Annotated in this window: 36 protein-coding genes, 1 tRNA gene and 1 pseudogene (1 of these 38 running past the window's edge); 15 read left to right on the top strand and 23 right to left on the bottom strand. The window is 44.0% G+C overall.

What is annotated here, in order from left to right; translation table 11 throughout:
- Positions 1-321: 321 nt before the first annotated feature.
- The 4 genes and pseudogenes from CWE13_RS07440 to CWE13_RS07425 form a co-directional block, all read left to right on the top strand.
- Positions 322-483, top strand: a pseudogene (locus CWE13_RS07440) (integrase core domain-containing protein); the annotation flags it as partial.
- 210 nt (positions 484-693) lie between these two features.
- Complete coding sequence (locus CWE13_RS07435; protein ID WP_126807298.1) at positions 694-4053, top strand: hypothetical protein; 3360 nt, start codon at positions 694-696, stop codon at positions 4051-4053.
- A gap of 3 nt (positions 4054-4056) precedes the next feature.
- Entirely contained in the window at positions 4057-4509 is a 453-nt protein-coding gene (locus CWE13_RS07430; RefSeq protein ID WP_126807296.1) for a response regulator, read from the top strand.
- A complete protein-coding gene (locus tag CWE13_RS07425) occupies positions 4506-5696 on the top strand; it encodes a response regulator transcription factor (protein WP_126807295.1) in 1191 nt (396 codons plus the stop codon). Before CWE13_RS07430 ends, CWE13_RS07425 begins: the two co-directional genes overlap by 4 nt.
- A 370-nt stretch (positions 5697-6066) precedes the next feature.
- On the opposite strand, the gene CWE13_RS07420 is transcribed toward CWE13_RS07425, so the two are convergent.
- The 22 genes from CWE13_RS07420 to CWE13_RS07320 form a co-directional block, all read right to left on the bottom strand.
- Positions 6067-6516 (bottom strand): antitoxin Xre/MbcA/ParS toxin-binding domain-containing protein, encoded by a 450-nt coding sequence (locus CWE13_RS07420; protein ID WP_126807293.1) that lies wholly within the window; start codon positions 6514-6516, stop codon positions 6067-6069.
- A 372-nt stretch (positions 6517-6888) separates the two neighbouring features.
- The gene (locus CWE13_RS07415) at positions 6889-7584 is read right to left on the bottom strand and encodes an SOS response-associated peptidase family protein (RefSeq protein WP_126807291.1); all 696 of its coding nucleotides are present in this window, start codon (positions 7582-7584) and stop codon (positions 6889-6891) included.
- A gap of 22 nt (positions 7585-7606) precedes the next feature.
- Positions 7607-7843, bottom strand: coding sequence for an AbrB/MazE/SpoVT family DNA-binding domain-containing protein (locus tag CWE13_RS07410; RefSeq protein ID WP_126807290.1), 237 nt, complete (start codon positions 7841-7843; stop codon positions 7607-7609).
- 101 nt (positions 7844-7944) lie between these two features.
- Positions 7945-8067 (bottom strand): hypothetical protein, encoded by a 123-nt coding sequence (locus tag CWE13_RS12690; protein WP_275540857.1) that lies wholly within the window; start codon positions 8065-8067, stop codon positions 7945-7947.
- A gap of 683 nt (positions 8068-8750) precedes the next feature.
- Positions 8751-9203: a GNAT family N-acetyltransferase gene (locus CWE13_RS07405; RefSeq protein ID WP_126807288.1), complete on the bottom strand. Its 453-nt coding sequence runs from the start codon at positions 9201-9203 to the stop codon at positions 8751-8753.
- A gap of 65 nt (positions 9204-9268) precedes the next feature.
- Positions 9269-9544 (bottom strand): hypothetical protein, encoded by a 276-nt coding sequence (locus CWE13_RS07400; protein WP_126807286.1) that lies wholly within the window; start codon positions 9542-9544, stop codon positions 9269-9271.
- Between the two features lie 122 nt (positions 9545-9666).
- Entirely contained in the window at positions 9667-10065 is a 399-nt protein-coding gene (locus CWE13_RS12630; protein ID WP_241973650.1) for a helix-turn-helix transcriptional regulator, read from the bottom strand.
- Between the two features lie 116 nt (positions 10066-10181).
- Entirely contained in the window at positions 10182-10886 is a 705-nt protein-coding gene (locus CWE13_RS07390) for an HNH endonuclease family protein (RefSeq protein ID WP_126807284.1), read from the bottom strand.
- A 98-nt stretch (positions 10887-10984) separates the two neighbouring features.
- On the bottom strand, positions 10985-11233 hold the full coding sequence (locus CWE13_RS07385) for a hypothetical protein (protein WP_126807282.1): 249 nt from the start codon (positions 11231-11233) through the stop codon (positions 10985-10987).
- Positions 11234-11277: 44 nt separating this feature from the next.
- Complete coding sequence (locus CWE13_RS07380; protein ID WP_241973649.1) at positions 11278-11583, bottom strand: HigA family addiction module antitoxin; 306 nt, start codon at positions 11581-11583, stop codon at positions 11278-11280.
- Between the two features lie 226 nt (positions 11584-11809).
- The gene (locus CWE13_RS07375) at positions 11810-13009 is read right to left on the bottom strand and encodes a hypothetical protein (protein ID WP_126807280.1); all 1200 of its coding nucleotides are present in this window, start codon (positions 13007-13009) and stop codon (positions 11810-11812) included.
- The gene (locus tag CWE13_RS07370; protein ID WP_157980946.1) at positions 12993-15923 is read right to left on the bottom strand and encodes a tyrosine-type recombinase/integrase; all 2931 of its coding nucleotides are present in this window, start codon (positions 15921-15923) and stop codon (positions 12993-12995) included. Before CWE13_RS07370 ends, CWE13_RS07375 begins: the two co-directional genes overlap by 17 nt.
- A complete protein-coding gene (locus CWE13_RS07365) occupies positions 15904-18189 on the bottom strand; it encodes a hypothetical protein (RefSeq protein WP_126807276.1) in 2286 nt (761 codons plus the stop codon). Before CWE13_RS07365 ends, CWE13_RS07370 begins: the two co-directional genes overlap by 20 nt.
- Entirely contained in the window at positions 18182-18733 is a 552-nt protein-coding gene (locus tag CWE13_RS07360; protein WP_126807274.1) for a hypothetical protein, read from the bottom strand. The genes CWE13_RS07365 and CWE13_RS07360 overlap by 8 nt, the downstream gene beginning before the upstream one ends.
- A gap of 14 nt (positions 18734-18747) precedes the next feature.
- Positions 18748-19248: a hypothetical protein gene (locus CWE13_RS07355; protein ID WP_126807273.1), complete on the bottom strand. Its 501-nt coding sequence runs from the start codon at positions 19246-19248 to the stop codon at positions 18748-18750.
- A 491-nt stretch (positions 19249-19739) separates the two neighbouring features.
- The gene (locus tag CWE13_RS07350) at positions 19740-21998 is read right to left on the bottom strand and encodes a hypothetical protein (protein WP_126807271.1); all 2259 of its coding nucleotides are present in this window, start codon (positions 21996-21998) and stop codon (positions 19740-19742) included.
- Positions 21999-22569: 571 nt separating this feature from the next.
- Entirely contained in the window at positions 22570-23640 is a 1071-nt protein-coding gene (locus CWE13_RS07345) for a hypothetical protein (protein WP_126807270.1), read from the bottom strand.
- A gap of 480 nt (positions 23641-24120) precedes the next feature.
- Positions 24121-24537: a hypothetical protein gene (locus CWE13_RS07340; RefSeq protein ID WP_126807268.1), complete on the bottom strand. Its 417-nt coding sequence runs from the start codon at positions 24535-24537 to the stop codon at positions 24121-24123.
- Between the two features lie 48 nt (positions 24538-24585).
- Positions 24586-24969, bottom strand: coding sequence for a helix-turn-helix domain-containing protein (locus CWE13_RS07335; protein WP_126807266.1), 384 nt, complete (start codon positions 24967-24969; stop codon positions 24586-24588).
- Positions 24959-25288, bottom strand: a complete 330-nt coding sequence (locus CWE13_RS07330; protein WP_126807264.1) for a hypothetical protein — start codon at positions 25286-25288, stop codon at positions 24959-24961. The genes CWE13_RS07335 and CWE13_RS07330 overlap by 11 nt, the downstream gene beginning before the upstream one ends.
- The gene (locus tag CWE13_RS07325; protein ID WP_126807262.1) at positions 25275-26462 is read right to left on the bottom strand and encodes a tyrosine-type recombinase/integrase; all 1188 of its coding nucleotides are present in this window, start codon (positions 26460-26462) and stop codon (positions 25275-25277) included. Before CWE13_RS07325 ends, CWE13_RS07330 begins: the two co-directional genes overlap by 14 nt.
- Positions 26455-26694: a hypothetical protein gene (locus CWE13_RS07320; RefSeq protein ID WP_126807261.1), complete on the bottom strand. Its 240-nt coding sequence runs from the start codon at positions 26692-26694 to the stop codon at positions 26455-26457. Before CWE13_RS07320 ends, CWE13_RS07325 begins: the two co-directional genes overlap by 8 nt.
- Before the next feature lie 144 nt (positions 26695-26838).
- On the opposite strand from CWE13_RS07320, the gene CWE13_RS07315 reads away from it, so the two are divergent.
- The 6 genes from CWE13_RS07315 (at position 26839) to CWE13_RS07290 (ending at position 34926) form a co-directional block, all read left to right on the top strand.
- Complete coding sequence (locus tag CWE13_RS07315) at positions 26839-27042, top strand: helix-turn-helix domain-containing protein (RefSeq protein WP_126807259.1); 204 nt, start codon at positions 26839-26841, stop codon at positions 27040-27042.
- A 108-nt stretch (positions 27043-27150) separates the two neighbouring features.
- A complete protein-coding gene (locus CWE13_RS07310) occupies positions 27151-28638 on the top strand; it encodes a type I restriction-modification system subunit M (protein ID WP_126807257.1) in 1488 nt (495 codons plus the stop codon).
- Positions 28628-29887: a restriction endonuclease subunit S gene (locus CWE13_RS07305; RefSeq protein WP_126807255.1), complete on the top strand. Its 1260-nt coding sequence runs from the start codon at positions 28628-28630 to the stop codon at positions 29885-29887. The genes CWE13_RS07310 and CWE13_RS07305 overlap by 11 nt, the downstream gene beginning before the upstream one ends.
- Positions 29884-32931, top strand: a complete 3048-nt coding sequence (locus tag CWE13_RS07300) for an HsdR family type I site-specific deoxyribonuclease (protein WP_198677908.1) — start codon at positions 29884-29886, stop codon at positions 32929-32931. The genes CWE13_RS07305 and CWE13_RS07300 overlap by 4 nt, the downstream gene beginning before the upstream one ends.
- Positions 32924-33682, top strand: coding sequence for a M48 family metallopeptidase (locus tag CWE13_RS07295; protein WP_126807254.1), 759 nt, complete (start codon positions 32924-32926; stop codon positions 33680-33682). The genes CWE13_RS07300 and CWE13_RS07295 overlap by 8 nt, the downstream gene beginning before the upstream one ends.
- 149 nt (positions 33683-33831) lie before the next feature.
- Positions 33832-34926 (top strand): DUF4062 domain-containing protein, encoded by a 1095-nt coding sequence (locus CWE13_RS07290; protein ID WP_126807252.1) that lies wholly within the window; start codon positions 33832-33834, stop codon positions 34924-34926.
- Positions 34927-35260: 334 nt separating this feature from the next.
- Here the strand turns inward: CWE13_RS07290 and CWE13_RS07285 are convergent.
- A tRNA-Arg gene (locus CWE13_RS07285) sits at positions 35261-35337 on the bottom strand.
- Between the two features lie 264 nt (positions 35338-35601).
- On the opposite strand from CWE13_RS07285, the gene CWE13_RS07280 reads away from it, so the two are divergent.
- From CWE13_RS07280 to CWE13_RS07260, 5 genes are all read left to right on the top strand, one after another.
- A complete protein-coding gene (locus CWE13_RS07280) occupies positions 35602-38349 on the top strand; it encodes a bifunctional diguanylate cyclase/phosphodiesterase (protein WP_126807250.1) in 2748 nt (915 codons plus the stop codon).
- Between the two features lie 132 nt (positions 38350-38481).
- Positions 38482-40026, top strand: a complete 1545-nt coding sequence (locus CWE13_RS07275; protein WP_126807248.1) for a leucyl aminopeptidase family protein — start codon at positions 38482-38484, stop codon at positions 40024-40026.
- Between the two features lie 124 nt (positions 40027-40150).
- On the top strand, positions 40151-40561 hold the full coding sequence (locus CWE13_RS07270; RefSeq protein ID WP_126807247.1) for an OsmC family protein: 411 nt from the start codon (positions 40151-40153) through the stop codon (positions 40559-40561).
- 38 nt (positions 40562-40599) lie between these two features.
- Positions 40600-41259, top strand: a complete 660-nt coding sequence (locus CWE13_RS07265; RefSeq protein ID WP_126807245.1) for an alpha/beta hydrolase — start codon at positions 40600-40602, stop codon at positions 41257-41259.
- 83 nt (positions 41260-41342) lie between these two features.
- Positions 41343-43216 carry the 5' portion of a S9 family peptidase gene (locus tag CWE13_RS07260; protein ID WP_126807243.1) on the top strand. Its footprint extends 187 nt past the window's final position, so 1874 of the gene's 2061 nt are visible here — the first part of the coding sequence; it begins with the start codon at positions 41343-41345; its stop codon lies beyond the right edge, outside the window.

Genomic DNA, 43216 nt, shown 5'->3' with positions numbered 1-43216 from the left:
ACTGGGATTGATATCGCTGATGGACAGTTACCATCGGCTCAAATGTAACCTATGAACCGCCGTGGTACGGAACCGTATGCCCGGTGGTGTGAGAGGACGGAGGCCGTGAGGCCTCCTCCTACTCGATCCTTTAACCGTTGATTTGCTGAAAGATTTGAACCATTGCTCGCCTTATTTTGTGTCGAATTCTGATCCAAAGAGTGGGTAGCACTCACGTTTTCCAAAAAAGGAGTACTTGCTTTAGCATTGAGAAAACTTACACTTAGATGGATAAATTTTAGACGCAAATCGTGGATCAGTTTCGCCTGCAAATTAACACCCCTGAACGCTTGCTTGTTCGACTCTCTAAGTCACGTTCGCGAAATGCCATGGTTCAGGCGGTTGGATTATAACGAGGAACGAACCCATGAAAGCCTTGCCAATTTACCACCAGTGGCTTACTGGGAAAAACTGGAAAACTCTAGTTTAGATCTGTGCCGGTAATTAGGAATTAGGCACTTTAACTTGGGCTATGAGGTTGGTGATCGGCTAGAAATTTCTGGTGAATAAATGAACGGATTCGTTTGAGGGAAGAAGCCTTGATAAACTAATATCTTCGCATCACCTGAACTATATGTATCACTATACGAGCGAGCCTCCTTTAATGCATACTTAGAAATAGGCTGATAGACAAAAGGGGACTAGGTAAACCAATTGAAATCGCTTCAGTACATTCAACTTATCGGGCTAGTTTTAGGAAGCTTGAAAAAGCCAACTCGCAATAAAGGCCAGATAATAAGAGGGCTCGCTCACTTAGCGAACAAACTTCCGCAAGAGGAAATTGTTGGCTTGCTTGATACTGCTCTTAGGTATAAGTCAATAAGGGAGGCTCTGAATTACGAGGGACTTCATAGAGATGAAGAGCGACTCAGGGTTTACAACGAAGACTTTCCTCTACGATTTTCGCTTCAAGTGATTGCAAATTCTATTCTTCGTAATGCTGAAGAAATGAAAGTATTTTTAAATCTGGAGTCAAAACTCAATCATGCTTTCCTATATGGAAAATATGAGATTGCTAAGGCAATCCTAACTGAGGCAAATGATAAGTTTGGAAACAGTATATGGCATTTTGAAATGACAATGGCATACTTTTCACTTACACGAGACAAAGATGGCCTCAACGCCTACCTTAAAACCCGACAAAATAGCCCCGTAAAGCATATTTTAAATTTGCTAGCCGAACAGTTTGGAAAAGATAAAGAGTTTTATAAAGAAAAGGTAGTGGGTAGTGTTATATCTACATATCGAAACAATAAAATGAACCATTATGCAGATATGTTGAATATCGCACTTCTCCCTACTTCGGATCTGTATGATTTCGACCTTAGCCAAGCGTTGTCGAATTGTCTATTATTTTGTCCAGTCGATAGGTTTCATCATTTTAGAAAGGCTTTGTCATTCAAGATTTCATCAGAGGATGTCGACGACAAAGAATTGGTGCTAACTTCTCTGAAATCAATTGAGGCGGCTATTGACAGTACATCAATTACTAAACTTATAGAGCTTCTTTCAGGTCACTTTAATACGATGGAACATGTTACTTCCGATTCAATATTCATAAATTATAAGAAGGGCCGGTACTTGGAAGTCGTTGAGGAATGCAATCAGCGCATTAAGGCTGAGACATTCGACTTTTGCTTCTTAGAAATGTTTTCACGCTCCATAGCATACTCCGGTGAGACGCTGAACTCAGATGAGGACGATGAAGCGAGTAAACAGGAAGGAGAATCTTCTGTTGGACATCAGAGTGTAGCCGAAAGCATGCCGACTTTGCTTGCTCAAGTGCTTTTAGACGATAAGACAGAGTCTTTCTACACTAGAAGCTTAAACACTATAGCGTTTAAAGCTCACTTGATACCAGAAATCAATCACCTCAAAGCTACGCTGGAAACCCGTTACCCTTTTCTCGACAGTAAGAAACAAAGATCGATCAGTAGACTATGCTTTGTTGTCAATAAAACTTTGACCCCAAAATACATGCGTGTTATTCAGTCAGCTCTCAGTAAACCCTTTTCCTTTATTCATGTCGATGATAATTCCGCTACAGGTAGCTTAAACGAGACCAGAGCTAAGAAGATAGAGATTGTTAAAAAGGCCGAAAATAATGAGCTAAAGGTCGAAGAGCTGAAGTCATCACTATCTGCGATTAGAGAAAAGCGAGACTTATTTCCGTCTGATTATTCATACATTTATTGCTCTGCGCTTATGAAGATGGAAGAGTACGATGAGCTGCTTGAATATGTTTGTGAGGAGTTAATTGCTGACCCTTCAAAAATAAATCGATACCCTATTCGCTTCATACTTGAAAGCAGGCAGCATGTGAGCAATAAATGCTCGCTGGCATTCACGATTATTTTATGTCTAGTTTATAAGTACAGCGATCTTGCTACTCAAGAGGACGCAGCGGAAGCTGTTGAGGACTTCTTAGACGATAGTGATGTTGAACTTCCAAGTCAACTTGAAAGTATATGGGCAACTTCGTCTATAGATTGCAAGCAACTATTCTTTCTCAGTGATATATGTAGCACTGAGTTAATGTCCGGGCTTTATCTAATTGGCAATAATCAAGAGCTATTGTTTGAAAGAATCAGAATTATTTCTTTGGTTAGCAAAGTCCGTGGATATAAAGATGGATCATTAACGAAAGAAGAGAACTTAATATATGAACGACTAACCCGTCAGAAAATATCTTCTAGTCATATTAATAACAAAATTTACATTAATACACGCGCTCTTCGGGATGCTAGGCGTGAAGATTACGGTAGCATCCTAGATGTTTATAACGAGCTCGATAGCGCTTCTTTAGCTCGAACGGTAGTTGGGTCTTCAGACATAGAGGGCGAAGATGTAAATTCTCAGACGTTTGAGGAATTGCTCGTATCGCATACGTTCTATGTGCTCATGAGTGATTTCATTAACGACGATAATTTTGGGTTAGCACGATACTTAAGTTCAGAGATAAGACATGGCGTATTTGAGAGCCAGATTCGAAGCGTTTTCGAGGCTTCGATGTTAATGACGTCCATAGGGCCAGATGGTAAATATGAACGAAATCAGTATTGGAAAGACAGGCTTTCCGTTACTTTTAAACCAATGCTAACGCAGCGAGTTGATGAGATTCTTAAAGATTTTTCGCACAGTATAGACAAGACTTTGGCTAATGCTAATAACTGGTTTTCAATTAATTCAAGCGGTGGAGACAGCAAGGGGATTTTTGCCTTTAACCTTGGTGAAGATGAGTCTCAGAAATTAAAGGTTATTTTAAAGGAAAGCAAAAATGTTGACGCTTTTTTAATCTCTTTAGAAGATCTTGTTTGGGAAATGGTTGATATTTCAATTCAAAAATTAGACAAATTAATCAATGAAAATTTAAAAAAAGATATTGAAGTTATAATTGATGAAGCACTGATCAATATTTCTAAATTAAACACTGAGTTAGTTGACCTAAAGGATTCATTTGGTCAAGCCAGACAGGCCTTCCTTGAACAACTACCCCAGGTTATGGAATGGTTCAGGCGGGCTGAAGAAAACGCAGGAGGCCAAGTGCGCCTCAAAGATGCGGTAGCGGTAGCTATAAGCCATGTAGAAGGCATATATAGTCCAATCGATATTCAAGTCCAAGTAAACGACATTGATAATGATATGGATATGGATTATCAGCAATGTACTGATTTTATAAGAGGGTTTGTAACATCTCTTTTGAACGCAATGAAGTATCGATCTAATTTGTCTAATATTGAAATCGATAATTTGATTAGCCCCAAGACGCTAGAGCTAACAATAAAGAACTCCATTTCAAAGGAGCAGTATAGACATATTATAAATAACGGGATTGTCGACGACTTTAAAGACAACGTTTCGACGATAAATCCTGAGCACCTTACTACGGAAGGGGGTACGGGATTTTATAAGTCGCTTTCTTTCGTGAGAGACGCCTTTGGCTTGGAGGCTACATTCAGGGTCAAGGTCGAGGAAGACGAATTCCATCAGGTTTTCGTATTGCCGAGAGGATGAATCATGACGCGAATACTTTTAGTCGAAGATAACACTCATAAGAAAGATAAAGTTGGAGAGGTTTTAAGACTCGGTTTTCCTAATGCAGATATTGACTTTGCTTATTCCTATTCGTCTGCTTTAAAAAAAATAAAAGATATTAATTTCGATGTTGCCGTTCTGGATATGAGTTTACCAACGTTTGATCGCAGCAGCATCGATAATTCCGGTGGTCAACCTAAGCCTTACGCAGGTTTGGAGATTGCAAGAAAGATAGAGCATAAGCGACTTTCGATTAAGTTTCTTTTTTTATCTCAGCATTCAACTTTCTCTGAAAATCCGAGTTTGAAAAACCTTAGTGATATTCACCGCGAGGCTCAGCGTAAATATCCCAGCCTGTATCTTGGTTGTATATCTTATTCTGGTTTCCAAACCTCTTGGAAAGACGAATTAATTTCGTTAATTAATAAAGCATGAAAAAGATTTTAATAATAGATGACTCGAAGATAAGAAGAAGTCGGATAACCGACTATTTAAAAGAGAACCTGGATATCAAGGAGGTAGACATTCAAACGTCTAGTAACGTTTCGGATGCAATTGCGAAATTAAGAAAGATTCACTATTCGGTCGTATTTATAGACTTAGTGTTGCCGGAAAAAAGTGATTCCCTTCAAAAATCACCTAATGGTGGATTGAAAATATTGAAGCGAATAAATTCTAAAAAATTCCCTACTGTCCCAACAAGAATAATTGGTATTACCTCGGAGCGTGAGAAAGCTAAATTTTTTGAGGATGAAATTGATTCGATAGGTTTCAAAATATATTACGCTGCTGAGCACGATTTTTCTTGGCTTTCTCCAGTTATTAAACAGGTTAATCATGCTTTGAAAGCCGAGTCATCCAGCTCTAGTCGAGTAACAGAATTTTCTATTTTCACTATTCATGGGATTAATACTTATGGGGCCTGGCAAGAGAAGCTTGAAGGTTTAATTCGTTCTGATGAGGAAATCATTGACTTTGAGCCTAGTCACTATAAGTATCCGAAATATGCTCCCGTCAAGTATTTTTTTCCTCTCTTACGGCGGAGAATTGTAAAGGATGTTTCAGAGCAGTTCTTTAATTGGATCGAGGAGAATCCCAATAAAAGACTTGTTTGTGTAGCACATAGCTTTGGTACGTACGCTCTTATGAATTCGTTGATAGATAATTTAGATAGGGATTTGTTATCGAGGATTGATTCAATAATTCTTTCAGGAAGCGTTTTAAAGCAAAACTTTCCGGTCCATAAAATAATTAAGGAGCATAACATAAGTGTTTACAACGAGTGTGGTAATCAAGACGTACCCCTGCTTTTCACGAACGCTTTGGTTGTTGGGACGGGAATGGCAGGGCGCCGAGGATTTAACGGCCTTACATCGCAGGGAAAGCTTTATACACGAATATATACTGGTGGACATGGTGTATACTTTCAACAGGACGGCAAAATCATGAAAGATAATTGGCTTCCGATTATTAAGGGTCTCAATTTCGAACCGCTGATTAGCGTTTACATGGAACCATCGTCCGTTTTTAAATTTTTTGAGCAAATGTCGGGGATAGTCTCTAGGTTTAAGTGGGTGCTGTATCTTGGGTTTATTTATTCGCTGTTTGCTTGGTTATTTTAAAAGACTTTTTATGATCCTTAGCGTTTAGTATTAACTAATGGAAAACTATCAGGGCGTTATTTACGCGAGTTAGCTCCTGACTATTAATTTGCAGTAAGCGTTGAACCATTGCTCGCCTTAATTTGTGTCGAATTCTGCTCCAAAGAGTGAGTAACGTTCATGTTTTCCAAAAAAGGGGTACTTGCTTTAGCAAAGAGAAAATTTGCAATCGGATGGAGCAATTTTAGATGCAAATCGTGGATTAGTTTCGCCTGCAAATTAACATACCAGTTCAGCCTGTGTCGCAAGTATGTGTGTCATTGACCACCTAGCTTAAAGTCGGCGAGGTATTTGAAAACTAATTTTCAGTTTGCGATTTTAACGTCCGTCGTTAACTGAAAACACCGTGTTCCAAGCGATGGATAAGAGAAAGTACCTGTTGAAGCTCAAAGAACGAGTTTAAGTTCTCAAAGGGTGAACGCTGACCGAGACCTGTGCAAGGCCTTTTTAACCAGTTAACAGCTTCGTGCAGATCACCTTCAAATAGCGCCTCAGCGGCCGTTATGGCCTCTATTAACGCGTAAATGCGATTGCTTTCTATAGTGGTAAAGCATCGGTGCTTTCTTTTCTTGACTACTGTCCAATGAGGAAGGTTAAGCGCATTCAAAACTTCGGTTTTCGACAGCCCGGTTTCATGCGCTATAGAAGCGACGGTGTCAAACTTAAAACCTTGTACGATGGCGCGGTGCATTGCTGGGTAGTCTTCAGCCAACCCGAGCCTATCCTTCAGGTTAAGTAAAGGCTTTTGCACAGGTTTTGGGATGTAGCGATCGTGGTGCACTTTAGTATTCCGAAGCGAGAACTAAGTAGGCTCTGTTCTTTTTGCTTTGAACAAAACTGATATGTAGTTGAATACTCAACATCATAACCGTCATAGCCGGCACACGAATTAATAATGACTTACTGCTCATCAGATATCCCGCCCAAATAACCTGATACTCAGAATAGCATTTCGTCGGCTTTACAGCTAGTTTGTCGATAGTGGTAAGGTCTGAGTTTTCTAGAATGCTCAGGCCTTACCAGAGATTTCCATTAAACTTGGGTCTATGTCTCTGTTGGTACTTAGCTGGCAGGTTAGGCGACGCTTAAGTCAACGTGGAGCTAAAATTGACATCACCGCCTCATGTCCATCATTGTGCCTAAATACCAGTCGTTAGATATCAGCCGATATTTCAAATTTTGGGGCTACTAATTTATGTGTACTGGGTTTATCAATTTGCCAAGCAATTATATTCACGGGTAATCTGGGCTTTAACAGTTCATCAAACATCAAAGGATTGGTAATACTCTCATCCAGCCAGCTATTTAGGAGTTCAGGTTGTGGCGGCAATATCAATGGCATCGATTTAGAGTGAATGTCTTTCAGTTTGGGATGAGGTGGTAAGGTGATCACTGAGCAGGATAAAGCGCTCTCACCCGTTTCTGAATTAAACCACTCACGACATAAACCTCCCATGAATAAACCTCCCTGTTTGGCTACCATATCGTGGTAATGAATAGGTTTGCCGTTAACATATTCTGTTTCGCCAAATCCTTTAACCGGTATTACGCAGCGGCTATGCCGAAAGGGCTGATAACCCGCTGAGTTTTTTACATTAAGTTTGTCGTAACGGGTGTTGAACGAGGTGTACTTTGAGGGTTTAAAGCCAGTATCCGATTTATCGAGTAGTAACCACCAGATTGCGGTATCCATCCGGCGCACGCCTTGTTTCTCACGAACGATACTGACAGGCTGAGTGGCTCGGATAAACCGACTGAATATGGGCTGATTGGCAAACAAGCTTATTTGCAGTCCCTCACATAGCTCTATTACGTCTGGGTTGTCGATAACATTCAGTCTGCCGCACATAAATCAATTCCGTTATAGCCCGTTATTCTGAATCTCTATTCGGGGTGATGACGTCCGGTCGTGAATTTAGAAAATTCTCATCAGCTCGTTCAGCATCAGCAAGAGATGACCAGCTTTTGCGAATCGGCGTGATAATCAGACATCCTCCCTCGCGACATATATCAACCTTATCTACTCCACTGAATTCAGCCTTAAATTCCTCAGGAATAATTAAGATATGATTGCCATCGCTGCCTTTAACAAGTTCTGTTGTAACCATAAAGTCGCTCCATCATGCCGCCAGTAACGTATTTAATAGATACCAGCAGAATAGCAGTAAATCCGCCAAACGACAGGTTCTCATGGCAATACACTTTGAATTTAGAATACGCCAGCTAAATTCTCATCAAACGTCATGCCGGTAAAGTCATGCTCTTCAAGTGCAGATTTAAATTTGCCTGTGGCAAAAAGTGCATAACTCCCATAAAACAAAGATTTGAACACGGGACTTGCCCTAATCTCATAGAAAAGCGCATACCTCGTTGTGACTAATTATTATTTCCGCTTTTGGCACTGAGTATTCAGGTAGCACTAGCTCACGGCTGCAACGAGCGTGATGTGGACTTTAATGATCAATCCAAGAATGAGCGATTAGTCAGGTTCGACGCCCAAGACGAACTTAGTCACCTTCGGCGTTAAGGTACTTTAATCGGATAACTTAAAGGCCACAGGCCGCATCACAGTGTTTTTGCTCAGTGGTAAGGCCTGAAATTTACCGGCACCTTACTATGATAAAAAGTTTATATAACTATATTAGCATCTCATTGAGATGACCCCGAGGTAGCTAAAAACACTCTAAGTCACCTATAAACTGATGGCCAATCTCTCCTTACTACTACAGCTTAGAAATCCTAATGCAGCTGGACGCGTATGGATGTGTCGTGGCGCCACAACCGGTCAAATTTGCAGAAGATTGGCGATGCGCTGGACAACCTCGGGGAGATTATTGGTCAAACAATTAAGGTTATCGTTTTTTATGGGGCCGCATACTTTGGTTATAAGTGACAAGGCCAGGCATCTGTCGATATTCTTCATTGAGGTGTCACTTCAGGGTAGAGATCACAGCGTGGAACCGCTGTTGGTAAGGCTTGATTTTTCGAGCGCTCCGTAACGCCCTGTTTAGTTAATTACAATTTTTTGATGAGCAAAAAATCTTGAGATTCATATCCTTGACGAATATAAAAGAAAGCGGAGTCGCCGCCCGGAATCCCGCCAATTTTGAGATTTGAAGTGTTTGATGGTAGTGATGCTAAGACTTTTCTAGCTTCAGATTCAATCTTCGCTAAAAACCACGCTCCAATTCCAAGCCCTCGATATCGGGCTGAAACGATGAAGTTCAAAATCTTAAACACAGCACTGTTAGACTCATCGACACATGCCGAAGCGGCGGCAATTAACGCGTTATTATCACCCGTAATGACATAGAAGTATTTAGCATTTAATTTGCTCTTTAGGTCACTGATTTCAAATCTGTTGGTCGCGGGATGGGTCATAAAAAGTTGACCAACTTGTTCTATCGTTTTGGTATCTTTTGCTAGTGTTACGGGTTGGAATTGAAGCTTTATTCCGTTTACATTCATCGTGACAACCCTCTGTGTTCGATAAAAGATGCTCTGCAAGTGGTTGAGAGTATAGATTACAGTATTTAGTGTTGTCCGATAGCCTTTTGTACATCATCTAAATAGGTAAAAATAAGATCAGTAGCGGTAGGACTCAAAGGTTCGTTATCATCAAAGTGACTCTGCGCTTCCTCGAGCATTAAATCCGCATCTGGATGAGCGGCCAGAAAATCTTGGACTGCTGAAAAGTTAATATCCTTAGGTATCCTCCGCCCAATCACTGTTTCGCCGTTGCTCCATAGCTGGCAGTGGTCTTGAATGTAGCCAAGGTTAAAAATGTCCTTAAATAACTCTCGATTCATATCGATTTTCCTACATTACTGTTAGCCTTAAACTTTCTCACTTCAATCTTGATAAGTCATCAAATATAACTACGATTTTAAGTTCTCTGAAATATTCGCAAATGCCATAAAAGCAGGGGGTGCTATCCGCGTTCACCCTGCCCAAGTACTCGCTCAATCCAAGCATCGACCTCCGACTTTGCCCACGCAATGTTTCGCCCCGAAATCTGAATACTTTTGGGAAACTCATCGGCGTTCATCATTTTATAAATCGTTGATCGTGATAAGCCTGTGATATGACAAACTTCTTTGAGCCTCAGAATTTGCTTTTCCGGCATTTTCGATTGCGAGCCCAGATTATTTTGCGGTTCGTGTACCACGGCTCTATTGTCAGTCACATGGTGTCGCAACCTATCTTCTTTCGAAATCTCGACGCGAAGCTGTCTTAGGTGTTGACGCAATAATTGCAGCTGTTGCTCAATAGACATAACCTGTTGTTCAACACTTTGTATGTAAGTTGCTAAGCTTTTGTCTTTAGACATAGCGCATTGTCACCCGCTTTGTTTCTAGTTGGTAACCCCTGAGGTCTGGATGTTCGTCACTGATAAAGCTGAACATACATTGAAGCCCAGATAGTTCATCAATGTGGGATAGTTTTTTACTGGCAGATATTATTTTGAATGCTTCTTATCGTTTGTCGAATTTCTTCAGCGAAATCGTACAAAATAAGGATGCGAAGATATCTTGTGACATATTGGCAATGAAACGCTTCATTTGGCGGAAGCCATTCATCAGGGCCTTTCGCCCCTTTGCTTCGGTTGGCGGACGCCGACACAATAAAAAGATTCCGTGAATCATTAGCAAAGCGTTCTCGTTTGTCATCATTCCATGTATTTGCGCCATTGAACCATGCCCATTGAAGTGGAACGAGATGGTCGACGTCGACATGATGACTTTCTAAAAATATTTCACCGGTGTATGGGTCATTCCAGCGACCATGAATGACGCGACATCCTGATTCGTCTCTGACTATTGGTCCGGTTGATTGTGATTTGAGTAACTCATGACGAGTGTTGAGACAATTTCTATTGTCATCAATCCAATGACGGAAGCGACTGCGATCATAATCCTTGTCAGAATCCTGACTTTCAGTTTGAGCATTATGCCCAGCGGTTAGCCGGCCGCCATTTTGTATGCACGCTTCTAGACTCGCGTATCGAGTATAATTTTTTGTTCGCTCATAATAAGCGCTATACGGATCGTGACAGATACCGCTATTACTTTGCTTTATATAATCGGCATAGGTACTACCGGAGGCGAGAAGCAAGCTGGTCGCGATGATAATAAAAACGATACGGTACACGAGGCCCTCTCAAAAACGTAATGTGAAACCTTAATATGGGCGTAACTATGCCAAGAAAATAGGCGCTGTCACAATGCCGCAGGCTTTAATCTCAGACGCTAAACACGCTTTAGTTTTTCAATATATTCAGCTAATGTCTCAAAGCAGGCTTCGCATAAGTCAAAATGTACTTTTTCGCCATCTCGACTCGAGCCATATCCAAAAGAAGCATGAAGCACGGCAAAGTCTTGGAACTCACTTAGATTGTTTTGGAGTGCGCGATACGCATCAGGTACCACACTTTTCCCGCATATATCGCAGACAATATCCACGGTCGTTTCTTTGGCAACTTCAGCGGTTTTTTTCATAGGTAGGTCTATCCATAAATAGGTGTGCTTTAAATCACGACTCGTTAAGCATCTACATTTTGTTGTCGCGTTTTCTCAGTTTGTTGTCGATCATAATCGTTCTGCCACGAAATCCAAAAGTTAGCCGATACGTGGGTTAACGTCTCTAATTTCGATGCCAGTTCTTTTGATACGGGCGCATTGCCATTCAAAAAATGCATCAGATTTTCGCGGTGAATGTTGAGCTTTGTTGCAGCATCTTGAACACTTATGTTGTGGCGCTCTAAGTATCGGCGTCGAAAAAGTTCACCCGGATGTGCCATAACTAACTTGCTAACCAATCGCTCTTCCATATCGACCTCACTGAACATTTAATAGTTTGCATCTTTCTTCGTTCTAGAAGACTGAGTTTTATTTCAAATTCAGCATGACTATTATGATAATGATTATGTAACGGTGGAAGTTACTTTGCCACCCTGGAACAATCATACGATCAAAAAATTATGAGTATTTGAAGGGTGCAACTCCTCATCTCACAGCAGCGTTATTTTTGCTCTCAGTGTAAACCTTTCTCATTATGCGTTGCATAAACGGTAATTAAATCTGGTTATATCGCACTACGAGCGCGTAGCGCGTTTTTGCTTCATTCGATATACAGATGGCGGATGACGATGTGGTCTCAAGGCCAAATATAAAGGCCACTTCGTCTAATGCTAAAAAGTTAATAGCTTCCACTAATAGTTGATGCGGCACGGCTACCTTTTGCTTTATTGCTGAAAAAGCACAGTTCACTTTGAACGCACTTTCCGCGCTTGTAGCTTTTTCGGTTAAAAGCGCAATGCCAAGCTCATCATCACTGACGGGCATGATAACGAGTCTGTTATCGTTTGACGTTTCGCAAATATCAACGTCATCGAGTGCCTGCAACGCGCTCTTTGGAGAAAATGCGACAGCGCCATACTGCAAATGCTTAGGGGACATCATTTGAGGTGCTTGACCCATGTCCATGGTTTGTAGTTTTACGACAAAATGCCCTAAGCGTAATAATACCCATTTATTGCTTATCACGAGTTCGGGTTCAGCATCGTCTCGCTGTGTAAACCGGCCAGCCAAAATGCTTAGAACATTGAATGATTCATAGTTAAATACGGCAAGGGCTTTTGAATCATCAATTGCGTTCGATAACGCTGAATAAAAATAGGCTGCATAGATGGCGTTTGCTTCGACTGCAATAGTAGCGGTTCGAACAAGAGTCAGTGCGTTTAAGATTTTGATCGCACCCCCCATCGCGAGCGCGTCTTGCCTGTTGATTTTTCGGCTATACCCAATCACTGAATCATAATCCAAATCGTATGGTGCCGTATTGTCGAGTAACGTAAATCGTTGGTTGTATCTGGCTTTACTTTTAATGCGCTGAAACAATTGTTCTTCCGTGACTAAATCCGGTTCGATAGAAGTTGCGCCAAAGAGGTGTAGCGTGGTCTTATTAAAATCGATTTCGATATCCAGAAAATCAGCATCAGACAGTTTCTTTGCGGCGATATAAAGTGATAGCGCGGATAACTCAATTGAAAAGTTTTTAGATACACGAGTGGGTGTATAGACGAACTCAGCAAACTTAGCTTGAGCTGGTTTGGCGAGAATATGAGTAGAGCACGTAACGGATTTTTCCACCGAATTAAAGTGAAGTGCGATTTTGTGGTCGATGTCTGTTTTGCTTTCTGAAAACTTGCTAGCGCACTTCATGAGAAGCTCAAGTTTTTGGACAATGTTCTTGTTTTTAAGCACGATGTTCATGATGCACCCCACCTTCTTCACAAAGGTTAATGTATTGAAAGACAATCGGTAGGAGGTCATTTAAATGATCCCATGGTCTCCAACGCAAATGACGCGGCCGCAGCTGGATAAACGTTTGCGAGGAGCCTTTTTCTACTAGCGTTATGGTATGGCCGGATGAGGTGATGAGCTCTACCCAGTCATGTACTTGGGTGTCGTTCTGCTTTGGACTAATGATATTGATTTTTTGTCTACGAAGACCGAGTAAAGAGAGGGCGCGTAGATAACGATTCGCGGTTCGCTTATCGGTAATCTTCCCTGCTATCAACGCATCATGAAGTACCTCTAAGGCATGGCGATTTATTCGCGTCCAATCGAGATGGGACAATCGTTCATAAAGCCGCTGCCAAACGGCAAAATCATGAGCCTGTATTGAGGTGGTGAAGTCGATGTTTAGGTCATGTGATACCTTATCAAAGTGCGGCCTCAGCAAAGAGTTTCCTCCCTCCCGATGTGGACGATATTTATAGTCATAAAGTGCTCGGATGTAGTCACTAAACGCTATCCTGTTCAAGTTAGGAACAGGCAATACCCCATGTTTTTTGTGTGCGATTCGAGTTTTTACTTTTAAGCCGTGCGTCGCTGCTTTGAATAGCAATGCCTCACGTGCAATTTCGTCCAATTCCCCAACGCTGCTTTGATATAATTTTTTAAGAGAATACCGGTAATTATTTGAAGACATCAGTTGTGATAGCGATTCAGCGGAAAACGTCGCTTGCCGCCCTGAGCCTAATTCAAACATGAGCACGTCGGATAAATGAAGGTAGCTTGCGGCAGTGACGGTTGGGCTAACATGGCCGAGAAGGTTGGCAAGCGTATCGAGAACGGGGAAAAACTCACCTGTGGATCTGCCGCACGCATCTAATGCCGAGGTTATGTCTTGAATTTGTGCGGCTGAAAAAATAGGGTGCTGTAAAAATGAGTAGCGTTCCTGCAGGGATGATAAACGAGCAGAGCAGGCGATACTCAGTTGAAATAGCAAATTATTTGCTGCGCTATGTCGTAATGAATGCAGAACGAGCGTGTCATCATCGAGCACTTCTCGCAGGGTGCGAATGAACGAGGGAAGTGTTGATGCGATGACCGGTGCGTCGAATACCGTTGTAAGCCCATGCGATTCGCGGTCGGCGATATAATCCTCAAGCGTGTTGATGTGTTGAGGGTGAAAAAAGCAAAGGGGTACGCGACGGATCGCTGTTTTTGTTTTTCGCTTGAAATGTTTTGTTATGTACGCGCTGTTCGTCGAAAAATCGATATCGTCGATTTCAAGTTGTGCTGCTTCTTTATCACGAAATCCGAGCGCATAACATAAGCGAACAAAATGAATGCATTGACGCCTTTCTGCTGAATTCACGTCATTGAGAAAGCGATGGCATGCCGTATCAAAATCATGAGGCGCAATGTAGTGCGGACGAACATTTATAAGCCCCGTACCTTGGTATTCAAGCTCATCCTCGTCGAATAAAACGATAGCGGATGTTTGACTGACATACTGGAGAAAATTCAAAACAGTGCTTTGTTTGTCCGGTGCATCAGTCGCGCTAATGACATCAGCAACAAGCTCTGTAAGCTCTATTTGAGCTTCTACGTCATATTGAGCGGATTGCAGTAAAGCTTCATCACCCCAGGCGCTAGATGCAAATGTCGTTAACGTAGAAAGGTACGTCAATATCGTGTTAACGGCGAGGTTTTGCTTCCAGACTGAGCCATACAAAAATAAATCGATGCAGTAGGTTGCGATGAGTTGCGCCACAGCGCTGATATTATTTTTATCATGATTAAAGTCATTTATTTGCTGAAGTAGTTGTTGTCTTAATACCTTAAAGTGAACCGTATTTCGGTTTGCGTTAGTTTGGTTACTAGAGAATTCGGTCAGGGCATTTCTAATGCGCTGCATTGCATCTTTGTCATGACGCATTACCGAGGATTGGAACGCAATACTTGTGTAATTTTGTGAGGACTTTTCTTTAATCTGCGTTTGCAGCTTTTCAAAGGAGCGGCGACGTCGACTTTGGGGTTTTCCTGTAGCCTCAATGAAGTCGAAGTTGTGATTCCCACTTAAGGTAAATATCAATTTGCTGGCGTTAAGCGGTATCGGAAGGGGCCCTATTGACTCATTGGCAGGGACTCGAGTGATAAAACTTAGGGCATCAAGAGTGTCTGCTAACGTGATATTTGTTAAAAGAGCGTTTTGGGTGGATTGAAAGCAATGGGTAGCCCACATGTTAAAAACAGACGCTATGCGCTTAACGTAACGCGCATGACTTGCCTCGGATTGGAGCTTGCGTAGATAGAGCAGCCCAATCGCATCAAGATAGACGGCGTTACCTTTTTCGAGAAGCACGACAGCACGTTTCGCATCTGACAGAATGATGTAACTCTCAATGGGCGTCGCTATGAGCACTTCTAATCGCTGAGTTTGTCGGATATCGAGGTGCCGAGCGAGCGATAATACCAGCATCATCCAGCGTATCTCAGATGCAAGTTTGTGCGCCTTCGGTAGCTGGTTTTGAAGCATATCGACTAGCAGCTCTTGTCGCTCAAGTTTTGGCATGTGCTCTGAAATCAGCGGGAGTTGTCTCTTTACCGGGAAAAAGCGTTTGGGTGGGAGCAACTTTGGGTGCTGTTTCGCGTGCGTTTCGTAGGCATAAAACCAACACTCGCATAACGCTTCAAGCTCTCCTTCGGTGGTTGCTTGCTCATATAGCGCGCGGGCATTCCTTTCAAAGAAGTTTTGCGGGAGTGACGTTTGCGACGAAAGCGCTCGAGGGCATAGCCGAGCAATTGTATCGACTACGAATGATGCGTGTTGACGGATATGTTTATCGTACCCGCAGAGCGCGCGAGTGAAGTCATCAATCCCAAGCTGCATCATGTGTCCCCGAAATTTTATGAAGTACTTTAAGAATTGCCATATCGGATGCGTCGTAGATGCTGTCGTACGCTTCAATTCGTTTTTGGATAATCGATACATTATCGGCAACGCTCGTCAGACTCCTTGCATTTAATGCGGACACGCCGGCGCGTGAATGATTCATTAATACATTGAGTGCGGCTTGGGAGAATGTTTTCGCATCAACGTGATGCGTTAGGAAACGTCGAGCAGCGCTATGACGAAAGCTGTGATTGATAAAAGGCTTCTCAGTTATGTTTAGAAAAAGCGTATTCACAAGCGCCCTTGAGAAGTGTTCGAAACAGCGTGTTTCGCCATTCAAATGCATGACTAAATAGCAGGGCTTGCTGATGTTTAGCTTCTCACTGATACAATCCGCGGTACTTTGATAGGCGCAGATAATGCGACGCAGCATCGGCGACAGGATAATGACGCGTCGCTCCTCAGCATGATGAGACCGCTTATCCGCGACGCTAAAAGCACCGAGTGAAGCATGAAAATGCTCACGCAATGGAAAAGGCTTTTGGACCGGACGTAGAGCAGATGTGGTTGCGACTCGCATATAAAGATAAAACGCACAGTGGTTCAAAGCACTGATGTGGTCGGCTATGTTTGTGAGCGCGGTGGTGGATAGACTATGGCTTAAACGCTCAAGGATGAAATCGATTAATTCTTGGCGGATGGTTATCTTTGAGCCCACTTCATCATGAAAGGCAAATCGATTCCCAAGTAAACTGGCATTTTCAGTGGTGTTCAATCGAGTATGATGAAAGCCAGCCACTCGAATGAAACGAAGCCATTCACTTGTGATTACTTCTTGTAACGAAGCTCGTTCTGCTGAAACATAGTGATTTTGCACGCTCGCACTTTGAGTTAGAAAGCTCAGAAAAACTTCCGGTACCGAGTCAGCTGCAAAATAATGAAAAGCCTTTTCAAGAGCCCCTCGAGTGATCCCTCTAGCTTTCAGTTTCGAAGCCTTGAGTGCGTCATTTATCTTTTTATTGTAAATCGTCGGATCAAGTGCAAACGCGTTGGCTATGGTGTACTTGTGCCGCGCTTGGATATTTGTATTTCGAAGCGCAATATTCAAAAGGGCTGGCAGTGGGTGCGGTAGCACATAATTGAGCGTTGGATTATGCGTATAGTGTCCGGCGGTAAACTCGGGTACGTTCGTACTAAGTAATGATGCATTGATGACGATACGAGCCTCAATATACTTGGTTTTCCGATCAAGTTCGTACTCTAACCGTGGTATGTCCGATGGTGCCGCATCATTGCGAGCGCCCAGATTGATTAGCACTATATCGAGTACATTTGAAATGCCGAGTACATTTAAAAACAACACCGAAAGAAATTTCGCATTATCGCTAGATATATCAGCATAATGACCGTCAATAAGTTCAGGGCTAATGGCGTCGATAAATGCTTGAAACTCAGAAGGCATCGCGGCCTGTAACGACCATGAAACCTTTGCTTCATGTTTATATAACGCATTACGGGCACCAGCTTCACGGCGTCTAAACTTTCTGCGCTGCTGCTCTGTACTGAGTGTTATTTTCGGCGTGACTTCGAGGATCTCCGAAAATGTGTCGGCGTTTTCATTCGTAAATTGTAAATAGTTCACATCATATGAATCGGATTCTTGGATGCGCTGTTTATGCATATTCGGTTGACGAATGAGCCCCTTCTTCGAAGGATCACGAGTAGTTGGGGTTCGCGGTTGAAGATATGGGACGACGTCAATAAACGAGCGATATGCATCGAGTTCGCTCGTGAGCTTGAGTTCAAGCTGTAGCTCTTCATCTGTCGACTCAATAATAAAGCGTCGTGTAAGGGGCACTTCAGGAGCATGCTCAGATATAAAGCATTTATAGAACTGCAAATAGGCGCTGTAGTCGTCAACGCCACGAAGAGCGTAAACCCTGGCAAGCAGAGCCATACTGCGCAGAGTATTTGAATCCAAGGGCTCATTTGGAGCGGGCTCGGGGATGAGCATTAGCGTCGAGAAAAATGAATGGCTCTTTAGTGAGCTATAGAAGTCCCGCCTTACATACTCCGTTGATGCCGCGTTGCAATGTGACATTACGGACGTGCGCAGGTCTTCAAGGCCATGCCTGGTCTCAGCTGAGCCATAATTGATTTCGAGTAATAGCAAAATAAAGACGTCAAGTCGCGAAGCGTAGTGTTGATGCTGTAATTCTGGTATCGGATTGAAATGCTCTTGTAGCGAAACCTTAAAATCACTCATCGCTCGTTCCTGTTGCTGATGGAACCTGAGCAAGCGTTTCGTCTAGTGAGATTGTTGTATACGTAGACTGGTAAACCGGCTGCTTGAATTTATCATCATGATAGTAAAGTGAACTTCGGTTGCCGCCGATGATTTTATGCCATTGAGTGCGCGTGAAAAGGGCCTGATATGAGAGAGACTCACCCACCGCGACTTCGAATGAACTGACCTCAATAGGTGCAAAGGACGTTGCCGACGAGAGTGCTAGATAGCGCGCTATACGCGCGGTTGCATGTTCGATGTTTTTTTCGTGCAGTAGAGTAAAATTCAGTTCAAGTTCAGGCATTAACTGCCGCAACGCGTGGAGTAAGAAAAAGAACTCGCAGGCATAAATGCGCTTTCCTACTTTAATCGCGGTATTAGAATTTAGTAAGGCTTGTATGTCGCTCACATCCAACAATTGAACTAGCTGCGCTGCGCAGGCTTTGCTGCAGCGGGTAATGTGTGCCGTTGATGGCAAATCAACGAAATTGACGTCAGATAGCTTTACTGATTGGTACTTCATGACTAGCCCCGGTATTACCTGCCAGGTTGCGGCGTGATGAATGGCGGGTGTTTGTGATACAAGCTCGACACACTGACGTCTAAAATTTCGGCCCATTCTTTCATTTTGTAGTGCGATCCCATAAGTCCTTGGCCACGGCTTACTTTGATGAACTCAGGTAGTAAGCGTGCGTTAACATTAAAAAGCCCGGCGTTGATTTGCTGAAGTACAATGCGCTGATTTGTGCGTTCGCGCGTTCCCTCTTCGATGACAAGAGCTTTAAATTCTAAGTGTTGATAGCGAGTGGACAAAACGCGTAACCAAAAGAAATGCTCAAACGCAAAATATTTCTCTCCGTACTTGATGACCTTCGTTCGCGATAATTGTTTTTTCAACGCCAGGAATGAATGATGACTCATGAATATATCGATGTTTCGCTCCAATATGCGTTGATGGGCAGGGCAAATAGCGAGTTCAATGAACTCGAGCTCGTTAATTTTCAGCGGTTTCAGTTCTACACTTTGTTGGTATTGCATCCGGCACTCCGATGATTGTGTACATGGCCTGTCGCTGTTGAGGCGGAGGTCTGAAATCGAAGTTAGCAAAAATGCTGAACGCGTCCTGTTAAAGGTGCGATTAATTTTCCCACTTATTGAAGATATTTTTATTCCATTGAAATACATAAGAAATTACTGGACTAATATTGCTCTTTTTATGGAGGTTATCCGTTTTCTGAATTTCTATGTCGATTATTTTCGATACTGAATGAGGCATCAAGGAAGGACGGCACGGGGATCAAAATAAAGTCGAAAATATCGAGATTATTGGAGGTTGTTAACTTTTGGTTAAGAAAATAGGCCGCTTTGTGAGTTTATGAATTCTTGTAGGTGCCGAATTTTATTTGCAGTTAATGGAGAGAAGTAATGCCTCATATGCAGGTATTACTCTCTCTCTAATAACTTTTATCAGTAAAGATTTTTAACATCTCCACTCGGTATGCTTCTCGATAATTTAGTCAGAAATGAGTTCAGCTATGGAGACTTTTGCACTCAAGTGATTTGCACTTTATCTGATAGAGATAGGTCGGCTTCCACGACATGACTTGTTTGCATTTGAAACATTTGAAAGAATGTTTTTTTGTTTTGCCATCGAAACTTTGTGAGAGTAATTGAAAGCCACATTTTCGGGCGTCGGCCCGTAAATTACTCAAATCCTGACGCGCATATAATTCTCGATGATGTGTTTTCCTCTGCGGTTTCGCTTTAATAAGATGCTCTAACTGGGCGTTCTTTACAGACTCATTGAGCCTAGCGACAACGGCATCAAAATCTCGCCAGTCCTCAAAATAGCGAACCTCAATAAGTTTTATTTCTTTTAATTTACATAGCGTTCGCGTGGCTTCATCACGTGTCAGTTGACCCTGGAAATCTGCGTCGGATTTATGTGTTTTTCTCAGAAAATGCCGCGGTCCCTGATACTCAACCGCTACGGCATGCTTTTTGTTGTAGCCGTCGAGTTCGAGCATTTGATATCGGCCATCAAGCGGCTTTCGAAATTGATGCTTTTTGAGTGCAAAGCCAAACATTTCGGACAATAACGCGAGAGTCACCGCCTCACCAACCCAACGGATACATCTTGAGCAACCGTTTGATATTTTATCGAGTTGTTTTTCAGTGATGTGGCCATTTTCACATCGAATATTTACCTTGTCCTGCCGCTCTCTCAATTCGTATTCCGCTTGGGGAGTTTCAAGTCTGAAATTGTATTTTTTACATATCTTAACAGCATCGCTATAGGGCGTTCTGAAATGTCGACTCAATAACTCGGCCTTGCATTGCGCACAACCTCTTCCCAGTGCTTTTCCTGCTTTAGGCCGCAGGTGTGATGAGATATTCATAGGTGGAAGCGTGCAATTGTGCTTGGTGCAAAAAATGGTGATGCTATCGCTCATTTGGTATGCCTCGCTCTCAAGGTCTGGATACGTATAGTGTTCTCCATACATTTCTTGTAATTCAGATCTAATTTTAGCTACAAAGTTGGGCTGATTAGCTATTATTCTTTCTCTGAGCGCTTTGTTTCGAAGCGCTACGGCGTGACGTTTTTTGTTTTCGCAGACAACGCAACGTCCATTGAGGAAAAGTGATTGATTTTGTTGTTTCAGCACGGATAGCTCGAATGCATGTTTCTCGCAAGGATGATTGAGCGTACGAGCTAGGGCTGTGCGCCGCTCTCTCATTGTAGGCGAACGCGAGATGTTTTTATGACAAATCGGGCACGATGCAATTTTCAAGAACTTTTTAGCGCTTAATATTTGCGGACCATGGGTGGCGCAATTCATGGTCACATTGATGTTCTGTGTTTGAGTATCAACGGCTAAAACATAATCGATTGTAGCGCCGATTTTTTTGTTGATTAGAGCCTGGTAATAGGGGAGCGCCTGTTGATGGTTTCCGCGGATATCGCCAGTGCAAATAGGACATTTGGCGCGGTGTAAACTCACGTAGCCTATGGTTTTCACGATTTGTGGGTGCAATTTGCAGTGAATCTCGAAATAGCAGTCAGATATTTTTTTGCAGCTTTTTGTGATGCTATTGACTCGCCAGCGTTGATTGGCCTTATTTCGAGCTAACTCAATAAGCATTTCACTGGGAATTTGCTTCTTACAATCTTTGCATCCACTGCCTAAAATATGTTTGTGAGCCCTTTTTTTAAACGGACCATGATGGCGGCAAATAATGGTGACAGGGGACGATATATTGATATAGCTAGTTTCATCATATTCATACAATCCCGCATGTACATTTCTAGCTCTCGCAAGGAAATCCTGAAACTTGATAGCAATCGAACTGCCACGGTCTTGCTCTCGCTTACAGTCGGGGCATCCACGGCATCCAGCAAGAAGGGAGGAGATATTCCCTAAAAACTTTGTGTTGTGCTTATTACATTGGATAGGGATATTTTTTACCCGCAGGTTGGGTATGTTAATCCCGGGTTCCACTTGGTAGCGTCCATCACTTGCCTGATTCAAGCGAACATTTATATCGTCTCGCTGCAGTTTGAGCCGGTTACGAGCCGAGTCGGCCTTACAAATTTTACACCCGCCCATTCTACTGGCACGTAGGTGACTATCCGGCGGAATGAGGACTTTTTCAAAAGGGCTATGACGTGTGCAATAAAGGACAACTTTTGCTTTTGCATTAACGTAATCGCAATCATCGTAATTGAATTGATCCCCAAATCGTTTTATTGAGCGTGCTATGAAAATTTCTAAAGCGTCGTCTTGCATAGTGAACCTCCAGTGTGTCCTACACGGTTTATTAGAATCATTAAAGCCGACTCCGTGCACGCTGTAAAGCCCTACAAATGAGGATTTCGATCATTTCATGTAGTCAACAGCTTATAATTGCATGTTTGTTTATTGCTTTTGGCGTCGCGAATGAGTATATGAATTTATTTTTATTGATTGATTAGCTTTCCTGATGAGGCCATTAGGGGCGCTAAAGTTATTATTTGGCGCTTTGGTGTACTTTGTTGTTCTAATTCGCTAATAATCGTGATTTGCAGCTTGTTTTGTTTTTAAAATAAATTTGCGGTATCGACGGTAGGAACGTTCTGTTTGATACGTCGTATTGTGGGAGACGTATTTGATGTCATGGCTTTATTCTTGGAGGAGAGGTCAATAGTAAAGCAAGGGTAGTGATGGGAAGGCTGAGATTTGGTGTTGCTCAAAAAGCTCTTGTCTTTGACCAACACGTTCACTTCATTTTTAGAAGCAGTAAGAATCTCGCTCGCAATGAGTAAATCTCGAATTCTCAAGAAGTTCATTTAGTCTATAAAAATTAAGCCTTGCGGGTCATTTATTCACTCGATAGCTTCAGTGGGAGCACTTGAGTTCTTGCTCCAGTAAACTCATAGGCTGCGGCAGCTTTCTTAATAAGACGTTCATCGCTACTTAAAAGGTAATTGCAGTGAGTGGCTAAGGAAGCGTGTTGCATATCACTAAATGAGGTGGCAAATTTTCTACGCTGCTCTAATCCTTTGTCGGGATAGTAACCTGCTAAGTTCAAATGGAAGTAGACACTTGAAACCTGCTCAGAAATGAAATTTTTTCGTTCTGTATAAATGGGGTTAGTAGCATCGACGCCAAAGAACTGATACATGGTAATTCCAGACTCAGTAACTCTTTCGTCACGCGATACCAGCTGCCAAATTTGCTCGACGACTTGTGATGGCTCTAGATTGTTAAGGTATTTTGGACTTAATCTCAACTCGTCCCGATAACGACTGAGTGCCGACTGCGACTTGTCGTTGAGTTTAAGGTTGGCTTTAAGACTATCTACAAGCTGCTTCAAGATGTCTTTGTATTCTTCTGGCGAGACCGCTTTCATAGCTCCGAACGACTCAAATAGAAAAGGGAATTCTTCCCGTACCTCGGGGAACAAGGGCTCGATATTCGTAATACTCTCCTCTAGTGACCTAGCATTACGCTCAAATGCTTCAAGCATCCTTTCGGCTATATCATCAACTGATAGCCCTGGCAGGCCGCCCATTATTTTTTGGCTAATCAGCAAGTTGGCTTCAATTAAATAATCCAGGTCTCGCTGCTGAGTAAAGCTGTTGTACGCCTCACTTGGAGTGTGATATTGAATGATTGCACTACCAGTTGGCGCAAATTGTGCGTTTAGTTGCAATTTTAAATGGTAAGCTTCTAACATCTCCAGAACATCTAAATATCCTGTAGCATTTCCACCACCTTCCTCAGCACGGCTTATCTCCCTAAGCGTCTCATCTGAATAAACCGCTCGGTAATTCTTCGAGAATACTGACGGTTCAAACGAAAGCTTTCCCTTGCGCAAATCGTCTATTACATTCTGGTCTAAATAAATTAACGGACGATAATCATCTGCTTCTTCGTAATTCGATATCATTTTTATGGCCTCATGGTTCTCATGGTAACTGGTTAGATATTAAACTGGTCCGACCAGTTAGTCAAGTAGCCAAATATTGCTTTGAATCTCCTTCAGAAGTCTCACGTTATATTAATGATTGGTAAGGCCTAGAGTCCTTAGACGTTTTGCATGTCTCTTTATGTTCATAAAGGTGGTGGTATTTTAGCTATAAACAGTTTAAAAAACCTCAGGTCTCACGACTCTGTTAATTCAGCTTAGTTTCAGCAAAAATATGATAGCAACAGCCCTAGGTTGTTACTTAAGCCTTATCAGTAAAGTCATCAGCCGCAATACTCGCTCATTTATGGTATCGAGAGCTTGAACTATATGATGTGCTTCCAGAGTTGCGAGACGTTCGTAAAATTTTGGCGTTAATCATAGTCAGAGGTTAGAGCGACTCAGAATGCTAATTGGCTAGTAACGACAGCAGCCGATTAGGGCAGCTGTCGTTATCGTGCGCTATAGCTTCATTAAGTCTTTAAAGCTTCTCGGGCGCCGAGTGGCCAGAATACCAACTCTGAATTCTTTGAGTATTTGAGGGGCGATACTTGGACTAACCAGCCTATCGTTATTAAACATATTAGTGTGGATCCAACAAAGTGCAGCGTGTTTGAAAGCTAAGCTTAGAGGCTCAGGGAAAAGATGCTCGATGTCGAGGAACGACTCTTTCTTTAGGTTATTTTCTATTTGATGGTATATCTCCATTAGAACTGATTTGTAGGTGCTTTCATCAATATCTCGATACGAGAAAGGGTATGGAAAGTGAAGTGAGCACAGCTCGGGAATGCCTAATGATTCGTATGGGCATTGCTCACGAAGCGGTTTTGTTAAGTCGAAATCAAAGCGAATTTCAGTTTGTGGTTTGAGATTTTGCATGTATTTTTCCTTACTATTGGCGTTAATTTAACTGTTTACTCATCAAGATTATTTTTGCTCGCGCGAACTCTCTTGAGCAAAATGTTTGTGTTGGAGCTTGCGAAAACTGTCAGGTTGATAAAGCTCGATTGCTTTTAGAATCAACTCTTTCAACTCTTCAATGGCCTTAACTACATCGTGACCCATATCAGGACAGTGTCCTGACAACCTGCGCCGACGATGTCGTTTCCATGTGAGTAACGATTCGCGCCAAATCAACCGGCGTTTGCCTGACTTCATTGATTGAATTTCGTGACTCGCTATCAAGCGGTTAATGGTTCGCTCGGTAATGCCGGCAACTTCTGCTGCTTCCTTAATACTCAAAAGCGATTGTTCAGTGTCGTGACTATGTCGGGAACGATGTCCCGACATAGTCGTGTGATTAACCGACATATTGAACCCTCCTGCGCAATCGATATCCGAGTTGTTCTTCAAGTGCGAACAACACTGGCTCGAGCATGCTTTCGAGGCAAGGCAATTGATCCGATGAGAAAGGAAGTTTGAGGCAGGTGCAGACCATGTAAACCCAACTCTCAATGGCTTCGAGATTATCTTCTTCAGTGCCACATCCAAGATGCGGGACTAAATCGCCACCAGGTATAACGTGGAGCGATACCATCAAGTTTTTCGCAAGCGCTTCCGCAAACTCTTTAGCATCACTTCGAAGTTCAATTGTGTGAGCAAGATGGCGCGTGTGGTTATGATTCATCATGGTGGGTCTCCAGCTCTTGAACATCGAAGTTCTGTTTCAATAGGCGTTCGAATGCTGAGCCATCTTGACGTGTGAGATTAGGCACGTAGCGTGAATAAACACGAAAGAGCATCTCAGTTGAGCTATGGCCCATTTGCCGAGCTATCCACTCAGGACTCTCGCCGGCAGCGAGCCACAACGTCGCCGTTGTATGGCGTGTTTGATACAGCCGACGTTTGTTAAGGCCTAGATGAGCAAGCAAGGGATACCAGACTCGCTTTCGCACATTGCCGTGAGAAAGCGGTGTGCCAACGCGGGTGCAGAACACATAATCAAATTCATGTGTGTGTTTACGTTGCTCAAGTAATGCTTTGTAAACAATGTCACTCATCTCAATCGTGCGATACGAGCCATCGGTTTTCGTGCTTTCTGTCCGACCATTAACAACCGTGCTTCGGATATTGATTTGCCGGCGCTCGAAATCGACAGAATCCCAAGTCAGGCCATCAACCTCCGCGGTCCGCATCCCTGTAAAGAAGCGTACAGTAAAATACTGCCGAAAATCTTCCCGCACACTTTTAATGATGAGTTGAACCTCTTCGAGTGAAAAAGGCTCAACATCAGTGCGCGGTACCTTTAGTGATTTAATCCCAACGTAAGGTGAGCTAAAATTAAATCGGTTGGCTGCTTCATTCATAATCATTCGCAATGGCGTCATGATGTGATTGATACGAGATGGTGAGAGTCCTTTGCTGTTCCGTTGTGTAACTTTGGCTAGTGATGAACGGAACTGCATAATCTCTGTCTTCGTAATGCGGCCAACCTCTTTTTCACCGAAATTAGGTATAAGGTATCGGTCGAGCGTGTTGCGTACCGTGTCCGAATGCGACTTGCGCCATTGAATCAGCATTTCTGCGAACCAATCCTCAGCAAATATGCGGAACGGTGGAGTTTCGCACGTGTGGCTTACCTCCATTCGGTCGAACTTTTGTGCCCTTGGGCTATCGGGAAAGTACCGTGAATACGAAAATGTTCCCAAGGTGATTTCCGCTTCAATACGCTCCAAAAGCTTTTCTACCTTTTTACGGTTTACTCGCGTATCCGAAAGAGCCGTCATTTCTTTACAGCGAACCCCTTTGTAGCGAAAGTCTACATACAGTTTTCCGGTTTCTGGTCTCACATTTACACTACCCATGAGCTGCACCTCCTCTGGCCATCGGAATCGCAAGCGAGTGACTGGAGAATTTACCCATGTCATCGCGAATTGTTTCCCATAAGAAAAGAATTTTTCGCCCACCAAACGGACGGATATAGTGAACGCCCTCAAGAAGCACAGAATCTTTTAAGCGCTCGCGAATGGTTCGAGGGTCGTATTTGATTCGCTCAGAGAGCTCCTCAGTGGTCAAAAGTGTCATGTCATTTAACATGGCAACCTCCTTAGTTAAGTGATAGATTAAATAACAATAAGTATTTCTGAAATTCAAATTGTTATCCTGAATGGCATATTAGCACACAAAAATACATTTACAACCGCTTTTTGCCATTTTGGATGACATTTTTGCGAGGTGGTTATGATTAAGTGTCATTTGGCGAGAATGATGGGCGAGCGCAAGCTCAAGATAATGGATGTTGCACGCGAAACAGGATTGAACCGTAATACGGTCACCCTACTCTACAAAGAAACAGCTCAGCGTATTGATTTTGTTGCGTTAGATGTGTTGTGTAAATATTTTGAATGTGATGTCGGTGATTTATTGGAATCCTTGAGTGATTAATAATGAACTAAAGTACTAGCCATCATTGAATTCAAGTTTTGAATATAAAATTTTTAATTTAGATATGGTAATCGGCTAATTATATACGGAAGGTTAGGGATATCAGGAATGGCAGTAACACTAAACGAATTAGAGCAGCACTTGTGGGGTGCAGCTAACATATTGTGGGGCGCAGTTGATTCTGGCACTTATAAAAACTATATCTTCGCAGTCCTTTTTTACAAGCGTCTGAATGACGTTTGGCAGGAGGAGTATGAGCAACGGCTCGCTGAATATGGCGACAAGGAGCTTGCAGCTGATGCGGATGAGCATCGCTTTGACCTGCCAGAAGGACAGCGCTGGGCTGATATTCGTAACAACACCACTAATATCGGTGAACATCTAAACGCAGCCTTTCAAGCAATTGAAGATGCTAACTTCAAATTGCGTGGCATTTTTCAAAGTGTAGATTTCAACAATAAGGACCAGTTTAGCGATGAGTTGATTGAGCGACTATTGCAGCACTTTGAAAAGTACGATTTACGCAATAGCAACGTTGAAGCTGATATTTTAGGTAATGCTTACGAATACCTCATCAAGCAATTTGCCGACGATGGCGGTAAGCGTGGAGGTGAATTCTATACCCCCAAAGAAGTTGTGCGCTTGATGGTGGAGTGCTTGGAAATAGACGAAGGCATGAGCGTTTATGACCCAACCTGCGGTAGTGGTGGTATGTTGCTCGAAGCGTATCGCTCAGTTGAACGGCATGGTAAAAACCCACGCTCACTAAGTTTGTATGGACAAGAGCGTAACTTGAACACGTGGGCAATTTGCCAGATGAACTTGTTTTTGCATGACATTGATGATGCAGATGTAAAGCGTGGTGACACGCTCAGAGAGCCTAAGCACTTAGTGAGTGACGATGCCAAAGCATTACGCAGTTTTGACCGTGTTATTGCCAACCCACCGTTTTCATTGAAAGAGTGGGGGCATACGCAGTGGAAAAACGGTGATGCATATGGGCGTGACATATACGGCTGCCCACCCGCTAGTTATGGTGATTTAGCCTTTGTACAGCACATGCTCGCAAGCTTGAACCAGAATGGTAAGCTGGCAGTGGTTGTGCCACATGGTGTGCTGTTCCGTGCAGGCACAGAGGGCAAGATACGACAAGCTATGATTGAAGCTGACATCGTAGAAGGCGTGATTGGGCTTGCGCCTAACCTATTCTATGGTGCAGGCATCCCAGCTGCTATTTTACTGCTCAACAAGTCCAAGCCAGAGCACTTAAAAAATAAAGTCATGATAGTGAATGGTGCAGAGCAGTTTGAAGACGGGCGCTCACAAAACTACTTGCGTGATGGCCACATTGCGACATTAACTAAAGCCTACTTAGCTTTTGCTGATGAAGAGCGCTTGAGCGCACTTGTCGCAACAAACGACATTGCTGCTAATGACTACAACCTAAACATCACACGCTATGTGAACTTAGGAGAAGCCGCAGAACAAATTGACGTGGCTATGGAAGTGCAGCACTTGCTTGAACTGACAGAAGCGCGTAACGAGGCGGAGAAGCGCATGATGCAGCACTTAAAGGAGCTGGGTTATGTTGAATGAAGTGCCTGAGGGGTGGCAACGGCAGAGGCTTACAGAATGCTTTGATGTGAAATCTAGCAAAAGGGTGCTTCAAAAGCAGTGGCGCAAGCAGGGTATTCCATTTTACAGAGGGCGCGAAATTACTGCGTTATCTGAGCATGGGAGTGTGGATAATGAGCTGTTCATTGATGAGGAGCTATACCGAACATTCGCTGAGAAGTCTGGCGTGCCATCAAAAGGTGACATACTGATAACGGCTATCGGTACGATTGGTAATACATATTGCGTAAAAGAGAGTGAGGAGTTTTACTTCAAAGATGCAAGTGTACTGTGGTTAAGCAAAAAAGCGGATGTAAACAGCTTGTTCATAAATTATTGGTTGAACTCCGCTTCCTTTAAGAACCAGCTTGATTCAGGTAATGGTACGACAGTTGACTCGCTTACAATTAAACAATTAAGTAATTCGTACCTTTTGATTCCCCCACTCACCGAGCAAAAACGCATTGCCGAAGTGCTCAGTAGCGTGGATAAAAGCATACAAGCTACGCAGCGTTTAATTAAGCAAGCGGAGCGCGTCAAGCAAGGCTTGATGGAAGAGTTGCTAACAGGTGGCTTGGGTAGTGAAGCCATTGAGCGTGGTGAAGTGCCTGAGGGGTGGCAAAGTTTAACGGCTAAAGATTTGGCAGAACCGAAAGGTCTGCAAACGGGGCCATTTGGAAGCCAGTTAAAAGCAAACGAGCATATTGACGTTGAAGAGCAAGGTGCTTGCAGAGTAATAATGCCTAAAAATATAAAAAACGGGCAAATTGACTTCGAAAGTGCTTCTATTATCACTGCTGAAAAAGCCAATGATTTGGACAAGCACACTTTGGAAGTAGGTGATGTTCTTTTTGCTAGGCGTGGTGACTTATCCAAAGTTGCGATCTACTACGGTGTAGAAAAAGCAATCTGCGGTACTGGCTGTTTAAGACTGCGTCCAAAGAAAGAATTGGTTAATGCGCACTTTCTCCGATTTCTTTTTACCAATCATAAAGCTATCGACTGGTTGCATGCCAATGCAGTAGGTGCAACGATGCTCAATCTGAATACCCAAATTATAGGCAACTTGCCAGTATTGCTACCACCAATCAAACAGCAGGAAGAGATTTCAGGTGCTTTAATGGCTTTGGAAGACTTTTGCTTGCAACATGAAGTAAGGCTGAGCAGCTTTGCAAAGCTCAAAAATGGCTTAATGGACGACTTGCTCACAGGAAAAGTAAGGACAGTATGATGAAAGGACGTGGCGCGGAATGGCATTTCGCTGAAAAGCCGATACTTGAGTATTTATTAACGCTTGGTTACGAGTTCGTAGACAAAGAGCAGCACGCAGCACTGCGAGGAGCTGAAAACCAAGTCATTTTCCGCCCACACCTTATTACTGCTTTGCAGCGCTTGAATGGTATTTCAGAGCAAGATGCAATAGCCGCAGCCGCAGAGCTGATGCGCAAAGAAGGCAATGAGGAGTGGATTGAGATAATGCGTGGCGACTTTGCGCGCAATGTTGAAGGGCAAGCCACTCAGAAGACCCTCAAAGTTATCGACTTCCAAAACCCCAGTAACAACCAGCTCGCTGTCACTCAACAGCTCTATGTGAAAGCGGAAAAAAGCCGCATACCTGATGTTGTTTTGTATGTGAATGGTATTCCGCTTGTGGTTATCGAAGCAAAGTCACCCATTAATCATAAAGATAAAAACGGTGAAGCCTTTGACCAGCTAAAGCAATACGAGCGTGATATTCCACGCCTGTTTTTCACTAACCTGTTTAACATCGTAACCGATGGCACAACGGTGCTTTATGGCGCAACTGGCTCACCTGCTAAGTTTTACGGCTACTGGCGTGACACCTACCCACGCGAAGAAGACTTTGATAACGAACTGCATAAAGGCTTGTGGTCATTACTTGAGCCTGGCCGCTTGTTGGATTTGCTGGCGCACTTTGCAGTGTTTGAGCGTGAAGATGGCAAAGTGATTAAGAAAATCGCCCGTTATCAGCAGTTTCGTGCGGTCAATAAGATGGTAGAGCGTGTTGCAGAGGGCAAGCATAAACGTGGCCTTATCTGGCATACACAAGGCAGTGGTAAATCACTAACAATGGTATTTGCTGCGCTCAAGTTAAAGCACCACAGAACGGTAAAAATAGAAAAAGGGCAAAGTTCAGCGCTTGCCAATCCCAATTTGCTTGTGCTTACCGACCGCAAAGACTTAGACGGTCAGATTTCCAGCACATTTGAAAATACAGGCCTGCCGAATCCCACACCCATCAAAAGCATCAAACAACTGCGCGAACTAATGAGTACAGGTGTAGATGGGCAAACACTCATCAGCACCATATTCAAGTTTGAGGGCAGCACCAAAGCAATTCCTAATAGTGAAAATTGGATTGTGATGGTGGACGAGTGCCACAGAACGCAAGAAAAAGACTTAGGCGCAGCCCTGCGCGCCACACTGCCCAGCGCTACCTTCTTTGGCTTTACGGGCACGCCAGTCAAAAAGAACGACAAGAACACCTATGAGAACTTTGGTGTGGTAGGTGAGGGTTACTTGGACAAGTACGGCATTGATGATGCTGTACGTGACAACGCCACTGTGCCCATTCACTACACTAGTCGCAAGACCGAATGGCAAATTGACGAAGCTAAAATTGATAGCCTGTTTGATATTTGGTTTGCAGATTTAAGTGATGAGCAGCTGGCGCAGATTAAAAAGCGTGGCGTGCGTTTAGCAGACTTAGTAAAACACCCCAAACGCATTGAGTTGATTGCGTTTGATTTATGGACGCACTTCAAAGATTACGCTAAGCCAGATGGCTTCAAAGCACAGCTGGTAGCCTACGACAGAGAAGCCGTTGTGCTCTACAAGCAAGCACTCGATAGTCTGATTGCATCAGAGTACGAACGACAAGGCATGAGTAAAGAAGATGCCCTGCGATTGTCGCAAGAAGCGACAGCCTGTGTGTACAGCAAATCACAAGAAGATGATAAGCCCAGCGAAAACCAGCACAAGAATGAAGTGCGTGAAAAACTGGTGACTTGGTATGTTGATGACACCGCCGAAGACGAGCTAAAAAGACGTTTTAAGGAGCGGCACACCAACCCACAAATTCTGATTGTGTGCGACAAACTGCTAACAGGCTTTGATGCGCCGGCAGAAGCGGTAATGTATTTAGATAAACCACTAAAAGAGCACACCTTACTGCAAGCCATAGCGCGCACGAACCGCGTAGCTGACGCAAAGAAGAAACAAGGCCTTATTGTCGATTATATTGGCGTGAGCAAGCACTTAGATGAGGCTCTAGCAAGCTACAGAGCGGAAGACGTACAAAACGCTATACGTGACTTGGACAGTTTACGCAGCGAACTTGAAGCGGCACAACGTGAATTGCTGGTGTATGTGAAAGGCATTAAGCGCACAGGCAAAGACGTACGCTCAGAATATGATGCACTGATTAAAGCCATCGGCACAGAAGATGAATGGATATTGTTCCAGCGTAAAGTGCGCAACTTCGTCACGTTATATGAAGCGCTTGCACCAGATCCTTGCGTTATTCCAATGAGTTACGATCTAAAGTGGTTTGCTAACTTTTTGCTGTTCGGTAAACAAGTATTTGAGAAAAAAGAAAGCTTTGAGCAAGCCGAGTACAGCGAGAAGATACGCCAGATGCTAGAAGAGCATTTGCACGTGACAGGGCTATCCACCATTGTGAAGTTGCGCAGTGTGATTGATGGTGAGTTTTGGGAGGACTTTGAAGGTGCTGAGGATGAGAGCGAAGACGACAAACGCGCAGCAGCATTGAAGAAAACCACAGAGCTTCGCAAAATCACCGAAGCCAAGCTTGCAGAGAATCAACACCAGTACGCCAAGTTCAGTGAGAAGCTGAAAGAGCTGATTGAACGCATGGACGACCAGCAATTAAGCTGGGGTGAGAAGTTAAGGGCCGCACAAGAGTATGCCAAGCAGTTAGACGAAGAGGGCAAAGCATACGAGGCCACAGGCATGAGCTTTGAAGGTCATGCGCTTTTGAAAGTGATTGAAGCCATAGAGGGTGATGATGTTGATGCAGACACCCAACGACAGCTTGCAGAAACAGCCGAGCAGCTCTATTCAGACATAGACTTAGCACCAAAGCTATGGCACACAAAAGAAGGGCTTAGAAAGGAGCTGAGGCAGCGAGTACGAAGCGCAGCACACCAGCTGGGCTGTAAACAACTCAAACAGCTTCCTATAGAAATTGAGCAAATTGCCATCAAGCATTTTGCGCGGAGCCAGCATGAGTGAGCAAACCAGCGCCAATGAAATCGTAATTGGCCGCAGGCACATTCCTTATCGCTTAGTGAAAAGCGCACAAGCGAATAAATTAAAGCTGCAAATGACAATGGATGAATTTCAGGTCACAGCACCTGAGCAGGCAACCCTTGCTGATGTGCAGCTGGCGCTGAAAAAGAAGCATAAGTGGATTATAGAAAACTATGCAGCGCTGCAAGACTTGTATGAGAAAACCCATAAAGTTGCCAGATTCCGAACGGGCGCAAAATTGCCGTATTGGGGGCGCTTGGTGAAGCTGCATACACAGCTAGCTGACGTGCAAAGCCCCATAGTGAGCTATAAAAACGGCTTGCACGTGAGCCATCCCAACTACGCGACCAGTGAAGAGCATGACGACAAAATAGAAGTCGCAATACACGACTTTTTGAAAGACAGATTTAACCTAGAAACAGCAAAGCTGGTTAGAAAGTACGGTGAGCTACTGGGCATTGGTGCGACATCAGTGCGCGTGAAAACAATGAGTAAGCGCTGGGGGAGTTGTACACATGCTGGCTGCGTGTCATTGGACTGGCGATTGGTCTACGCACCCAAGCGCGCAGCGGCGTATGTCGTAGCACACGAGCTGGCGCACCTGAAAATACACGACCACAGTGATAAATTTTGGAACTTACTCCAGCAAGTCTATGGCGACTATCAGAAAGAGCACACATGGCTTGCGAAAAATGAGCACTTGCTTGGGTATAAACGAATAAAGCTAATGTAGAGTGTCCTTTACTTCAAATGTTTAAAAGAGTGAGATCATATGAATATCGGGGAACTCTTCTTAGTTGATGTGGCTTTATCATCCGCGCTGACCCTGTGGCAGTGATTCATTCGAATTTTTAACTCAAAGTAAAAAGATGGCTGTTGTGTATGAAAAAAGTATTTTTGAGCTCTACCTTTCTCGATTTAAAGAAAGAGAGACAAGCTATTGCCAAGGCTTTAAAAGAAGAGTTTGATAATCTTGAAATCATAGGCATGGAAGAGTTTGGTGCACGAACCGAAAAACCATTACAGGTCTGCGTAACTGAAGTGGCTACCGCCGATATCTATATAGGCATCATAGGTGAAAAGTATGGTTCAATTGATATCGACAGTGGTAAGTCTTTCACTGAAATCGAATACGCTTCTTTCAGCGGAGAGGCGGCTTTCATTTTTATAAAGAGTGGTGTTGATTTTAGCGAGAAAGGCGTAAATTTTAGAGCCTTTGTGGAGCTTCTAAAGAACAACCATACACCTGACTTTTGGAATGATAGTTCTGACCTTATTTGGAGAGTACCAAAAGCAGTACGACAAAAACTTAATTACGGTCAAGTTGAAACAGCTCTCCCACCTGATATCTATTCTATTCACGTTATGGGTGAGCGGGGGCTCGAAACGAAGATAGTCGAATATAAAGAGACCGAAAAAGTTGCCTTTAACGCGAATGCAGGAGACCACATTATTAGGTGGGCTTCATTTGTATCTCACACCCGCCCTTTTTGTTGTACGTACGATTTTTCAAAAGGGAAGTTGCCCACTAGGTTTGAATTTAGTCGCTCAAGTGGAAGCTTTGCGAGAAACCCAAGAACGGGTGTATGGACTGCAATACCTGTCGATGCTCCTCATTTCGAGAAATTCTCTGATAATACATTTGGTTTGAGGCTTGAGCCGCAGAGAACTAACTTCCTGCACAAATTTTCTTATGCTCGCCCTCGACAGGTAGTTTCTCTTAAGAGAGGCGAGTATACGGTTTGGGTAGAAGGGAGCGGTTCATTATCAATTAAAGGGGTCATCAGGGCGACGGTAAGTTCTCATCAAGATTTGCACTTTTGCATACACGGCGATGAGCAATGCTCTTTGGTAATTGATGCTATCGGCAAAATTAACCATGCTCAGCTTGAAGATGGATTTGGCCGCACCTCAAGGATTCTCACGGAGAACACGGCGATCACTCGATTAAGAGATTTCCTTCATTTAAAACAGTAGTGCGTTAGAACCGTGGAAATTCATTATGTAAAGCTTAAGAGAGACATGTGTGGTTACATTAGCCACCGTATCAAAGCGAACGCAAGAGAACTGGTCTGCAAAAACATCGAGCTTTAAATATAATAATGGTTAAAAAACGTAAGTTTGGGCTTAAGGTCAAGTTTTTAACTTTAACAATCTGGTGTGAGTTTACTGGTCCCAGAATGGTCCCATCACGGTCCCAATGAAATAATAGAGCAAAAAATAGAGTTTTGGACGAAGGTCAACTTGGTGCTTTTGGAGGTAAGGGTTGGTTCGAATTATTAAATTGAAGAGATTTGATTAAAGCCTTTGATGGCGCGCCCGAGAGGATTCGAACCTCTGACCTCCGCCTCCGGAGGGCGGCGCTCTATCCAGCTGAGCTACGGGCGCATTTTCAAATTTTGACTTCTAGCGTAAACACCAATTATACGATTGACCTCTGCCTCCGGAGGGCAGCGCTCTATCCAGCTGAGCTACGGGCGCATGTTTGGTGCTTTTCAAGCAGGCGTGGATTTTAGGGAATTTCCCGGTGTATGTCCAGCATTGCGCGGAATAAATCTAATTTGTAACGGGTTGTTAAGATTGATTGCTTAAATGTTATTAACTAGTTAAATTGGAGCACCATCGCGATAATTCTGAGAAACGTATTTGAGTGTGAATAAACCAAAGCAACAAGGTTCTGAGCCGCCTATGGCTACTGAGCATACTTCAGTAGCACATTCATATATTGGTTCCTTACGCGCAGTTATCAATGTTGCTGCGTGGGCTTTAGTTTGCTTTTTCCTAGTGATTTGTGTGGGTTTGTGGAACCGTGCGGTATCTATGAACCATCATGAATTGCAACACTCTGGGGAAATGCTCGAGCAAGGCGTGAAATCATATTTTGCGAGCACTGAATTGTTTCTAAGTACGGTTGGAAACGATTTAGTTTACAACAATCTGTTTGCTGATCGCGAGCAAGCGCAGAAACAACTGCAACGCATTACCAATCGCCAAGAGGGTGTAGCCGGGTTAGCTTTTATCACGCCCGATGGTGAATTTTGGGTAACCGATTTCGCGCCCGTTGATGAACCGCTTCCTTCGCTGCTTGAAACTGAATTAGCAGCAGGAGATTTTGCTAACTTTGTAGCACGGCCTCAGTTTCACATTGGGCGGCCATATTTCTTTGAGTTTTTTGATAATTGGGTTGTGCCGATACGAGCGCCGATCTTCGACGATGATGGCGATCTACTTGGGTATATGGCGATGGGAGTGGAGCTTGAGCGAGGCTTGCCCTTGTGGACAAACATCGTTATTCCAACTGGGATTCAAGTATCGCTGGTACGGCCCGACAATCACCTTGCTTATTTGCATCCATTAACGCTTGAACACACCATTGATTCCCTAGCAAACCTATACCGCGCACAAATCTCACCAGAGTTACAACAATTGATGGGTCAGCCTGAAGGGGTATATCAGTATCAAAGAAAGCGGCTGAGCGATTCTAGTATTGAGCAAGCGTATGCTTATATGAAACCTTTGCCCGAATATCAGTTAACAGTTATCGCGATGCGCAGCCGTTCAACTGTTATTTATGATTGGCTATATACCTTAATTATTCCTTTCGCGGTTCTATTCGCGGCGTTTTTAGCATTATGGTATGCGGCGCGGCGGGCGAAGTTTTATTTGCAAACAGCCGAGCAGGAAATTAGTAGCAAACAAGAGGCTTTAGTTCAGAGTTTAGAGCAATACGGCAGATTAACAGCGCTAACCCCTGCGGGCGTCTATCAAATTCAGGTTAATGCCGAGGGTGAGCGCGAATTTATATATTTAAGCCAGCGTGCCCGCGATTTGTTCGCGGTTCCAGCTACGGTGCCGTTATCTGATGCACTTACATATATCGTTGAGCTTACTCATCCCGAAGATATTGAGAGCTTTGTAACGGCAGAAGAAGAAGCCGTGGCGAATAATCAGCCCCTCAGATGGGAGGGGCGCTTTATTATTAACAATATAATTAAGTGGGTAAGTATTGAATCTCAACCTGGTGAAGTTGATGACGCTGGGAAGATTTGGCATGGCGTAATGTTAGATGTTACTGAACGCAGAGAAACGCAAGAGCAAATAGAAGAGCTTGCGCACTATGATGTGTTAACACATTTACCGAATCGCACGCTCTTGCAAAAGCGTTTGCATGAAAGTATTTGGGATGCTCGATACAGTGATTCTTACTCAGCGGCATTATCGATTGATTTAGATAACTTTAAAATTCTCAACGATAGCTTAGGGCATGAGGAAGGCGATCGGGCGCTGTTAATCGTTGCTCAGCGTTTGGCGAACTTAGTGGGTGAAGACGACACAGTGGCACACATGTCGGCCGATGAATTTGTGATTCTTTTAACGAATCTAGGAAATGTTGAAGCCACAGCGATTCAAAAATGTAATGAGTTCATCACTCAACTAAATGTGCAGATGCAGAACCCTTTGCAGCTTGGCAATGATTCATATCTGCTAACGGCGAGCATTGGTGTAACCTTAGTAGGGCCTCACTCCGAGAGTATTGAGCGTGTTTTGCAGCAGGCTGACCAAGCGATGTACGAAGCAAAAGATTCAGGCCGGAACACCAGCGTGTTTTTCGATGCGGATTTAGAGGCGCGGTTAAATAGTAGGCTCGAGCTACAACGCGATTTACATCGTGGCATTATCAATAATGAATTAGAACTGTTTTACCAAACGAAGGTGAATTGTCAAAAAACCTGCGTGGGTGTTGAAGCACTTGTGCGCTGGTTTCATCCAACGAAAGGTATGATTAATCCCGCAAACTTTATCTATATCGCGGAGCAATCGGGCGATATTATTCTGCTTGGAAATTGGGTGCTGCGCACGGCTTGCGAGAAGCTGTTGGAGTGGGCCGATCATCCCGAACGCGCGGATTGGACAATGTCGGTGAATGTATCAGTGAAGCAGTTAAAGGCCGATAACTTCGTCGAAGAAGTGAGCCGCTGTTTGAACGAAACCGGCGCGCCGCCGAATAAGCTGATTCTTGAAATTACCGAATCCATGTTACTAGGGAACACCGAAGCCGTTATTGTGAAAATGCAGCAGCTGCGAAACATCGGTGTGCGTTTTGCGTTGGATGATTTTGGTACCGGCTACTCGAACTTGAGTTACCTGCAGCGTTTGCCTTTGGATCAGTTGAAAATCGACCGTTCGTTTGTATCTACTAATACAGACCACGAAAACTCAGGGCTCGCCCAAGCTCAGTTAACTCAAAGTATTATTTCTCTCGGGCATACGCTCGGGTTAATTGTGGTCGCCGAGGGTGTTGAAACCGAAGCGCAGTTTCATGCGTTGATAAAACAGGGTTGCGATATTTTCCAAGGCTACTATTTTAATCGGCCGGTTCGGGAAGGCGAGCTGCCATAGCGGAATAGAACTGGTAGAAACAACCAGCACAATGTATCTGGTTATTCTTACAATTGGTCGGCTTTTGCTTGCGCAAAAGCCGTTTTTTTTGCACCCTAAAGCCCGATTTTATTGCTAAATAGGAATTTCTTTATGAAGATTTCACGCTGGTTAGTAGCGGTTATCGTATTGATGTCGGTATCGATGACCGCCTCTGCAGAGTACCTAGAAACAAAAGTTAATTTTAGCGAGCGCTTGAGCTCGAGCGCAGAAACATTAGTAGTGCTAGTGCCTGCTGATACCCAAGAGTTAAGCTTGAGCGGTTGGAGCAATGAAACGGCAGCACAGATTAATCGTGCGATGCAGGTGCGTGAGTTCACAGGCGCTGCGAAACAGCAGTTAGAAGTAATTGCACCAATGGGCTTATCGGTTGACCGGTTAGTGCTGGTAGGTGTTGGCACACCAAGCGATCTGACGCGTATCGAAGCGGAAGAGATTGGGGCAGCTTTGGCTAACCATGTAAATAGCACCAAAGCGGCAACCGTTCATGTTGATACAAGCCTTGTGAGTGATGTGGCTGAAAACGGGCGAATCAGTGCAAGTATTGCGCATGGCGTTGATTTACGTAACTACCGCTTTGATCGGTTTAAAAGTGAGCCAGAACCGCGTCCAAGCCAAAGCTATGAATGGCTTGTGGTAAGCAATAGCGCTGCCGAAGCGTATTATGCGGATTTGCAAGGCTTAGCCAATGGTGTGTTTTTAGCGCGTGAATTGGTAAATTTACCAGGAAGTACTGGCTACCCTGCAGCTTTCGCGGAAATGGCGCGCGCAGCGTTAGAACCGCTTGGTATTGAAGTTACCATTCTTGGCCCGGAGCAAGTACGTGAATTAGGTATGGGTTCGCTTTACGGTGTAAGCCAAGGCAGCCAACATAAAGCACATTTACTGGTGGCTCATTGGAAAGGTAGCGATGATCAGCCTATCGCTTTGGTAGGTAAAGGCAATACGTTTGATACGGGTGGCTATAACTTAAAAACGTCATCTGCTTCCATTCTTGCTATGACCACGGATAAAGCCGGTGCTGCTGCGGTTGTAGGAACTGTGGCTGCATTAGCTGCGGAGCGTGCTCCGATTAACGTTGTAGCAGTAGCTCCGTTATCGCATAACTTAATTTCCGGTGAAGCGCAGTTACCTGGCGATGTGGTTACCGCAGGTGATGGTTCAACCATTGAAGTAGCAAACACTGATGCTGAAGGGCGCTTAATTTTGGCCGATGGTATTTGGTATGCTCGTGAGCATTTCAACCCACGTGTAATTGCCGATATTGCTACCTTAACAGGTGCTAAAGTAGGTGCATTAGGCACCGAATATTCAGCGATCTTCAGTGAGCAAGAAGACATTATTCGTACTTTACGAACTGCAGGTGAGAATACCAGCGAATTGGTATGGCAGTTGCCGCTAGGCCCTTACCGCAATGTAACCAGCAGCCGTATCGCTGATCGCCGGAATACAGGTTCTCCTGGTGCACAGGCCGGTGCTCTATTCTTGCAGCATTTTGCCGGTGATACGCCTTGGGTGCATATTGATATGGCAGGAAACGCGCTGATTCCAAGTGCGAGTGGTATTCACCCTGAAGGCGCTACGGGTTATGGTGTGCGCTTGCTTACCGAATGGGTGAAAATCTACTCAGCTGAGTGATTTTTGGCAAAGTGCTTAGAAGCCTCACATTACGATTGAAATAATGTATTATCAAAGCCTCGGTTTTTCCGGGGCTTTTTTATAAAGCATCAGGCTCCATTGGGGGGCATGCGCGGAGAGCATTATGAGTAAAGAAGTGAACGAAGGGTGTGTGCGTGTAGAAGAAAAAATGGCACCTTACACGAATCAGGTAACTACTTATAACCACCGTTGGCTGGCCGACGAACCAGAAAGTTTGGGCGGTGCCGATGAGGGCCCAGCGCCGATGGAGATGGTTCTTGCAGGGCTTGGAGCTTGTACATCAATGACCCTGCGTATGTATGCGGCGCGAAAAGAGTGGCCTTTGGAAAAAGTTACCGTTGATCTGCAGCATGAAAAAGGTGAGAAGGGCGCGGAATCGATATCACGCAGAATTAAACTTGAAGGCAACCTTTCTGATGAACAGCGCCAACGCTTGCTTGATATTGCCAACAAATGCCCAGTACACAAAACGCTTTTAAATAGTGACCTAGAGATTCCAACTGAGCTGCTGTAGTACGTATGTAGGTAAATTTTTTAGAAACAGGATTTAGAATGAGTTTATTACCGTGTGTAGAAGTTGAACCAAAACAACCCGCAAATGCTGCAATTATCTGGCTTCATGGCCTTGGTGCAGATGGCCATGATTTTGAGCCTATCGTGCCGCACATTCAATTTGCTGAAGGCGTGCACGCGCGATTTGTATTTCCGCACGCGCCTCGAATTCCGGTAACCATTAATGGCGGTATGCAAATGCCAGCTTGGTACGATATTTTAGAAATGTCGATAAATCGGAACGTTGATGAAACGCAGTTGCGCGCATCAGCAGCGCAAACAGTAGCCTTGATTGAACGTGAAATTGAGCGTGGTATTCCTGCGGAGCGTATTGTGTTGGCTGGTTTCTCGCAAGGTGGTGCAGTAGCGTATGAAGCAGCGCTTAGCTTCCAGAAGAAACTTGCGGGTGTCATGTGCCTTTCTACGTACCTTGCAACGCAGGCTTCAGTGAAAACCAGTGAAGCGCAGAAAACAACACCGTTTTTAGTGCAACACGGTAGCCAAGATCCGGTAGTGCCAGCTCAGCTTGGTACACAAGCAAAAGCATGGCTGGAAGAACATGGGTATGCCGTAACTTATCAAACATACCCAATGGCGCATCAGGTATGTGCTGAACAACTACAAGATATCAGTAAGTTTTTGCAGAGCGTACTGCGCTAATCTGTAGCTTTACAACCTGTGGTTCTATTGGCGGCCTAAGAAGCAAAAAACCGAAACTAAAAAGAAGAATAGAGGAACACACTATGCGTTCACGATTAATTTTAACTTCACTGTTGATGTTCGCGCTTTTGCTGAGCCCTGCGCTCTCAACTGCACACGCACAAGAATCTAACTCGCAGAACTTTGCAGCTGAGGATATTTTTGCGCTCGAATACGCCAACGATGTGCAAGTAAGCCCAAATGGGGAGCATGTTGTTTATGTTCGCCATAGCAACGATATCATGCAAGATTCTACCCGCCGTAGTTTGTGGCTAGTGAACGTGAAGAGCGGTGAGCAAACGCCATTGTTTGCTGATGAACATCAATACAGTAGCCCGCGGTGGTCGCCGGACGGTAAACGTATTGCGTTTATTTCGAACCAATCGGGAAGCAACCAAATACATGTGCATTGGTTAGCAGAAAACAAAACTGCACGAGTTTCAGATCTTCGCAATGGCCCCGGAAACCTAACTTGGTCGCCTAACGGCAAGCACTTAGCATTCAGTATGGAAGTGTTAGCGCCAGCTACTGAATTTGCTCGTAGTGTTTATCGGCCGAAGCGTCCAGATGGCGCGCGTTGGTCGGAGCAAGCGATTATTTCAGAGCGTGCATATTACCAAGCCGATGGCCGTGGCTTTTTAGAAAGTGCCTACCGCCATATTTTTGTTGTAAGCGCAGAAGGCGGGGCCGCTCGCCAACTTACTTCGGGTGATTATAATCACGGCGGAACCTTAGCTTGGCTTCCTGATAGCAGTGCCATTGTGTTTTCGGCAAACCGCCGAGATGATTGGGAATATCAATCACTAGAAGCCAACCTCTACCAAGTAGAATTGGCCAACGGCCGCTTAACTGAACTTACGAATACGAGCGGCCGGCAATCCGAGCCGGTGTTTTCACCGGATGGCCGTAGCCTTGCATTTTTGCATAGCTCTGGGGCACGCGAACCATACCGGAACGCAAAATTGCAGGTTATGAATTGGCGTAACAAAGAAATCACCGAGCTTTTATCTGATTTTGATCGCTCCGTTGAATCGCCTGCGTGGTTGAATGGCAACACGCTTGTATTTCAATATGCCGATCGTGGCCGATTAAAGCTTGCGCGAGTATCAGCGCGTGGTGGCCGAATCAGCGATTTAACCAGCGATGTTGGCACTGGTAGCAATGGTCGGCCATACTTGGGCGGCATGTTTAGCGCCTCTGGCGATGGTGTTGTTGCATTTACGCACGGCAACGCACATCAGCTCGGCAATGTGGGTGTATGGCAAGGCGGTAATGCACAAGTGCTTACCCGCTTGAACGAAGATTTATTTAGCCAACGCGAGCTTGGTGAAGTGCACGAGATTACCTATAACTCGAGCATTGATAACACCGAAATTCAGGGTTGGTATATTACTCCTCCAGGTTTTGACCCAGAAAAAGAATATCCGTTATTGGTAGAAATTCACGGTGGTCCACACTTAGCGTACGGGCCGTATTTTGCGGCAGAGCTGCAGCGTTATGCGGCGGCGGGCTACGTAGTTTTCTATAACAACTATCGTGGTAGTAGTTCTTATGGCAAAGATTTCGCTATGCTGCTCGATGGCAAATATTCATCACCGGATGATTTTGCTGACCACATGTCGGGTGTGGATGCCATGATCGCCAAAGGCTTTATTGATGAGCAGAACTTATTTATTACGGGCGGCTCAGCGGGTGGTATTGCTACCGCTTATGCTGTGGGTTTAACCGATAGATTTAATGCAGCGGTTGCTACTAACCCAGTTATAAATTGGGTATCGAAAGTGCTGACAGCGGATAGCTATTTAGGCCAAATTGCCAATCAATTTCCGGGCATGCCGTGGGAAGAACTTGAGCATTACTGGCAGCGCTCGCCACTTTCGTTAGTAGAAAATGTAACCACGCCAACAATGATGTTTGT

The organism is Aliidiomarina shirensis (assembly GCF_003987345.1).
Lineage (GTDB): Bacteria > Pseudomonadota > Gammaproteobacteria > Enterobacterales > Alteromonadaceae > Aliidiomarina > Aliidiomarina shirensis.
Note: the sequence above shows the minus strand (reverse complement) of the source record. Positions and strands in the feature narration are given on the sequence as shown.

Bases quoted from the DNA above. Each gene is read 5' to 3' on its own strand.
- CWE13_RS07305 (WP_126807255.1), top strand. From the start codon at position 28,628: ATGTTGAATGAAGTGCCTGAGGGGTGGCAACGGCAGAGGCTTACAGAA.
- CWE13_RS07415 (WP_126807291.1), bottom strand. From the start codon at position 7,584: ATGTGCGGCAGACTGAATGTTATCGACAACCCAGACGTAATAGAGCTA.
- CWE13_RS07425 (WP_126807295.1), top strand. From the start codon at position 4,506: ATGAAAAAGATTTTAATAATAGATGACTCGAAGATAAGAAGAAGTCGG.
- CWE13_RS07330 (WP_126807264.1), bottom strand. From the start codon at position 25,288: ATGATGAATCATAACCACACGCGCCATCTTGCTCACACAATTGAACTT.
- CWE13_RS07325 (WP_126807262.1), bottom strand. From the start codon at position 26,462: ATGGGTAGTGTAAATGTGAGACCAGAAACCGGAAAACTGTATGTAGAC.
- CWE13_RS07430 (WP_126807296.1), top strand. From the start codon at position 4,057: ATGACGCGAATACTTTTAGTCGAAGATAACACTCATAAGAAAGATAAA.
- CWE13_RS07270 (WP_126807247.1), top strand. From the start codon at position 40,151: ATGAGTAAAGAAGTGAACGAAGGGTGTGTGCGTGTAGAAGAAAAAATG.
- CWE13_RS07295 (WP_126807254.1), top strand. From the start codon at position 32,924: ATGAGTGAGCAAACCAGCGCCAATGAAATCGTAATTGGCCGCAGGCAC.
- CWE13_RS07405 (WP_126807288.1), bottom strand. From the start codon at position 9,203: ATGAATGTAAACGGAATAAAGCTTCAATTCCAACCCGTAACACTAGCA.
- CWE13_RS07380 (WP_241973649.1), bottom strand. From the start codon at position 11,583: ATGTTCAGTGAGGTCGATATGGAAGAGCGATTGGTTAGCAAGTTAGTT.
- CWE13_RS07290 (WP_126807252.1), top strand. From the start codon at position 33,832: ATGAAAAAAGTATTTTTGAGCTCTACCTTTCTCGATTTAAAGAAAGAG.
- CWE13_RS07385 (WP_126807282.1), bottom strand. From the start codon at position 11,233: ATGAAAAAAACCGCTGAAGTTGCCAAAGAAACGACCGTGGATATTGTC.
- CWE13_RS07410 (WP_126807290.1), bottom strand. From the start codon at position 7,843: ATGGTTACAACAGAACTTGTTAAAGGCAGCGATGGCAATCATATCTTA.
- CWE13_RS07355 (WP_126807273.1), bottom strand. From the start codon at position 19,248: ATGCAATACCAACAAAGTGTAGAACTGAAACCGCTGAAAATTAACGAG.
- CWE13_RS07370 (WP_157980946.1), bottom strand. From the start codon at position 15,923: ATGATGCAGCTTGGGATTGATGACTTCACTCGCGCGCTCTGCGGGTAC.
- CWE13_RS07300 (WP_198677908.1), top strand. From the start codon at position 29,884: ATGATGAAAGGACGTGGCGCGGAATGGCATTTCGCTGAAAAGCCGATA.
- CWE13_RS07310 (WP_126807257.1), top strand. From the start codon at position 27,151: ATGGCAGTAACACTAAACGAATTAGAGCAGCACTTGTGGGGTGCAGCT.
- CWE13_RS07265 (WP_126807245.1), top strand. From the start codon at position 40,600: ATGAGTTTATTACCGTGTGTAGAAGTTGAACCAAAACAACCCGCAAAT.
- CWE13_RS07315 (WP_126807259.1), top strand. From the start codon at position 26,839: ATGATTAAGTGTCATTTGGCGAGAATGATGGGCGAGCGCAAGCTCAAG.
- CWE13_RS07320 (WP_126807261.1), bottom strand. From the start codon at position 26,694: ATGTTAAATGACATGACACTTTTGACCACTGAGGAGCTCTCTGAGCGA.
- CWE13_RS07275 (WP_126807248.1), top strand. From the start codon at position 38,482: ATGAAGATTTCACGCTGGTTAGTAGCGGTTATCGTATTGATGTCGGTA.
- CWE13_RS07340 (WP_126807268.1), bottom strand. From the start codon at position 24,537: ATGCAAAATCTCAAACCACAAACTGAAATTCGCTTTGATTTCGACTTA.
- CWE13_RS07360 (WP_126807274.1), bottom strand. From the start codon at position 18,733: ATGAAGTACCAATCAGTAAAGCTATCTGACGTCAATTTCGTTGATTTG.
- CWE13_RS12630 (WP_241973650.1), bottom strand. From the start codon at position 10,065: ATGTCTAAAGACAAAAGCTTAGCAACTTACATACAAAGTGTTGAACAA.
- CWE13_RS07365 (WP_126807276.1), bottom strand. From the start codon at position 18,189: ATGAGTGATTTTAAGGTTTCGCTACAAGAGCATTTCAATCCGATACCA.
- CWE13_RS07345 (WP_126807270.1), bottom strand. From the start codon at position 23,640: ATGATATCGAATTACGAAGAAGCAGATGATTATCGTCCGTTAATTTAT.
- CWE13_RS07375 (WP_126807280.1), bottom strand. From the start codon at position 13,009: ATGAACATCGTGCTTAAAAACAAGAACATTGTCCAAAAACTTGAGCTT.
- CWE13_RS07350 (WP_126807271.1), bottom strand. From the start codon at position 21,998: ATGCAAGACGACGCTTTAGAAATTTTCATAGCACGCTCAATAAAACGA.
- CWE13_RS07335 (WP_126807266.1), bottom strand. From the start codon at position 24,969: ATGTCGGTTAATCACACGACTATGTCGGGACATCGTTCCCGACATAGT.
- CWE13_RS07400 (WP_126807286.1), bottom strand. From the start codon at position 9,544: ATGAATCGAGAGTTATTTAAGGACATTTTTAACCTTGGCTACATTCAA.